This is a genomic window from Xanthomonas sp. LF02-5 (genome assembly GCF_034105325.1).
Classification (GTDB): Bacteria; Pseudomonadota; Gammaproteobacteria; order Xanthomonadales; family Xanthomonadaceae; genus Xanthomonas_A; species Xanthomonas_A sontii.
Window position 1 is genome coordinate 1 of record NZ_JAXGGF010000003.1, and the last position, 57,088, is coordinate 57,088.

The window sequence follows — 57,088 nt, forward strand, 5'->3', positions numbered from 1 at the left end:
CGGCATCAACCTCGCAGGTGCGGCTACTGATCCCTGTGACCGGATCAGCCGCGACCGGCATTCCCGGGAACGCCTCGGTCGCGGCCGAAGCCGCTCCTGCGGCGGCCATCCGCGACCGTTGCGCGATCGGCCGCAAAGAGTATCCGGCGGATCGACAAAGCCCCGCATCGCCGGCGTAGCTTCGGCATCGCATGCCATGCATAGGCCGTCCGTGCGCGTCCACACGCCTGCACCGTTTCCGGCACACTTGGCGCCCCCGTTTCCGCATCGCCGAACGAGTCCGCCACCATGCCCAAGCACGATCCAAGCGCCCTGTATCCCGACCACCTGCGCACCCTGACCCGACGCGCCGACGAAGCGCTGGCGCGCGGTGGCTTCGACCACCTGGTGGTCCCGAGCGGCACCCTGCACTACCAGGTGTTCGACGATCGCGACTATCCGTTCGCGGTGAACCCGCAGTTCAAGGCCTGGCTGCCGCTGACGCGGGTGCCGCACAGTTGGCTGGTGTACACGCCGGGGCGCCGCCCGCAGGTGATCTTCCACCAGCCGCGCGACTACTGGCACGTGGTGCCGGATGCGCCCAGCGGCTGGTGGGTGGACCACTGCGACATCCATCTGATCCGCACCCCGGACGAGGCGCTGGCGTTGCTGCCGGATGCCGCGCGCAGCGCGATCCTCGGCGAGCCGCAGAGCGCGCTGGGCGCCTACGTGCCGAACAACCCGCCGGCGGTGCTGGACTACCTGGAATACCACCGCGCCTACAAGACGCCGTACGAGCTGGCACTGATGCGCCAGGCGCAGCATTCGGCGGTGCGCGGCCATCGCGCCGCCGAGGCCGCGTTCCGCGACGGCCGCAGCGAGTTCGAGATCCACATGGCCTACTGCGCCGCGGTCGGCCAGGACGCGAACGAACTGCCGTACGGCAACATCGTGGCATTGAACGAACACGGCGCCGTGCTGCACTACACCGAACTGCAGCGGCAGGCGCCGACGCCGCTGCGCAGTTTCCTGATCGACGCCGGCGCCTCGGCGCACGGCTACGCCAGCGACATCACCCGCACCTACGCCGCCGATCGCGGCAGCGAGTTCCAGGCACTGATCGACGCGGTGGACGCCGCGCAGCAGCGCATGGGCCAGCACGTGCGCGCCGGCGTCGACTACCGGCAACTGCACCTGGACGCGCACCTGGCGCTGATGGGCGTGCTGAAGGACGCCGGCGTGCTCACCGTGTCGCCGGAAACCGCGGTGGCCACCGGCGTCAGCGCCGCGTTCTTCCCGCACGGCCTGGGCCACCCGATCGGCCTGCAGGTGCACGACGTCGCCGGTTTCGCCGCCAGCGACCGCGGCGGCCGCATCGAACGCCCCGACGGCCATCCCTACCTGCGCATGACCCGCACGCTGGAACCAGGCATGGTGGTGACGATCGAGCCGGGCCTGTACTTCATCGACATGCTGCTCGACGACCTCAAGCAGGCCGGCCATGGCGGCAGCGTCGACTGGTCGCGCGTGGAGCAGTTCAAGCCCTACGGCGGCATCCGCATCGAGGACGAAGTGGTGTGCACCGAGGACGCACCCGAGAACCTGACGCGGCCGGTGTTTGCGGCGGCCTGATGGCCGCCGCCACGGTCACTTGCCGGTCAGCGCGTACGGGCCGCGATTGAAGCTCATCGGGATCAGGTCGTAGCGGCGCTGCCCGGCGGCGGCCGGATACGGCGCGGTCTTGAAATCGCGTGCCAGCGCTTCGAGTCCACGTGCCGCGTTCGGCGAAGGCAGCGCCTCCAGCACCAGGGCGGACTCGGGACGTCCGCCCTGCGGATCGCCGCGCATCAGGAACAGGCTCAACGCCGGCGTGACCGGCAGGTCCATCGGGCTGTCCAGCACGGTCTTGCGCCGTTGATTCTCGGCACGCGCAGTCAGCCCGCCAGCCTCCTCGCCATCCTGCGCCTGCAGCGCATCGAGCTGCGCGAACAGCATCCGGTCCAGGACCCGACCCCACTGCACGCGAAATGCATTGAACCAGGCCAGGCCGATCGCGTCGCGGTCGCCGCTCGGCATCGCCGCATAGCAGCGCTCCAGGAGGTAGGCATGGTAGGCGGTATCGCGATTGCGCTGACTGGGGCGCACACGGCGGCCTTCGATCTCGCGCGCCCGCGTGGTGAACTCGCGGTCCAGCGCCACCCAGCCCTGCGCCCATTGCAGCGCCGGCTTGGCATTGCCGGCGGACAACTCCAGCTCGGCCAGCGACGCCAACGCGAGCAGCGGGCAGCGCGGCATGCCCAGGCAGCGCTCCAGCCAGTAGCGGGCCGTGTCCAGGTCGCGCGGCACCAGATGCGCCGGATGCGCCTCGCCATTGCGGTAGAGCACGCCCAACACGTACGCCGAGGCGCCATCGCCCTTACCCGCCAGCGCGACGACCTGCGCCAGCATCTGCGCGCGGGCCTCCGGCGCAGCGCGAAGCGACAGCAACGTCTCTAGATCGTCCAGCGCCAGCGTGGGCACCGCAGCAGGCACAGGCGCCTGCGTCGCCGCGGGCGCAGCATCGGCTGGCGCCGCCGGCGTGGCCGCCTGCTGCGCGCGCGCCTGCGCTGCGACGGCCACGCACAGTCCTGCCACCAGCAGGCATCGCATCCACATCTTCATGAATCCCCCTTGTTCAGCCTGTCACTGTGCGCAACCGGCCGCAGGCACGCAAGGGGGCGGCGCCAGTCTGCCGCGGCGGCCTGATGGCCGCCGCCGGGAGTGGAGAATCGGGAATCGGGAATCGCAACAGCAAAAGCACCCGGTCCGCTAGCTGACCTTTCCGCGCACGGCGACCGCTTTTCCCATTCCCGCTTCCCTATTCCCCATTCCCAGCCATCCACGCCTCGATCTCCTCGGCGCTGCGCGCCAGGGCATCGGTGAGCACGCGATGACCGTCGTCGGTGATCAGCACGTCGTCCTCGGTGCGGATGCCGATGCCCCGCCACTTCGGGTCCACGTCCTTGTCGTCCGGCGACACGTACAGGCCGGGTTCGATGGTGAACACCATGCCCGGTTCGAGCAGGCGCGATTCGCCTGCCAGCCGGTAGTCGCCGACGTCGTGCACGTCCAGGCCCAGCCAGTGACCGGTCTTGTGCCTGTAGAAGCGCCGGTAGTCGCCGCTGGCCAGGTTCTGCTCGACGCTGCCCTTGAGCAGGCCTAGCCGCAGCAGGCCTTCGGTCAGGGTCTGCACCGCGGCCAGGTGTCCGGCCTCGTAGGCCACGCCCGGGCGCGCCTGCGCCAGCGCGGCAGCATGCGCGGCACCGACCAGGTCGTGCAGCGCGCGTTGTTCGGCGCCGAAGCGGCCGTTGGCCGGGAAAGTACGGGTGATGTCAGCGGCATAGCCTCGGTATTCGGCGCCCGCATCGACCAGCACCAAGTCGCCGTCGCGCAGACGCGCAGCGTTGGCGCGGTAGTGCAGCACGCAGGCGTTGTGGCCGCTGCCGACGATGCTGCCGTAGGCCGGCCAGGCGTCGCCGGCGCGGAATTCGCGCTCGATCTCGGCCTGCAGTTGGTATTCGTGCACGCCCGGGCGCGCCAGCCGCATCGCCGCGCGGTGCCCGGCCACGCTCAGGTCCGCAGCGACCTGCATCAGCGCGATCTCGTCGCGCGATTTGAACAGGCGCTGTTCGTGCAGCAGATGGCCCAGTTCCAGGAACTCGTGCGGCGGCTGCGCGCCGTGCCGCACCTGCTCGCGCACGCGCTTGACCCAGCCGATCAGCTTCAGGTCGAAATCGACGTCGCGGCCGAAGTGGTAATACACCCGCGAGCGGCCTTCCAGCAGCCCGGGCAGGATCTCGTCGAGGTCGTCGATCGGATAGGCATCGTCCATGCCGTAGCGCTCGACCGCGCCTTCCTGCCCCGCCCGCGGGCCGTCCCAGGCTTCGCGCTCGGGGTCGCGTTCGCGACAGAACAGCAGCGCCTCGCCATGGCGGCGACCGGGCACCAGCACCAGCACCGCGTCCGGCTCGGCGAACCCGCACAGATACCAGAAGTCCGAATCCTGCCGGTACGGGTAGTGCGTGTCGTGGCTGCGCACCCGCTCCGGTGCGCTGGGCAGTACCAGGATGGCCTGCTCGCCGGCCATGTCCATCAAATGACGGCGCCGGCGCACGTACTCGCCGGAGGAAATCCCGGTGAGCCGCTTCATCAGTTCAGGCGCTGCCGGTGGCGCGGGCCGAGCACGCAGTCGCTGTGCAGCAGCAGCACCGCCACGCGCACGAACTCCTCGATCTCGGCCAGCGCGTCCTCGTCCTCGTCGCCGCTGTCGAAATCGTCGGCGCTGGCCTGGGCCAGGCGCGCCACGTCCTGCAGCGCCTCCTGCCCTTCCTCGGACAGTGGCGGCGCAGCCCCTGCGGCCAGGCCGAAGCCGCCGAGGAAGCCGCGGCACCAGTCGAACAGCGCGTCGGCGCGCTCGGGCAGCGGCGCGCCGGCATCGGCCAGCACCAGGTCGAAGCCGAAATCGCGGTCGTTCAGTTGCGCAGTCGTGGCCTCGCGCAGGCGGTCCAGCGCATCGCCGGGGCGCGGCGCGGCGAGGCTGGCGTCGGCGAGCACGGCCGCCGGCCATGCCGGCAATTCGGCGCCGCCGCCGGCCAGCCAGCCGCACAGGCCGCCGTGCAGTTCGGCCGCCGACGCAGCCAGGCCAAGCGTCCGGCTGGCATCGGCGATCTGGTCGGCAGTGGGAAGTTCGGTCATGGAGCAAGCCTGTCGGGCGCTGGCCGCGGGCCTGTCGAGGCCTGCGGCGGAATCGGGACTGCGCAGTGTAGCAACCGCGTGTGCGCCGCCGCTTGTGGTGGCTTCCGGCACGCGCCTACACTCCACCACCCGTTCTTTGACAGAAGTCACTTTCCGCCATGCCATTGGAGCACGTTGCTGCAGGAGCTGCGGAAAGAACCGGCCTCGCCTTGTTCGGCGAGACCTTGCTGGCCGCATGGCCGCTGGTCGCGCTCGCCGCGCTGGCGGCCGGCGGGGTGGCGGCGCTGTTCGCGCTGCGTTCGCGTCGGCGCCTGCGCGAGCAACTGCAACGGCACGCGCAACTGCAACAGCGCGACCAGCACCTGAAGCTGGCGCTATGGGCCTCGGGCGAACACTTCTGGGATTACGACCTGCAACAGCGCAGGTTGCGGCTGATGCGCGCCGACGAGGCCACGCCGCACGCGCAGGACATCGGCCTGGTGATCCGCGAGAACGAACCGCTACGGATCCATCCCGACGACGTGCAGCAGGCGCGGCAGGTGCTGCAGGAACACCTGCAAGGCCTGACCGCGATCTACACCGCCGAGTACCGGGTGGACCTGGCCGGCGACGGGGTCTGGCACTGGGCGCGGGTGCGCGGCCGCGTGGTCGACTACGACGCCAGCGGCGCGCCGCGCCGGCTCGCCGGCACCGCGCGCGACATCACCTCGCACCGCCAGGCCGACCTGGAACGGCGCATCGCCGCCGAAGTGCTGCGCAGCATGGGCGAGGCGGTCGCCGTGCTCGACGAGGACCGCCGCTTCATCTCGGTCAACCCGGCCTTCACCCGCATCACCGGCTACAGCGAGCGCGAGGTACTGGGCCAGCCGATGGCGCTGATCGACCACGCGCCGGAAACGCCGGCGGCCCCGGTGGCCGACCACGGCCGGCATTGGCGCGGCGAGGCCTGGAAGCGGCGCAAGGACGGCCAGGAAATCCTCTGCCACCTGCGCCGCAATACCGTGGTCGACGCCGACGGCCGCCAGAGCTTCCAGGTGGTGGTACTGGAAGACATCACCGAGCAGAAGCGCGCCGAGCAGGAACTGCGCTATCTGGCCAACTACGACACGCTGACCAGCCTGCCCAACCGTGCGCTGCTGTCCGAACGCCTGGCGCGGGCGATCGTGCGGGCGCGGCGCCAGGCCGGCTCGGTCGCGGTGCTGTTCCTGGATCTGGACCGCTTCAAGGACATCAACGATTCGCTCGGCCACGCGGTCGGCGATCGCGTGCTGCGCGCAGTGGCCGAACGCCTGCAGCAGGCGGTGGGACCGCAGCACACGGTGGCGCGCCTGGCCGGCGACGAATTCACCGTGGTGGTCGAGGACATCGTCAGCCAGGGCGAGGCCGAGGCGGTGGCCGCCCGCGTGCTGGCCGCGTTCGAGGCGCCGCTGCGGCTGGACGAACGCCGCGAGGTCGCGGTCTCCACCTCCATCGGCATCTCCCTGTTCCCGCAGCACGCGCTGCTGCCGAGCGAGCTGCTCAAGCACGCCGATACCGCGATGTACCAGGCCAAGGCCGCCGGGCGCCGCAACGCGCAGGTGTACTCGGCGCGCATGGACGAAGCCACCCGCCACCGCGCCACCCTGGCCAGCACGCTGCGCAAGATCCCGCTGGATCAGGAACTGAAGCTGGTCTACCAGCCGCGCTACTCGCTGCGCACGCAGCGGGTGGTCGGCGTGGAAGCGCTGCTGCGCTGGCACAGCGCCGATTTCGGGCCGGTCTCGCCGAGCCAGTTCATCCCGCTGGCCGAGGAGACCGGGTTGATCCTGGAGATCGGCGAGTGGGTGCTGCGCCAGGCCTGCAGCGCGTTGCGCGACTGGCGGCGGATGGGGCTGACCGATCTGTGCATGTCGGTGAACGTCTCGGCGATCCAGCTCGAGCGCGGCAACCTGCCGGAACTGATGGCCGGGATCCTCGCCGAAACCGGCGTGCCGGCGGCCAACATCGAACTGGAACTGACCGAGAGCGTGGTGATGTCGCAGGTCGGCAAGAACGCCGAACTGCTGCGCGCCTGCCGCAAGTTGGGGCTGACCCTGGCCATCGACGACTTCGGCACCGGCTATTCGTCGCTGGCCTATCTGAAGCGGCTGCCGATCAACACCCTGAAGATCGACCAGGAATTCATCGGCGACCTCACCCGCGACCCGGACGACGAGGCGATCACCAGCACCATCATCGCGATGGGCCACTCGCTGGCGCTGAAGGTGGTGGCCGAGGGCGTCGAGGACGCCGGGCAGCTGGCGTTCCTGCGCGCGCACGGCTGCGACGAGATCCAGGGCCACCTGGTGGCGCCGGCGCTGGAGCCGGACGCCTGCCTGCGCCTGCTGCAGCAACCGCTGCGGCTGCCTGCCTGAGCGCCGGCCATGGCGCCGCCGCGCGGCGTCTTGACCGCCCCTCGGGCGCATGCCTATCGTGAGCGCCATGGACAGCCCTGACGCCCTCGCCGAGCTTCGCGCCCTTGCCGCACGCGTGGAAACGCTGGTCGAGCGCTGCCAGCGCCTGTCCGACGAGAACCGCAGCCTGCGCCAGCAGCAGGAACACCTGATCGGCGAGCGCTCGCAGTTGCTGACCAAGAACGAACAGGCGCGTTCGCGCGTGGAAGCGATGATCGCCCGCCTGAAGTCCCTGGAGCAGCACACGTGAGCGAGCCGGTCAGCGTCCGCATCCTCGACCGCGAATACACCGTCGGCGTCGAGGCCGAAGAACGCGACGGCCTGCTCGCCGCCGCGCGCCTGCTCGACGCGAAGATGCGCGAGGTGCGCGGCAGCAACCGCATGGCCGCGGTGGACCGCGTCGCCGTCCTCGCGGCACTGAACTTGGCGCACGAGTTGCAGCAACTGCGCGACGAACAGGCCAAGCACGAACGCGAGATGGCGCGCACACTCGCCGATCTCAATCGGCGCCTGGACAGCGTGGTCGATACGACGCGCTGATCCGCACGTGGCGCTGCGATCATCAACGTGAATTGCAACGTACCGAACGACCGACGAACGGACTAGCCAAGCGCGATCACGGCGCTATACTCCACTTGCGTTCTCTGCTGTGAACGACAGCGTGTGCAAACATTCGCCTTGTCCCTTAATGACGACCACGGGGTGGCGACGGAATCGGGAGTGCAGGTCCGCCTCGTAGCGGGAAGCCCGATGATTCTCCAGCCATCCCACTTGAACCCCGGGTTCAAGGTCGTTTCGCACGCATCGTCACGGCGGAGAATGCAATTTTTCCAGGAAGCGGCGCCGCAAGGCGCCGTTTCCTTTTGTGCGCCCGCAGCGTGTGCCTTCACCACGCCGTCGTCGCCGGCGCATTGCAGGTGCCACGCGTTCTCGCACCGACCGAAACCCGGGATACTGGTCGCCCCATCACGGAGATCCCGGATTGCCGACGCTCGCCCAGATCCTCGACCGCTTCGACCCCGCCGCGGGATTCGACGTCCCCGCCAGCTGGCGACAAGGCCGCACCGCCTTCGGCGGCCTGTCCGCGGCGCTGGCGCTGCAGACCGCGCTGCGCACGGCACCGTCCGCGTTGCCGCCGCTGAAGTCGGCGTACATCGGCTTCGTCGGCCCCGCCGACGGCAGCCTGCGCTTCGATGCGCAGGTGCTGCGCCATGGCAAGTCCGCCACCTCCGTGGGCGTCGATTGTCTGGCCGACGGGCAGGTCGCCCTGCGCGCGGCCTTGCTGTTCGCGCAGCCGCGGCCCAGCCGCATCGCCCATGACTTCCTGCCGGCGCGGCCGGCGGTCGTCGGTCCCGACGAAGCGACGCCGATCGCCGACAGCGCGGCGACCCCGGCCTTCGTCGCCAACTTCGACATGCGCCTGGCCGGCGGCGCGCTGCCGCTGTCCGCCGCGGCCGATCCGGAGTTGCTGGTCTGGGCGCGCCATCGCGACGCCGCCGGCGTGGACCCGAGCGTTGCCCTGGTCGCGCTAGGCGACTGCCTGCCGCCGGCCGCGATGACCTGCTTCAGCGCACCGGCGCCGGTCAGTTCGATGACCTGGAGCCTGGACTTCCCGCAACCGGCCAGCGCCGGCGACTGGTTCCTGCTGCGCTCGGCCAGCCGCCATGCCGAGGACGGCTACTCGCTGCAGGACATGCAGATCTGGGATACGGCCGGGCGGCTGGTGCTGTGGGGCCGGCAGACGGTGGCGCTCTACGCGTGATCGTCGCGGCGGCGCCCTGGTCAGTGCGCGCGCCGCCGCCGACAATAGCGGCCTCCCTCGCCACGCCCGCCCGATGACCGCCGACGACCGCGACTCCCTGCGCCAGGACCTGCGCGCGCGCCGCCGCGCGCTCACCGCGCCCGTGCGCCTGGCCGCCGCCGATGCCTTGGCACAGCGACTGCTGGACCTGCCGTTCGCGCCGCAGCACGGCCATGTCGGCGGCTACTGGGCGATGGACGGGGAGATCGCCCTGCACCGCTGGCAACTGTCGCTGCCGGAGGCGGTGCAGTATTGCCTGCCGGTGCTCAGCGGCGACACCCTGCGCTTCGCGCCGTGGCGCCCCGGGCAGCCGCTGCGCGCCAACCGCTATGGCATCCCCGAACCCGACGTCGACCCGGCCACAACCCTGGCGCCGGCGCAGATGGCGCTGGTGGTGACGCCGCTGGTCGGCTTCGACACCGCCGGCGGCCGCCTGGGCATGGGGGGCGGCTGGTATGATCGCAGCTTCGCTTTCCGCCAGCGGCAGGCTCCGCCGCCCTGGCTGGTCGGGGCCGCCTTCGACGCGCAACAGGTCGCGGCTTTGCCGCTGGCGGCCTGGGACGTGGCGCTGGACGCGGTCTGCACCGAATCCCTCACCCTGTCGACCGCGCCCAATTCCCCCGCATGACCGCACGCACCCGCTATTGGCTGATGAAGTCCGAACCGGACGCCTTCTCGATCGACGACCTGCAGCGGGTCGGCACCGAGCCCTGGAACGGCGTGCGCAACTACCAGGCGCGCAACTTCATGCGCGACGGCATGAAGGTCGGCGACGGCATCCTGTTCTACCACTCCAACTGCAAGGTGCCGGGCATCGTCGGCGTGGCGCGCGTGGCCAGCCAGGCCTATCCCGACGCCACCCAGTTCGACCCGTCTTCCGACTACCACGACCCCAAGGCCACCCCGGAGCAACCGCGCTGGTACCTGGTGGACGTGGCGTTCGAGCGCAAGCTGGCGCGCACCATCGCCCTGGACGAGATCAAGCAGCACGCCGACGCGCTGGGCGAGGGCTTCCCGCTGGTCGCCCGCGGCAACCGCCTGTCCGTGTTCCCGGTCAGCGCCGCGCAGTGGAAGCTGCTGCTTTCGCTCGAATAGCCGGGATTCGGGAGTGGGGATTGGGGATTCGCCCGGCCCCATCCGCCGACCCGCTTTTCACGAATCCCCAATCCCGAATCCCCACTCCCGAGCTCTCCAAATGTCAGAAGCCAAGCGTCTTGCCGCCGAGAAAGCCATCGACTACGTCCAGGACGGGATGATCGTCGGCGTCGGCACCGGCTCCACCGTCGCCTATTTCATCGACGCGCTCGGCCGCATTGGCCACCGCATCAAGGGTGCGGTGTCCAGTTCCGAGCAGAGCACCGCGCGCCTGCGCCAGCACGGCATCGAGGTGCTGGAGCTGAACCACACCGGCAACCTGTCGCTGTACGTGGACGGCGCCGACGAGTGCGATCCGAACAAGTGCCTGATCAAGGGCGGCGGCGCCGCGCTGACCCGCGAGAAGATCATCGCCGAGGCCAGCGAGCGCTTCATCTGCATCGTCGACCCGAGCAAGCAGGTGCAGACCCTGGGCGCGTTCCCGCTGCCGATCGAAGTGATCCCGATGGCGCGCAGCCTGGTCGCCCGCGAGATCCTGGCGCGCACCGGCGGCCAGCCGGTCTGGCGCGACGGGGTGATCACCGACAACGGCAACGTGGTGCTGGACGTGCACCACCTGTCGATCACCGACCCGGTGGCGCTGGAGCGCGAACTGAACCAGATCCCGGGCGTGGTCTGCGTCGGCCTGTTCGCCCGCCGCCCGGCCGACGTGGTGATCGTCGGTGGCGAGCCGCCGCGCGTCTTTTGACGCGCGCTGGCGCGCGCGCGGGATTGGGGATTCGGGATTGGGGATTGGGGATTCGTAAAAGCGAGAATCCTGGCTCTTGCGAATCCCCAATCCCGAATCCCCAATTCCCGCTCTTGACGCCACGCGCACCTTGCAACAAGGTGCGCGCTGTCCTCCCTGCCCTGGTCCGCCCATGTCCCTCTTCCGCGCGCTCTGCGTCCTTCTCCTGCTCGCCCTCAGCGGTTGCGCCAGCGCCGGTGGCGACCATTGGGTGGAATTGGGCGGACATCGCTACGAAGTGGAACTGGCGCAGAACGATGCGACCCGCGCGCGCGGGCTGATGTTCCGCGACCAGATGGAAACCGACCACGGCATGCTGTTCATCCACGACCGCGAGGAACCGCAGGCGTACTGGATGAAGAACACCAAGATCCCGCTGGACATCCTGTACTTCGACAACCAGCGCAAGCTGGTGGCGCAGCAGCGCGACGTGCCGCCGTGCTCGGCCGGCGACGCCTGCCCGCCCTACCCGAGCAACGCGCCGGCGCGCTACGTGCTCGAACTCAACGCCGGCCAGGCCGAGCAGTTGAAGCTGCAGGACGGCACCGAACTGCGCTTCGGCCCGGGAATTCCGCAGGGCCACTGACCCATCAACGGTGCCGGCGGCGTCGGGAAAAGGCCCCGCGACCACGGCGCTGAACCCGACACCGCTGTCGGGAACGGCCGGACTTGATAGGGCCCGGCTTTGCCGCCAGTCTTGGGCCATGGCCGCCCCATTGACATTGCCGAGCTGGAATACCCTGGCCGCGCTGGATGACGATGCCCTGCCGCTGCTGGCGACCGCGCTGCTGATCGCCCGCGACGAGTATCCGGAGCTGGACGCCGCCCATTACGACACCCTGGCGCAGAGTCATGCCGACCACCTGCGGCACGAGGTGGCGATGATCGAGCAGTGGCCGCTGAAGATGGCGGCGATCAATCGCCACCTGTTCGAAGAACTGGGCTATAGCGGCAACCACGACGAGTATTACGACCCGCGCAACAGCTACATGAACCAGGTGTTCGAGCGGCGCCTGGGCAACCCGATCTCGCTGGCGCTGGTGCAGATGGACGTGGCGCGGCGCCTGGACATCCCGCTCGACGGCGTGTCCTTCCCGGGGCATTTCCTGGTGCGCCTGCCGGTGGACGACGGCCTGCTGGTGATGGACCCGTTCAACGGCGGGCGTCCGCTGGCGGTGGAGGAACTGCGCGAGCGCGCGCGGCCGCACATGGGTGGCGAAAGCCCGGACGACCGCGCGCTGCTGCAGATCCTGGACCCGGCGCCGCACCGCGCGATCCTTGCCCGGGTCCTGCGCAACCTGCATGGCCTGTACGCCGAACGCGACGAGTGGGACCGCGCCGCACGCAGCGCCGACCGCGTGCTCAAGCTGATGCCGGACCAGCCCGAAGCCCTGCGCGACCGCGGCATGGCCTACCTGCAGATGGATTACGTCCCCGGCGCACGGCGCGACCTGGGCCGTTACCTGCAATTGAACCCCGAAGCCTCCGACGCCTTGCCGATTCGCGAGCGCCTGGTGGAACTGAGCGCGCGAGCGCAGCGGATGCATTGACGCTGGGAATGGGGAGAGGGGAATCGGGAATGGGAAAAGCGCATGCCCTGAGGCTCAGAGGTTGCTGACCTGATCAAGCCGTCATGGATAACCGACCGAATCGATCATCGAACGTCGGCGGACATGCGGCTCTCCCGAGTATCGGCCTTGCGATCCGACAACCCGGCCTCGCGATGTCTGCCTGCCAGCCCTGAAACTGGCCGCCGCGTGAAGCCTACAAGGCACGGGAGTCGCTGTCCCACTCCCGATTCCCCATTCTCCAATCCCAGCCGTCAATCCATCTCCACCATCTCGAAATCGTCCTTGGTCACGCCGCAGTCCGGGCAGGTCCAGGTGTCGGGCACGTCGTCCCAGCGGGTGCCGGGGGCGATGCCTTCTTCCGGCAGGCCGTCGGCCTCGTTGTAGATGAACCCGCAGACGACGCACATCCAAGTGCGATAGGTGGTGGCGCTGGCGTCGCTCATTGGATAATCGCAGGTCACAGTCGGAACGGCATTGTCCCATCGCCGCCGACGCATCGGAAGGCTTGGCCATGAACGTATCCCCGGCGCCGCGCGGCGTGTACCTGATCACCCCCGACGAGGCCGACGGCGCGCGTCTGCTGGCACGGGTGGCGCCGCTGCTGGACCAGGGCGTGACCTGGCTGCAATACCGCAACAAGCGCGCCGACACGGCGCAACGGCGCGACCAGGCCGCGGCGCTGCAAGCGCTGTGCGCACAGGCCGGCGTGCCGCTGATCGTCAACGACGACGCCGCGCTGGCGCAGGCGGTGGGCGCGGCCGGCGTGCACCTGGGCGAGGACGACGGCGATCTGGCCGCCGCGCGCGCCGCGCTCGGGCCGCAGGCGTTGATCGGAGCGTCCTGCTACGACGATCTGAGCCTGGCCCGCAACGCCGCGGCGGCTGGCGCCAGCTACGTCGCCTTCGGCGCCTTCTTCCCCACCCGCAGCAAGGTCACCACGCGCCGCGCCACGCCCGACCTGCTGCGCGGTGCGGCAGCGCTGGGCCTGCCGCGCGTGGCGATCGGCGGCCTCACGCCGGACAACGCGCGGCCGCTGGTGGCGGCCGGCGCCGATCTGCTGGCGGTGATCAGCGGCGTGTTCGATGCGCCCGATCCGCGCGCGGCGCTGGCCGCGTACAGGGCGTGTTTCGACTGAGGCTAGCGCTTCCCTTCTCCCCTCGGGACCATGGCCCCCTTTTCGGGGGAAGGTGCCCAGAAGGGGCGGATGAGGGTGCGAGCGCAGCCTCGTGCACCCAAACATCGCGCGTCGCTTCGCGCCGGACCCTCACCCCAACCCCTCTCCCGACGGAGAGGGGCTAGCCGCTCCCTTCTCCCATCGGGAGAAGGTGCCCCGAAGGGGCGGATGAGGGTACGGGCGCAGCCTCATGCACCCAAACACCGCGCGTCGCTCCGCGCCGGACCCTCACCCCAACCCCTCTCCCGGTGGGAGAGGGGCTTTGGCCTCTTCCTTCTCCCTCCGGGACCATGGCCCCCTTTTCGGGGGAAGGTGCCCCGAAGGGGCGGATGAGGGTGCGAGCGCAGCCTCGTACACCCAAACATCGCGCGTCGCTGCGCGCCGGACCCTCACCCCAACCCCTCTCCCGGTGGGAGAGGGGCTTGAAGCAAATCCACGGCGTGGCGCCGGCTGCGGCAGGATCGACGACATGGCGCACACCGGCGGCAGCCGCGACAATAGACGGCCTCGCTCCGCGCCCGGCCGGTCGGCCTGGCCAGCATCGCCAAGGATTTCCGCTCATGTCCCATTCCCGCTCGCACGCCCTGTTCGCCCAAGCGCAGTCGCTGATTCCCGGCGGCGTCAATTCGCCGGTGCGCGCCTTCAAGTCGGTGGGCGGCGAGCCGTTCTTCGTGCAGCGCGCCGATGGCCCGTACCTGTACGACGTCGACGGCCACCGCTACATCGACTACGTGGGCTCGTGGGGGCCGATGATCGCCGGGCACAACCACCCGGCGGTGCGCGAGGCGGTGCAGCGCGCGATCGGCGATGGGCTGTCGTTCGGCGCGCCGTGCCCGGCCGAGGTGACGATGGCGCAGACCATCACCCGGCTGGTGCCGTCCTGCGAGATGGTGCGCATGGTCAACTCCGGCACCGAAGCCACGCTGTCGGCGGTGCGGCTGGCGCGCGGCGCCACCGGGCGCAACCGCATCGTCAAGTTCGAAGGCTGCTACCACGGCCACGGCGATTCGTTCCTGGTCAAGGCCGGCAGCGGCATGCTGACCCTGGGCGTGCCGACCTCGCCGGGCGTGCCGGCCGGCTTGAGCGAACTCACCGCCACCCTGGCCTACAACGATGCCGAGGGCGCTACTGCGCTGTTCGAGGAGATCGGCCACGAGATCGCCGCGGTCATCATCGAGCCCGTGGTCGGCAACGCCAACTGTATTCCGCCGCGTCCGGGCTATCTGCAGCACCTGCGCGACCTGTGCACGCAACACGGCGCGCTGCTGATCTTCGACGAGGTGATGACCGGGTTCCGCGTCGCCCTGGGCGGCGCGCAGGCGCACTACGGGGTCACGCCGGACCTGACCACCTTCGGCAAGATCATCGGTGGCGGCATGCCGGTGGGCGCCTATGGCGGGCGCGCCGACCTGATGCGGCAGGTGGCGCCGTCCGGGCCGATCTACCAGGCCGGCACGCTCAGCGGCAATCCGGTGGCGATGGCCGCCGGGCTGGCGATGCTGGAACTGATCCAGGAACCGGGCTTCCACCAGCGCCTGGACGCGGCCACCGCGCAGCTATGCGCCGGCCTGGAAGCCGCCGCGGCGGCGGCCGGCGTGGCGGTCACCACCAACCAGGTCGGGGCGATGTTCGGGCTGTTCTTCACCACCGAGAAGGTGGAGACCTATGCGCAGGCCACTGCCTGCGACACCGCCGCGTTCAACCGCTTCTTCCACGCGATGCTGGAGCGCGGTGTGTTCCTGGCGCCGTCGGCCTACGAGGCCGGCTTCGTCTCCAGTGCGCACGACCAGGACGTGCTGGAGGCCACCCTGGCCGCGGCGCGTGAGGCGTTCGCGGTGGTCGCCGCCGGCTGAGATGCCGGTGCCACGACCCTGGCATGACGACAACGCGCGGCGCCGATGGCCGGCGCCGCGCCGCTGCGCTGGATCAGCCGAATACGAACTTGCCCTTCATCACCGCCCAGTGTCCCGGGAACGAGCAGAAGAAGGTGTAGTCCCCGCCCTTGCTGAGCTTGGCGGTGGAGAACTTGACCGTGTCCGACTGCCCGGCGCCGATCACCTTGGTGTGGGCGATGATCCGCGGATCGTTCTTGGGCAGGTAGTTGTCGGCCAGGCTGGAACTGGTGCCGGCATTGGCCACCGCCTGGAAATCCGGGGTCTTGGTCAGCACCCAGTTGTGGCCCATCACCGCGGCGGCGAGCTTGCCGCTGTGCTTGAGCGTCACCGCCACCTCGGTGCAATCGGCCGCGACCTTGATCTGGGTCTGGTCGTAGGACATCTGGTCGGTGCCCGTGATGGTCACCGCGCAGGTCTTGGCCCAGGCGGCAGGCGCGAACGCGAGGCCGGCAAGGACGAGCAGCAGGGATGGAAACTTGGTGTTCAAGGCGGGTTCCTCGGCAAGAAAGACAACACTGCGCCACGGCAGGTCGCGCGCGTGGCGGCGTGCCCCGACTGTCCGCCGGCCCGCGATGGCTTGTCAACGACAAGCGATGGCGCATTGCATCATCGGCACGCGGCGGCGACCCCGCAGAGCGGCGTGAGCTTCGCTGCTGTCGCGCCACGCCAGCCGCCACTCACCCAGGCCTCCTCATGTCCGCAATGACCCGCGCGCGCCCGGCGTTGCTGCTGCTCGATTTCGACGGCGTGCTGGCGCGCTACACGCGTGCCGACCGCATCGCCGCGCTGGCCGCGCACTGCCGCTGCGAGGCCGCACAGGTCCGCGAGGTCCTGTTCGGTTCCGGACTGGAGACCGCCTACGACGGCGGCGAACTCGACACCGCCGCCTACCTGCAGCGATTGAGCGCGGGCCTGGGCGCCGCGGTGGACGCGGACGCGTGGATCGCCGCGCGGGTGGCGGCCAGCCGCGCCGACGCCGGCGTGGTCGCGCAGGTGCTGGCCGTCGCCGAGCGCGTGGCCATCGGCGTGCTGACCAACAACGGTGCGCTGATGGCGCAGGCGATGCCGCAGATCGTGCCCGCGCTGTTTCCGCTGCTGCACGGGCGCGTGCTGTGCAGCGGCCGCCTGGGCGGGCGCAAGCCGGAGGCGACGGTGTATCGGCACGCGCTGGCGCACTTCGATGTCGCCCCGCGGCAGGCGCTGTTCATCGACGACCTGTTCGTCAACGTGCGCGGCGCCCGCGCGATCGGCATGGCCGCGGAAACCGCCAGCGGCGCGCGCGCCCTGCGCCGCGCGCTGGCGCGGCACGGCCTGGGCTGAGTCGCCGGCTCAGCGCGCGGCGAGGTAGGCGCGCAGCGCGCTGCGCAACCGCGCCAGGCCTTCGCCCAGTTCGGCATCGGTGAGGTTGAGCGCAGGCACGAAGCGCAGCACGTCCGGGCCCGCCTGCAGGGTCAGCAAACCATGCGCGGCGGCGTGGTCGAGGATGGCGCCGGCCTGTCCGGCATGCGCCGGCGCCAGCACCGCACCCAGCATCAGCCCGCGGCCGCGAACCTGCGAGAACAACGCGAACTCGTCGTTGAGCGCCGCCAGGCCGGCACGCAGCGCCGCCGATTGCCGCGACACGTTGGCGGCGATCGCCGTCGAGGCCAGCTTGCGCAGCGCCACCCGCGCCACCGCCGCGGCCAGCGGGTTGCCGCCGAAGGTGGTGCCGTGCGCGCCGAACTGCATGGTCTCGGCGACCTTCGGCCCGGCCAGCAGCGCGCCGATCGGGAAGCCGCCGCCCAGCGCCTTGGCCAGGGTCACGATGTCGGGGACGATCTGGTCCTGCCAGTGCGCGAACAGGGTGCCGGTGCGGCCCATGCCGCACTGGATCTCGTCCAGCACCAGCAGCGCGCCGTGGTGGTCGCACAGGGCCCGCACCTGCGCCAGGAAGCCCGGCGCCGCCGGCATCACGCCGCCCTCGCCCTGCACCGGCTCCAGCATCACCGCGGCCACATCGCCGGCGGCCATCGCCGTTTCCAGCTGCACGATGTCGTTGAAGTCGACGTAGCGGAAACCGCCGGGCAGCGGCTCGTAGCCTTCCTGGTACTTGGGCTGCGCGGTGGCGGTCACCGCGGCCAGGGTGCGGCCGTGGAAGCTGCCGCGGAAGGTGACGATCACCCGCCGCTGCGGCGGACGGCCCTGGGCGGTGGCCCACTTGCGCACCAGCTTGATCGCCGCCTCGTTGGCCTCGGCGCCGGAATTGCACAGATACGCCTTCTCCGCGAAGCGCGAGGCCACCACCAGTTCCTCGACCAGGCGCAGCGGCGGCTCGCTGTAGAACACGTTGCTGGTGTGCCACAGCTTGCCGGCCTGTTCGAGCAGCGCCGCCTGCAGATCCGGATCGTTGTGGCCGAGCCCGCACACGGCGATGCCGGCGGACAGGTCGATGTAGTCGCGCCCCTCGCTGTCCCACACCCGCGCGCCCTGGCCGCGCTCCAGCACCAGTTGGCGCGGACGGTAGATCGGCAGCGCGTAGCGTTGGCCGAGGGCGATCAGCTCCGCGGCGGAAGAAGCGGTCATCGAGGCAGTCCTGCGGGGAAAGCGCCGATTATAAGACCGCCGGCAGCGCTCGGCCGGGGACTGCCGGCCGCCGCCTGGACCGACGGGGCGGCAGGCTGCTGTGCCACACCGCCGCCGCCCGCGCGCGTGCCACAGCAACCCCGCCAGGCCGTTGCTCGACATGTGGAAGGGACTTCAGTCCCGACGCGTCAGCGCGACGGCGTCGGGGCGGAAGCCCCTCCCACAGGGGGCTCTCCGGCAGCCGCGTCGCATCCGATCAGGAGGCCGCCTGCCGCGGCGCGCGCGCCCGCGACCGCAAGGCGGCTCGGGTAGCATGGGCGCATGCGATTTTTCCTCGATTCCCCGCTCGCCCCGGCGACCGAGCACGGCTGGCGGCGCCGCTGGTTCGACATCATCTATCGGCACGACACCACGCCTTCGCGCAACTTCGACCTGTTGCTGGTCGCGGCGATCCTGGCCAGCGTCGCGGTGATCCTGGTCGACAGCGTGCCGGCGCTGCACAGCCGTTACGCCGGCGCGCTGTACGTGCTGGAGTGGGGCTTCACCGTGCTGTTCACCGCCGAGTACGCTTTGCGCCTGGCCACGGTGCAGCGGCCGCTGCGCTACGCGCTGAGCTTCTGGGGCGTGATCGACCTGTTGTCGATCCTGCCCACCTACATCTCGTTTCTGCTGCCCGGCGCGCAGACCCTGCTGGTGGTGCGCGTGCTGCGGGTGCTGCGGCTGTTCCGCATCCTCAAGCTGACCCGCTACGTCGAGGAAAGCAGCCTGCTGGTCGATGCGTTGTGGCGCAGCCGGCGCAAGGTGTTCGTGTTCCTGTTCACGGTGATCACCCTGGTGGTGATCTTCGGCGCGCTGATGTACGTGGTCGAAGGCCCGGCCAACGGCTTCAGCAGCATCCCCACCGCGATGTACTGGGCGGTGGTGACGATGGCCACGGTCGGCTTCGGCGACATCGCCCCGCTCACCCCGCTGGGCCGCGCCATCACCTCGGTGCTGATCCTGATCGGCTACAGCATCATCGCCGTGCCCACCGGCATCTACACCGCCGAACTGGCCAACAGCCTGCGCGATGCCGACCGCAGCCGCGCGCCGGATCGACGCACCTGCGCGCACTGCGGCCTGCAAGGCCACGACAGCAACGCCGGCTATTGCCGGGGCTGCGGCCAGGCGTTGCCCGAGACGGTGCCCTGAGCCCTTACCAGACGCCCGTGTTCGGCATCGACGCCCACGGCTCGGCCGGCGCCAGCGCCTCGCCCTTCTGCAGCAGCTCGATCGAGATCAGGTCCGGGCTGCGCACGAAGGCCATGCGCCCGTCGCGCGGCGGACGGTTGATGGTCACGCCGAGCGACTGCAGGTGCGCGCAAAGGGCGTAGATGTCGTCGACCTCGAAGGCCAGGTGGCCGAAGTTGCGGGCGCTGCCGTAGTCCTCGTCCGAGCCCCAGTTGTAGGTCAGTTCGACCTCGGCTTCCGGGTTCTCCGGCGCGCCGAAGTACACCAGGGTGAACTTGCCGGCTTCGTTCTCGATGCGGCGGGTTTCGTGCAGGCCCAGGCCTTCGGTGAAGAACTTGCTGGTCTTCTCCAGGTCGTGGACGCGGATCATGGCGTGCAGGTATTTCATCGTGACAACTCCGAGGGTGGGGGATGGGACGCGTGCCGTACCGCAATGGCGCGCGGAAAGGGCGCATAGGGTAGCGCCGGCGGCGTGCAGGCATGGCGATGCCGCGGCGGGACCGGTTCAGCGGAAATAGCAGGCCTTCAACGGCAGCGCCGCCGCGCCCACCGCGCTGGCATCGGCGGTGGCCGCGGCCGGCAGCAGCACCGGCAACGGCCGCGCCTGGCCGCGGCGCGGCTGGTTGTCGATGCGCACGTGCGGAATCAGCCGCGTCGCCAGCTCGCGCGGCATGCGCCCGCCGAAAACCACCGCCTGCGGATCGAAGATCGCCACGATCGCCGACACGATCAGCGACAGGCCCGGCGCCACCCGCGCGATCCAGCGCTCGATCGCCGGCCACGCCGGATCGTAGGCGGCCAGCAGCGCGCGGATGTCGGGCAGCGCGATGCCGTCCTCGGCCAGCAGTTGCCGCAACAGTTCCAGCGTGCCGCGCTCCAGCCCCTGCTGCGGCAGCATGCCGGCGAATTCGCCGGCGTTGCCGTGCGCGCCGCGCAGGCAGGTGCCGTCGATCACCACGCCACCGCCCAGGCCGTAATTGAAGTGCAGATAGGCGAAGTCGCGGTATTGGCGGCCGATGCCGAGAAGGCTCTCGCCGGCCGCCGCCACCGTGCCGTCGTTGTCCACCCACACCGGCAGGCCCAGCGCCTCGGCCAGCCAGTCGCCGATCGACAGCTCGCCCAGCGCGCGCAGCGGCTCGGGCGGATTCATGTGCACACCGTCCTCGACGAAGAAGCCGGTCATCGCCACCCCCGCGCCCAGGCGCGGACCCAGCCCGGCGCCGGCCGCCGCGGTCAGCGCCGCATCCGCCTCGCGCAGTTGCGCCAGCAGCGCGGCCGGCTCGGTCGAGCGCAGCGCATGCTCGGCGGTGCCGCGGATCTGCCCGCTGAAATCCAGCAATGCCAGCGACAGCGCGTCGGTCGCGATCGCATAGCCGACGGTGTGGCCGTAGCCGGGATTGAGCGCGATGCCCGCGCCCGGCTTGCCGCGGCCCGCGTGCGCCAGCGAGGCGCCGATCGCGACCAGGCCGCGCTCGGCCAGCGCGTCGACCAGGCGCACCGCCGACTGCACGGTCAGCCCGGTGCTGCGGCTGAGATCGGCGCGGGTGGCGGTGCCGGCCAGGCGCAGGCGATCGAGCATGTGCCGCTCGTTGTCGCTGAGATCGGCGTGGATGGCGTGGCGGGACTCGGGAAGACGCGGCAGGGCGACGGCGACTGGAGCGGGCATGGGCGGCGGTGGCATCAAGACCCGGGCAGCATAGCCGCGCCGCGCGTGGTCATCGCGGCAGCGAACGCGATCGGATGGAACAGAGCGTTTTTGCAACGCGTCGCCGCGCGTAGCCGGCGCGTTGCGATCATGGCCTCGCAACGCCCGCAACGCGCAGCCGCGGCACACCCGGCACCACGGCCACGCCGGGTCTCAGTCCAGGAACAGATCCGGCAGCAGCGGCTGCGAGGGATCCAGCGCATAGCCGGACAGGTCGTGCACCCCGGCCTCGGCCAGCACCGCGTCGTCGATCAGGAACTGGCCATAGAAACCGGCCGCCGGCCGGGTCAGCACGGCGTGCGCAGCGTCGGCCATGATCTCCGGGCGGCGGCCGTTGCCGGCGTCGACGCCGGGAATCATTTTCAGCGCCTCGGTGGCGATCAGCGTGCGCGGCCACAGCGCATTGACGGCAACCCCCTGCGGGCCGAACTCGCCGGCCAGGCCGAGGGTGACGAAGCTCATGCCCATCTTCGCCAGCGTGTAGCCGGTATGCGGCGCCCACCACTTCGGGTCCAGCGACGGCGGCGGCGCCAGGGTCAGGATGTGCGGGTTGGCGCTGCGCAGCAGGTGCGGCAGGCAGGCCTGCGCGCACAGGAAACTGCCGCGCGCATTGACCTGCTGCATTAGGTCGAAGCGCTTCATCGGCGTGTCCAGCGCACCGCGCAGCCAAATCGCGCTGGCGTTGTTGACCAGGATGTCGATGCCGCCGAAGGCCTCCACCGTCGCCGCCACCGCCGCACGCACCTGCTCCTCCTCGCGGATGTCGCACTTCAGCGCCAGCGCGCGTCCACCGGCCGCCTCCACCGCCGCCGCGGCGGTGTGGATGGTGCCGGGCAGCTTGGGATTGGGCACCGCCGACTTCGCTGCGATCGCCACATTGGCGCCATCGCGCGCCGCCCGCAGCGCGATCGCCAGCCCGATGCCGCGCGAGGCGCCGGTGATTAGGAGGGTTTTACCTTGTAGGGTCACGGGATTGGGGAGTCGGGATTGGGGATTCGCAAAAGCTTAGCGCCTTGCCGTCCCCGCCAGTGCAACGTCAGACGCCGCCATACGCTGTTGCCAATCCCCAATCCCGAATCCCCAATCCCGGCCCCTCAGGGCTTCGGCCCCTGCCCCTCGTTGTCTTCCCACTTGAGCAGGCGCCGGGTGACGAAGCGGTACACCGGCTTGCCGCTGGCGAACCACAGTTCGCGCACCCAGGAATGGCGCTTGAGCAGGCGCCGCTCGACCGGGGTCAGCGCGTGCGCGCAGTACATGCGCTTGTGCTTGAGCAGATGGCGCAGGTCTTCACGCGCCAGCAGGCGCATCCAGCGCGAACGCGGCGCGCCGCGCACGGCCAGCTGGAAATCGATCAGCGCCGGGCTGCCGTCGGCCAGCACCAGCCAGTTGGCCTCCTTGGCCAGGTCGTTGTGCGCCACCCCGCGCCGGTGCACCTGCTGCAGCAGGCGCCGCGCGGCGCGGAAGTAGGCCAGGTCGCCGCGCGGCGGCCGCTGGTACATCGCCGCGCCGTCCAGATAACTGCGGTCCAGGAAGGTGCCATCCCAGCCGCGCAGCTGCGGCGCCGCCGCCATGCCGTTCAGCTGCCGCAAGGCGAGCGCCTCGCGCCGCGCCAGCCACCATGCGGGCAGGCGCAGCCACCACGGCGAGGCGGTGAGGTCGCGGCGGACGAAGCGCGCCTCGCCCTCGCCCAGCAGCAGGATGCGGCCGAAGCTGTCGGCCTTGAGGATCTGGACGGTGCGGGAAGCGGGGGCAGGCATCCGGCCAGTGTAGAGCGTGCGACGCGGTTTGACGGGTCTGCACGGTCGCCCGTCACTCCAGGCAGGCACCTGGTCCGGTGCTGCTCACCTGGGCGTCGTGCCAGGCGCCACCGCACGCCGCGCGTGCGTGACGCCGCCGCCCTGCGAAGCGACGGCGTCACGCACCGGCCTCGGCGCGGCGGCGCTGCCATCCCCGGCACGGGACGGCGACAACGACGCGCCCGACGCCGGACCAGGTCTGCCGGGCGGCCCGGTTGCGCAAGGCCGGTCGCCCGACACGGCACCCCGGCGCTAACGGACCGTCATCGTGCTCCCTCTATACTTGCCCGATGAATGCCTCATGGACCGATGCCACGCTGGAGTGGATCGCAGCACACCCCATCCTGGCCGGCGCGGTCATTTTCGCCATCGCGTTCTGCGATGCGGTCATCATCCTCGGCACCCTGGTGCCGGCGCTGCCGCTGCTGTTCGCAATCGGCGTGCTGATCGGCCTGGGCCAGATCTCCGGCCCGTACGCGGTGGTCAGCGCCGCGCTCGGCGCGCTGATCGGCGATGCGCTCAGCTACTGGGTCGGCTATCGCTGGGGCCATCAGCTGCGCAACTACTGGCCGTTCAAGCGCTATCCGCAGTTGCTCGACCGCGGCGAGGCGATGTTCCGCCGCAATGCCTTCAAGAGCATCCTGGTGGCGCGCTATGTCGGCGCCATCCGTCCGTTCGTGCCGGCGGTGGCGGGCATGATGAAGATGCCGCTGCGGCGCTATCTGCTGCCCAGCAGCGTGGCCGCGGTGACCTGGTCGCTGCTGTTCCTGGGACCGGGCTGGCTGCTGGGCCAGGCCTACGACGCGGTGGCCGCGGTCGCTGGGCGCCTGTTCCTGGTGCTGGGCCTGCTGGCGCTGGCGCTGGGCCTGGTGTGGGCCATCGTGCTGTACGGCTACCGCTGGTCGGCCGGGCACATGGACGCACTGCTGGCGCGCGGCCTGGACTGGTCGCGCCGGCACCCGGTGCTGGGCCGCTACTCGATCGCGGTGTTCGACCCGCAGCGCCGCGAATCGGTGCCGCTGGCGATGCTGGCGGTGATGCTGCTGGCGCTGGGCTGGGGCTGGTTCGCGCTGCTGATGGTGGTGGTGGCGCACGGCGAGCCGCTGCGCCTGGACCTGGCCGTGCACGACCTGATGCTGGCCCTGCGCAACCCGCTGGCCGACTATCCGATGACCGCACTGGCCTCGCTCGGCGACTGGCAGGTGCTGCTGCCGCCGACCGCTTTGGGCCTGCTCTACCTGGCCTGGCGCCGGCGCTGGATGGCCGCGGCGCACTGGCTGGCGGCACTGGCGTTCGGCCTGGCCCTCACCAAGCTGCTCGGCACCACCGTGCACGTGGTGCGGCCGCCGGCGGCCAGCAGCGGTTTCGGCTTCCCCTCGGTGGCGGTGACCATGGCCACCATCAGTTTCGGCTTCTTCGCAGTGCTGATCGCGCGCGAACTGCCGGGGCGGTCGCGGGTGTGGCCGTACCTGCTGTCCGGCGCGGTGGTGACCCTGATCGGCTTCGCCCGCCTGTACCTGGGCGCGCACTGGCTCAGCGACGTGGTCGGCGGCATGCTGTTCGGCATCTTCTGGCTGCTGGTGCTGGGCATCGCCTACCGCCGCCGCTTCAACCGCGGGTTCTGGATGAAGCCGCTGGCCTGGCTGTTCTACGGCGGCTTCGCGATCGCCGCGCTGTGGTACGCGCCGCGCCAGCTGGAACGCAAGCTGGCCAAGTTCGAACCGCCGCCGCCGCAGGTCACGCAACTGGCGGACGCGGCCTGGTGGCAGCACGACTGGCGCACCCTGCCGTCGCGGCGCAACGAGTTCGACGACGACCAACGCTGGCCGTTGGACATCCAGGTGGCCGGGCCACTGGCGCCGCTGCAGCGCCAGCTCGAAGCGGCCGGCTGGCGCGTGCAGCCGCAGGCCGGCTGGCAGCAGGCGCTGCAGTTGCTCGACTACAAGGCCACGCCGGCGCAGGTGCCGGTGCTGCCGGCGACGCTGGACACGCGGGTCGAATCGCTACTGATGCTGCGCCCCGGCCCGAATCCGGACGAGCTGTACGCGCTGCGCCTGTGGCCGGCGCCGGCCCGCCTGCAGCCGGGCAACGTGCCGCTGTGGCTGGGCAGCGCGCAGAGCCTGCGCTACGAACGCCACTTCAACCTGATCGGGTTGTGGCGGCCGCTGCGCGGCGCCGATCCGGCGCTCAACGCCGTGACCGAGGCGCTGCACGCGCTGCCCACGCGCAAGGACATGCACCGCCGCAGCGAGATCCCGGTGCTGCTGGTACGCAGCGAAGGCGAAGCGCCGCCGTCGCCCTGAGCGGCGGCGGCGTTACGCCTCAACCCCTCTCGAACCGATCGGTGCCACACCGGCGCTGCGCCGCTCTGCAGGCGCCGGCGGCGGGCGATGGCGGCTACTTCACCTCGACACGGATCGAACGCGAGTCGGTGGCACGGTCCTCCCAATGCCGCGAGTAGACGAGATCGATCGCGCCGCTGCCGTGATCGGTGGCCTTGAAGGTGTAGGTGACAGTGCTGGGGCAACCCATGCGACCGGTGGCGCAGGCCGTGCCGGGTGCATGCTCGATGTCGAGCAGCGCCAGCGGCGCGGGCAAGCTGCGCAAGGCCCAGGCACTGCCGGTCGACCCGTTTTCGGAGAGGGTGACCGCGAACAGTTGCCCGCGCTGCAGGGCGAACGGCTTCATCGACGGCGCCAGGCAGGTCTTGGGCGACACCTGATCGGCATTGCCGGTGACCAGGGCGATGGAACCGCGCGGGCAGTCGGCCTGGCCGGCTGCGGCTGCGGGCGCGGGGGCCGTCTCGGCAGCGATGGCGGGCAGGCTCGGACAGCCGCCGGCGGACAGCAACAACAGGAGGAAGGAACGCCTCATACGAAGTCCTCGATCGTGCGTGGATAGGACGTCAGGCCGCCAGGGCGGGATGCCGTTGCCGGCGGCCGGGCGCGGCCGCCGATCGCTGCCAAGCGTGGCCCGCGCCTGCTAGCGGCGCGCTGAATGCCGGCTGCGGCGCGCACGTGGCCCGCCTGTGGCATGACCCATCGAGAACAACGCGCGGCGATCGTGGCGATGATGGCGCAGCGCCGCACGGATGCCGGCCGCCGCGCTCCACGTCAGGCCAGGACGGCGACACCGCCCTCGCCTGCCTCGCTCAGGGAATCCAGGCCAGCAACTGATCCAGCCGCGCATGCGGGTCGTCTTCCTGCAGCAGCGACAGGCGCTGGCGTTCGTCCAGCGGCAGCAGTTCGGCCATGCGCCAGCCGACCCAGGCGGCCTGGTCGAGCTGGCGCGGACCGGCCAGCGGATACACCGCGGCGGCCTGGTCGAGAATGCTGTCGAGTACCGTCGCCAACAGCGCGTGCTGCGGACGCAGTTCGTCGTCGCCATCGGCCTCGCGCCATTCCACGTCGCCGACCACCAGGCCGTTGTCGCGGACCCGGCTGCGCAGCACGTGGAAGCGCCGCGCGCCGCGCAGGCTCAGCACCAGCACGCCATCGGCGCCGACATCGAAATCGACGATGCGCGCCTCGGTGCCGAACGCCGCCGGCACCGCCGGGGCGCCGGTCTCGCTGCCGTCCAGGATCAGGCACACGCCGAAGCCGCTGTCGCTGCGCCCACATTCGCGGACCAGGTCCAGATAGCGGCGCTCGAACACCCGCAGCTTGATCGAGGCGCCGGGCAGCAACACCGCGTGCAGCGGGAACAGCGGCAGCGTGGTCCGCTGCGCGCTCACGCGCCGGCTCCGCCGTGCCCGACGACGCTCATTGCAGCGCGGCCAGGAAGCGCCGCGGCGCGCCGTCGAAGCCGCCGTTGGACATGAACACCACGTGGTCGCCCGCGCGCGCCTGTGCCTGCAGCGCGGCCAGCAGGGCGTCCACGTCGGCCGCCGCGCAGGCCTCGCCGCGCACCGCGGCGATCACCTTGCCCGCATCCCAGGCCAGCTCCGGCCGCTGCAGGAACACCACCGCGTCGGCGGCCTCCAGCGACGGCGCCAGCGCTTCGGCATGCGCACCCAGCCGCATCGAATTGCTGCGCGGCTCCATCGCCACCACGATGCGCGCGGCGCCGACCTTGGCGCGCAGGCCTTCGAGCGTGGTGCGGATGGCGGTGGGATGATGGGCGAAGTCGTCGTACACGGTGATGCCCTGCGCCTGGCCGAGCACTTCCAGACGCCGCTTGACGCTGCGGAAGCGCGCCAGCGCCGGCATCACCTGCGCCGGCGCCACGCCCACCGCATGGGCGGCGGCCAGCGCGGCCAGCGCGTTCATCACGTTGTGGCGGCCGAGCAGCGGCCAGTCCACCTCGCCCAGTTCGCGGCCCTGGTGCAGCACCGCGAAGCGGCTACCATCGGCGGCGATCAGACGCGCGCTCCAGTCGAAGCCGGGATCGAAGCCGAAACGCTCCACCGGGGTCCAACAGCCCATCGCCAGCACCTCGCGCAGGTGCGCGTCCTCGCCGTTGACGATCAGCCGGCCGCGGCGCGGCACGGTCCGCACCAGATGGTGGAACTGGCGCTGGATCGCGGCGACGTCGGGGAAGATGTCGGCGTGGTCGTATTCGAGGTTGTTGAGGATCGCCACCAGCGGCCGGTAGTGCACGAACTTGCTGCGCTTGTCGAAGAACGCGGTGTCGTACTCGTCGGCCTCGACCACAAACAGCGGGCGGCCCGCCAGGGCCGGCCCCTGCTGTCCTTCTCCCCCCGGGAGAAGGTGGCGCGCAGCGCCGGCTGCGGGTTCGGCAGCCGCACGCCCCAGCCGCGCGGACACGCCGAAGTCCTCGGCCACACCGCCGATCAGAAAGCCCGGCTCGCGCCCGGCCGCCTGCAGCAGCCAGGTCAGGATGCTGGTGGTGGTGGTCTTGCCGTGGGTGCCGGCCACGGCCAGGGTGTCGCGTCCCGGCAGCACCTGCTCGCTCAGCCATTGCGCGCCGGAGGTGTAGGCGCGCCCGGCGTCGAGCACCGCCTCCACCGCCGCATTGCCGCGCGACAGCGCGTTGCCGACGATCACCTGGTCGCAGTCAGCGGCGATGTGCTCGGGCAGGTAGCCCTGCTTCAGCGCGATGCCCAGGTGTTCCAGCTGCGTGGACATTGGCGGGTAGATCGCCTGGTCGCTGCCCTCGACCGCATGGCCGAGTTCGCGCGCCAGCGCGGCGACACCGCCCATGAACGTACCGGCGATGCCGAGAATATGGATCTTGCTCATGGCCCGATTGTCGCCGATCCCCCGACGCACGCAAACCGGCGCAGGCGCGGCGGTTGGCCGTGGCAGGCGGGCCGCGAGGCCGATCCGGGGCAATCGTGGCGCGGCGCCGTCAAGTAGGGAATCCCCCACATCCGCTGAGGAAAGTCCCCGATAGGCAAGTCGGGAGCCGACGCCGAGAATGAACGGGCCAGCCTCGACACCCTGTGGTTCTACTCCCCAAGAGACCATCCCCAAGGGAGCTCATGTCGTGGGGCTCTGAGCAAGCCCGTTCGCTGGCACCTTCTTCCTCCGATCCCGGCCCTCCATTGGCAGGCGGGATGCGCGCCCACGGTGGCTACTCGCTGTGCGCAGCGCAGCAGGACATGTCCTTACGTCGCTTTAGCGCCGCAGGAGCGGCTTCAGCCGCGACGGGCCTTAGCAGGTATGCGTGTCGCGGCGGAAACCGCTCGTACGGGCGGGCGTTGCGCGTGGTGACGGGAGGCGCACCGCCACCGGTACGGCGCCGTCTGCACGACCGGCACCCGCGGCGGGCGCCGGCGTGCCGTGCCGCCTCAGCGGCCGATCGCCGCCAGGATGCGGGCGAGCACCTCGTCCAGCGAGCCGACGCCATCGACCCGCGCCAGCGTGCCGCGCTTGTCGTAGAAGCCGATCACCGGCGCGGTCGAATCGGTGTAGACCTGCAGGCGCTTGCGCACCGACTCGGGATTGTCGTCCTCGCGGCCTTCGGCCTTGGCGCGGCCGGCGATGCGCTCGACCAGCAGTTCGTTGGCCACGTCCAGCTGCACCACCGCGTCCAGCGGCTGGCCGAGCTTGGCCAGCAGTTCGTCCAGCGCGCCGGCCTGGGCCAGGTTGCGCGGGTAGCCGTCGAGGATGAAGCCGTTGCGCACGTCGTCGCGGCCGAGGCGCGATTCGAGCATGCCGAGCAGGATGTCGTCGGAGACCAGGTCGCCGCGCGCCATCACTTCCTTGGCCTGCACGCCCAGCGGGGTGCCGGCGGCGACTTCGGCGCGCAGCAGATCGCCGGTGGAAATGTGCGGGATCTGCAGCTTGTCCTTCAGGCGGGCCGCCTGCGTGCCCTTGCCCGATCCGGGCGGTCCCAACAGAACCAATCGCATCAACCTGACTCCTCGAGGAAAGTACCGTGCGCGGCCGGCGGCGTTAGACTCGGGGGCCACGCCTGCGCTGCACCGCTAGAGCCCCAGCTTACCGCATCCAGGCAATGTCCCGGCAATGTCCCCACCCCAGGAGCGAACCCCGACCATGGCCCAAGGCACCCTGCTGTACGCCCAGTCCGGCGGCGTCACCGCCGTCATCAACGCCAGCGCCGCCGCCGTCATCGGCGAAGCGCGGGCGCGCAAGGTCAAGGTGCTGGCCGCGCGCAACGGCATCCTCGGCGCGCTGCGCGAGGACCTGATCGACACCTCCAAGGAGTCGGCGGCGGCGATCGCCGCGCTGGCCCATACGCCCGGCGGCGCGTTCGGCTCGTGCCGCTACAAGCTCAAGTCGCTGGAAGCCGACCGCGCCAAGTACGAGCGCCTGCTGCAGGTACTGCAGGCGCACGACGTGCGCTACTTCCTCTACAACGGCGGCAACGATTCGGCCGACACCGCGTGGAAGGTGTCGCAGCTGGCGCAGGCGTTCGGCTACCCGCTGCACTGCATCGGCGTGCCCAAGACCATCGACAACGACCTGGCGGTCACCGACACCTGCCCGGGCTTCGGCTCGGCGGCCAAGTACACCGCGGTGTCGGTGCGCGAGGCGGCGCTGGACGTGGCGGCGATGGCGGAGACCTCGACCAAGGTATTTGTCTACGAGGCCATGGGCCGCCATGCCGGCTGGCTGGCCGCCGCGGCCGGACTGGCCGCGCAATCGCCGGACGACGCGCCGCAGATCATCCTGTTCCCCGAACGCGCCTACGACGAGGCCGCCTTCCTGGCGCAGGTGCGCAAGGTGGTGGACAAGGTCGGCTGGTGCGTGGTGGTGGCCAGCGAAGGCATCCAGACCGCCGACGGCCGCTTCGTCGCCGATGCCGGCGGCGGCACCGATGCGTTCGGACACAGCCAGCTCGGCGGCGTGGCGTCCTACCTGGCCGGCAAGGTCAAGGCCGAACTCGGCTACAAGGTGCACTGGACACTGCCCGACTACCTGCAGCGTTCGGCCCGCCACCTCGCCTCGCGCACCGACTGGGAGCAGGCGCAGGCGGTCGGCAAGGCCGCGGTGCAGTTCGCGCTGAAGGGCATGAACGCGGTGATGCCGGCGATCGTGCGCAGCAGCGATGCGCCGTACCGCTGGAAGATCGAGGCGGCACCACTGCACAAGGTCGCCAACCACGAGAAGAAGATGCCAGCCGGTTTCCTGCGCAAGGACGGCTTCGGCATCACCGAGAAGGCGCGCCGCTATCTGCAGCCGCTGATCCGCGGCGAGGCGCCGCTGCCCTACGGCACGGATGGGCTGCCCAAGTACGTGGCGCTGAAGAACGTGGCGGTGAAGAAGAAGCTGCCGGCCTGGGAGGGCTGACAGCGCGGGCGCACGATCGGCATGACGTCATCGGCGCATGCCGTCGCGCGCGGGATGTCGCCGTTGGCGCCAGCCTCTGCAGGCGCTGCGCCGGACGATCGGGGGACGCGACAGGACGCTGCAGGGATCCTGACGCATCCACCACGGATGTCGGATTGCCTGCAGCTTGAGAGAAGACGAGGCCACCAGGATGCGCGACACGCACGAAGACCCAAGCAGCGCGTGCGGCCACGTGCGCTTCGATTGGCACAGCGACCCAATCACCCGTGCGACGCCGGTGGACGAGCACTATCGCAACACACAGAACGTGCGCCGCTTCCTCGTGACCATGTGCGGCGACGGCTTCGCGTTCGATCGCGCGTTCATGGCCTGGATCAGGAATGGCGTCGCCAAGACCATGGGCGACGTCGCCGACGAATGGCAGCGACGGCACACCGGCACCGTGCCGACCTGAGGCACCGCGCGCGCCGCATGCGACGGATCGGCGACGGTCAAGAACTGCGACAGCAACGCAAAGCGCAAAGCCGCCAAGCCTGTCCTGGATCCTGCTTTACGCAGGCATCCAGGGATCGCATGCGCCGTGCCTGTGCGGCCTCACGACAGCCACGTTACCGTGGCGCATACGCAGCGCCGGTCTCGGCCGCCCTGCCTGCGCGATGCAGGGCGTGACGGCCGAGGCGGCTCGACAATCTTCCCGCTCAGCGGCAGGCCTTGCCTTCCACCGTCATCTGCGCGGTGAACTGCGGCACCTGCGGGACCTTGCCGGCGGCCGCCTGCTGCTTGGCCTCTTCCAGATAGATCCGCGACTGGCCCTGACCATCGCGCTCGGTGTTCAGCGCCACCGGCTTGCGCCACACCCGCACCACCGCCTGCTGCGACGGACAGGCGGCGCTGGGCACGCGGATCAGATCGTTGAACTTCCAACCGGTGGCCTCGCTGGGCTTGGCCTGGTCGAACTCGACCAGCCTGGCGCGCGGCTGGCAGGTCGGGCTGCTGCGCACCGCGGAGAAGCGGTAGGGCTGCGCCGCATCGCCGGTGTACTCGCCCTCGAAGCGCACGCAGGCCTCGGGGATCTGGCGGATGGTATGCACCACGCCCACCGCCTGCGGCGCGCTGGCCGGGCGCTGCAGTTCCGGGGTCGGGTCGGCGGCTGCAGCGGCCAGCGGCGCCAGCGCACACAGGCCGAGGGCCAGGATCGAGGCGCGTGCGCGCAGCCTTGGGGAAATCGTCGATTGCATCGGAGGGCTCCTGGGAAGCGATGCGCCACGCTGCCACGCACAGACTGAACCGCACGCCAAAAGTGAGACGCCCTGCCTGGTCGCTGGCGGCATCACGGAGGCAGGCGCATACTCGCCCACGTTCAGGCCAGATGACATTGCGATACGCACCAGCGGCGCGCGTTGTGGCCGCGGAGTCGTTGCATGCTTCAGCTCCTACGGTGTGATCCCCCGGTATGTCCAGCGCTTGGGCGCCATCCACATCCTTGGGAGGGGTCATGCTGGAACGATATGCAGTCACCGTGGCACTGGCGTGCGCGGCTCTGGCGGTGCTCTACGGCATCGTCTCCACGCGCTGGATCCTGGCGCAGCCTGCCGGCAACGAACGCATGCGGCAGATCGCCGATGCGATCCAGGAAGGCGCCCGCGCCTACCTCAACCGCCAATACCTGACCATCGCCATCGCCGGCGCGGTGCTGCTGGTGCTGGTCGGGGTGTTCCTGAACTGGTACACCGCCGGCGGCTTCGCGATCGGTGCGGTGCTGTCGGGGGTCGCCGGCTACATCGGCATGAACCTGTCGGTGCGGGCCAACGTACGTACCGCCGAGGCGGCGCGGCGCGGGCTGGCGCCGGCGATGGCGGTGGCGTTCCGTGGTGGCGCGATCACCGGCATGCTGGTGGTCGGGCTGGGCCTGATCGGCGTGGCCGGCTACTACGGCCTGCTGCAATGGCTGGGACACAGCGTGGGCGACAGCCTGCATGCGCTGGTCGGCCTGGCCTTCGGCAGTTCGCTGATCTCGATCTTCGCGCGCCTGGGCGGCGGCATCTTCACCAAGGGCGCCGATGTCGGCGCGGACCTGGTCGGCAAGGTCGAGGCCGGCATCCCCGAGGACGACCCGCGCAACCCGGCGGTGATCGCCGACAACGTCGGCGACAACGTCGGCGACTGCGCCGGCATGGCCGCCGACCTGTTCGAGACCTACGCGGTCACGGTGATCGCGACGATGCTGCTGGGCGGGCTGATGGCCGCCGAGGCGGGGCGCAACGCGGTGCTGTATCCGCTGGTGCTGGGCGGGGTGTCGATCGTCGCCTCGATCGTCGGCACCTTCTTCGTGCGCGTGCGCCCGGGCGGCTCGATCATGGGCGCGCTGTACAAGGGCGTGGTGGTCTCGGCGGTGCTGGCGGCGCTGGCGTTCTGGCCGGTGACCCAGCAACTGATGGGCGACACCGCCGCCGGTGCCGGCAAGCTCTACGGCTGCGCGCTGATCGGCCTGGCGCTGACCGGGCTGATCGTGTGGATCACCGAGTACTACACCGGCACCCAGTACAAGCCGGTGCAGCACGTGGCGCAGGCCTCGACCACCGGCCATGGCACCAACATCATCGCCGGCCTGGGCATCTCGATGAAGTCCACCGCGCTGCCGGTGATCGCGGTGTGCGCGGCGATCTGGGGCGCATTCGCCCTGTCCGGCCTGTACGGCATCGCCATCGCCGCGACCGCGATGCTGTCGATGGCCGGCATGATCGTGGCGCTGGACGCCTACGGCCCGATCACCGACAACGCCGGCGGCATCGCCGAAATGGCGGAACTGCCGCCGGAGGTGCGCGCGGTCACCGACCCGCTGGATGCGGTCGGCAACACCACCAAGGCGGTGACCAAGGGCTATGCGATCGGCTCGGCGGCGCTGGCGGCGCTGGTGCTGTTCGCCGACTACACCCACAACCTGCGCGCCGCGCATCCCACCGAGACCTTCGCCTTCGACCTGTCCGACCACACGGTGATCATCGGCCTGCTGATCGGCGGCCTGATCCCCTACCTGTTCGGCGCGATGGCGATGGAAGCGGTGGGCCGCGCCGCCGGCGCGGTGGTGGAGGAAGTCCGACGGCAGTTCCGCGAGATCCCCGGGATCATGCAGGGCACCGGCAAGCCGCAGTACGACCGCGCCGTCGACATGCTGACCCGCTCGGCGATCCGGGAAATGATCGTCCCGTCGCTGCTGCCGGTGGCGGTGCCGGTCGTGGTGGGCCTGTTGCTGGGCCCACGCGCACTCGGCGGCCTGCTGATCGGCACCATCGTCACCGGGCTGTTCGTGGCCATCTCCATGACCACCGGCGGCGGCGCCTGGGACAACGCCAAGAAGTACATCGAGGACGGCCATTTCGGCGGCAAGGGCAGCGAGGCGCACAAGGCCGCGGTCACCGGCGACACCGTCGGCGACCCGTACAAGGACACCGCCGGCCCGGCGATCAATCCGCTGATCAAGATCATCAACATCGTGGCGTTGCTGCTGGTGCCGCTGCTGTAGCCACACGCGCAGCGGGCGTCGGCGACATGCCCGGTGCCTGCTGCGCGTCCTTTGCCGCTACAGGCAGTCGATCAGACCGTCGTTGATGCTGTGCTCGCTGTGCGGCAGCGGCGCGAACAGCGGCCGCTCGCCCGACAGCGCCGCATACAGCGCGTGCAGCCGGGTCTGCGGCTGCAGCGGGGTCCGGCAGTGCCAAAGCCGCGCATCGACCACGACCCGGCCGGTGTCCGCATCGATACTGGCCTCGCTGGCGCCGAAGCTCCAGATGCACTCCCCGATCACCCCGTCGCGCTGGCGCACCGAGCAGCGATAGCGCAGCGGCCGGTAGTCGCTGTAGTCGCCTTCGCAGAAGGTGTCGCCGCAGAGCTGGTCGAAGTCGTGCGCCAGCCGTCGCTCCAGGTCGGAGAACGCCTCCCAGCCCTCGCCCGGGGCGGGATAGTCCATCGCATCCACGTAGGCCGGTTGCGCCTGTTGCGCCTGCGCAGCGCCGCAGGCCAGGACCAGCACCGCCAGCAGCGGCAGCATCGATTGCCGGATTCCGTTCATCGTCTTGCTCCTTGGGTGGGGACAGTGGCCACAGGATCGCCGCCACCCGATTCCGGCACCATCGGAATGCGCCCCATGCGGGCCGGTATGGAGTCCGAAACCGCTGTAGGAATCCTCCGAACCGCCGTGCGCTGCATTGCAACAGCCAACCGACTAGAATGCCTGCCTCTTTAGAAGCCACTCCACTGGAGCTAGCGCATGGGTCTGGAACTGGTCACCTCCGGCAAGAACCTGCCGGAAGAAATCAACGTCGTCATCGAAATCCCGAAGGATTCCGAGCCGGTCAAGTACGAAGTGGACAAGGCCAGCGGCGCCATCTTCGTCGACCGCATCCTCTCCACCCCGATGCGCTACCCGTGCAACTACGGCTACGTGCCCAATACCCTGTGCGGCGACGGCGACCCGGCCGACGTGCTGGTGGTGCTGCCGCTGCCGCTGGTGCCCGGCTGCGTGGTGCGCTGCCGCCCGGTCGGCGTGCTGAAGATGAGCGACGAGGCCGGCAGCGACGAGAAGATCCTGGCGGTGCCGGTGGCCAAGGTGTTCCAGGGCTATGCGCACATCGAGGACATCACCCAGGTGTCCGGCCACTGGATGGAGCGCATCGGCCACTTCTTCGAGCACTACAAGGACCTGGAGAAGGGCAAGTGGGTCAAGCTCGACGGCTGGGGCAACGCCGAGGAAGCCAAGCGCATCCTGCGCGAGTCCGTGACCCGCTTCGAAGCCGGCGCCTGAGCCGCCGCCACGGCGGGGCGCCGCCGCCCCGCCGTGGCTGATCCGTTTCACGTTTTGCCGTTGCCGGGGCGCCGCCCTTCGGGGTTTGCGGTACATTGCGCCATGGCATCACCGAGCCCGGTCCGTCCGCGATCCGGCTCTTCTTGGGGGACAGTCTCTTGCGCATCCTGTTCGTCGGCGACGAAGCCAGCCTTCCGTCCGAAGTCACTGAATACATTCGCGATCTTGGCGACGACTGGCAGGTCCAGAGTGTTGCCGACGGCAATGCCGCGATCGCCGCGGCGGCCACGGTGCGCCTGGATGCGGTGATCGCCGCGCCGACGCTGCCGGACCTGACCACCGCCACCCTGCTCGGCCAGATCCGCACGCTGAGCCCGGAAACCATCCGCATCGCGCTGATCGAGGCCGAACAGAGCAATCGCGCGCCGCCGGCGCGGATCATCGGCGTGGCCCACCGGTTCCTGCCGCTGCCGCTGTCCCCGGAAATGCTGCTGGAGGCGGTCACCAGCCTGGAGGAACTGCAGGAACTGCTGGGCAACCCGCGCCTGCGTTCCAGCATCGGCCGCATCGAGAAGCTGCCCTCGCCGCCGCATCTGTACCTGAGCCTGATGCATTCGCTGGAGCAGGACGAAGGCAGCAACGCCGCCGACCTGGCCAAGCTGGTCTCGGCCGACCCGGCGATCGCGGCCAAGGTGCTGCAGCTGTGCAATTCGGCGTTCTTCTCCAACGGCCGCACCATTTCCGACCTGCGTACCGCCGTCACCCGGCTGGGCACCGCCACCCTGCGCGACCTGGTCCTGGCCAGCGAGGTGTTCTCGGTGCAGGCGCTGTCCAACGTCGAGCGCAACGCGCTGCAGCAGCGCTCGCTGCTGGCGTCCAAGCTGGCCGCGAAGATGCTGCCGGCTTCCAGCGTCGAACTCGGTTCGACCGCGGCGCTGCTGGCCGACATCGGCCTGCTGCTGCCGGGCGTGCGCGACGAGCGCGAGCCGCCCACCGATGCCAACGATACCCGGCCGGGCCATGCCGAAGCCGGTGCCTACCTGCTGGGCCTGTGGGGCCTGCCGATGCCGATCATCGAGGCGGTGGCCTTCCATCGCCAGCCGCAGCGTTCCAGCACCCGCAGCTTCTGGGTCACCGGCGCGGTGCACGTGGCGATGGCGCTGGCCAGCGGCTCGGAGGTCGACGAGGAGTACCTCTCCAAGACCGGCATGCTCAACAAGCTGCCGAGCTGGCGCGAGCATGCCGAGAACCTGATGGGACTGACCTCGGCCTGAGCCCGACCGTGGCGCGCGCGGCCTGCCGCCGCGTGCGCCGGATGGTGCCTTCTGCACTTCGCCGGCGTCCTCGCTGCCGTTGGCACGCGTCTTTCGGCGCCTCTCGCGCCGCCATCGCGGCTCGCCAGCCGCCCAATCCGCGCGATGGTCCGCCGCGCGCCCCTGCAGTGGTGCGTCGATTGCCCCATCCCGCGTCAAGGCGAGAGTCGCTTCCCCCTGTCCCTCGCAGCGTGTAGTGGCCGCGAGAGGAACTACGTGAGGGCATCCATCCCCCACGACGGCGCGACGCGCGCTGACGTAGGAGCAGTTGCATTCGGCCACAGCGAGTTCATGACGCCGGCACGCGATGCCAAGTCGCCTTGCGTCGCATCGCCACCGGTCGCCGGACCACTGGCAGCGACGCGAACGCGAGGAAGCACCGGCCATGCGCCACGCCCCAGCTCGCCAACCGCCTGCCCGCCGCCCGGCACGCCACGTCACACACGCCGCGCAGGCACAAAAAAAGACGGGCCTTGCGGCCCGTCTTCGTGTCACGCAAACAGCTCGATCAGAAGCGCTGGGTGTACTTCATGTACACGTAGCGACCGATGTCGAAGCCGCCGTAGTAGGCGAAGCTGCTGTTCGGCGCCGAGTACATCAGCGGACCGCGGTGGTCGAACACGTTGTTCGCACCAATGGCGATCGTCGCGTCCCACGGCGCCCTCCAGTTGACCTGCAGGTCGTGGAAGGTGTTGGCACCGGTGTGACGCAGCGGATCGGCTTCGCCATTGGCAAAGTGGTCCGGCGCATCGCAGTAGTCAGCGGCGCGCGAGATGCACTTTTCCTTCATGCCGGAGTAGTAGCGCAGGGTGTAGTTCACACCGAAGTCGCCCATCGTCCAGTTCACGCCCAGGTTGGAACGCACGCGGAAGATGCCCGGAGTACCGACACTGCCGATGGTGATGTTGTCGCCCGCGGCGTTCTGGCCGGCTTCGTCGTACTTGCTGACGTAGCTGGTCTGCCAGTCGATCATGATCTTGCCGAACGCCATTTCCGGCAGACGGTAGCGGATGCCCAGATCGTAGCCTTCGGTCTCCATCTGGCCGAGGTTGGCCACACCGTAGGTCATCGCCGAGATGTGGCCGTCGGCGGCGCGGGTCACGCCGGCGCAGCGCTCGGCATTGCCCAGCACGTAGCAGTCGCGCAGGATGCGGTCGACGCTATCGGCGATGATCATGTCCTTGATCTCGTAGCGGTACCAATCCAGCGAGATGTCCAGGCCCTGCACCCAGCGCGGGCTCCACACCAGACCGGCGGTCTTGCTGGTGGAGGTCTCCGGACGCAGGTTCGGGTTGGAGCCGCTGATGAACTCGTCCGGGGTCTGGCAAGGAAGGGTCGAACACGGCACGTAGCCCTGGCCCAGCTGGGTGTAGCCGACCGGCACGCCGGCCGCGCTGCACGCCGCATTGCCGTTGACGCTGTTCGGCGCACCCACGCCGCACGGATCGATGTACGACTCGAAGCTGCTGTTCAGGCCGCCGTACAGATCGCTGATCGTCGGGGCGCGGAAGCCCTCGGCGTAGGTGCCGCGGACCAGCAACTCGTCGATCGGCTTCCAGGTGAAGCCGAACTTGGAGTTCACCGTGTCGCCGAAGTTGCTGTAGTCGGAGTAGCGGCTGGCCAGGTTCAGGGTCAGCTGCTTGGCGAACGCCATGTCGGCCAGGATCGGCACGTTCAACTCGAGGTAGAACTCGTCCAGATCGTAGTTGCCGGAGGTGGTCTTGGCGCCCAGGCCGGTGCTCTCACCCGACTGCGCGAAGGCGTCCGGCGAGAAGCGGCCTTCTTCCTTGCGGTGCTCGTAGCCGACCGCGATGCCGAGGTCGCCCGCCGGCAGCGTCGCCAGCGTGCCGCTCAGGTTGGCGGTGTAGCTGGTGGTCTTGGTCAGGCCGGTATCGGTGAAGTACGGGAACAGGAAGGCCTGGGTGTCCGCATCGGCCAGCGAGCCCGGGCCGGCCACGCCGTACGGCAGCAGCGGGTTCCACGGGCGGCAGGCGCTCAGCGGGACCGGCGCGGCGGCGGTACCGCACTGGGCGACGCCATTGGCGTTGATGAAGGACGAACCCAGCGCCTGGCGCGAGGCGATCAGGCTCATGTCGCCGTGACCGGTCTTGGTGCTCTCGTTGCGGTTCCACAGCGCACCGACGTCCCAGTCCCAGGTCTTGTCGGCGAACTCGAAGGAGCCGCTGATGGTCGGCGCGAAGCGCGTGGTCTTCAGCTTGCTCTCGGTGGTGCGCGGCACTTCCCACAGGCGGCGGCGGAAATCGATGTCCTGGCCGATCGGGTTGAACGCGCTGTCGGCGGCCAGCGGGGTGCCGAACGCGGCGGACTGGTACGGATAGCCGGCGATCTGCTGATCGGTGGTGCGCTCGTTGTAGAGAATGTCGGCATTGAAGACAATCGCATCGGTCAGATCGTAGTTCGCGTTGGCGAACACCGACTTACGCTCGATGCCGGTCTGCACCATCATCTGCTGGTTGGAGTTGGCGTACTCGGCCGGGGTCAGCGGATGGTAGTCGGCCGGATTGTTCGGGTTGCCGCCCTGGTTCAGCGTCTGCCACACAGCGACTTCAGGATCCGAGCAGTCCACGGTCAGCGGGTTGCACCAGCTGCCGTTCTGGCTGATCGGACTCCAGCCGCTCGGCGTCGAGTTCGGGCCACGGCTGCCGTCGCGGCTGAACCAACGGTTCTTGGCGAACACCGGATCCTGCTTGGAATACTCGGCGGTCAGCGCCACGCCACCGCGCTCGCCCTGGGTGCCGATGGTGAAGGAGTACTGCGAGGTCTTGCCGTCGCCTTCGCCGAACTGGCCGAACTCGGCCGAGACTTCGGCGCCGTCGAAGCGCTTGCGGGTGATGACGTTGACCACGCCGGCAATGGCGTCGGAGCCGTAGATCGACGAGGCGCCGTCCTTCAGCACTTCGATGCGCTCGATCGCCGCCATGGGCACCTGGCTCAGGTCCTGCAGGCCGGAGGTGGTCGCGCCCAGGCGCTTGCCGTTCAACAGCACCAGGGTACGCTCGGCACCGAGGTTGCGCAGGTCAACGTAGTAGCCGCCGACGTTTTCGCCGGACGCTAGCGCATCGGCGCGCGAGATCGCCGGGGAACCGGCCGAGGTCAGGTTCTGCAGCACGTCGGCGACCGAGGTGTAACCCTGGCGCTCCAGCGCCTGGCGGTCCAGGGTCAGGATCGGCTGCTGGGTTTCGACGTCGGCGCTACGGATGCGCGAACCGGTGATTTCGATCCGGTCCAGCGTGGTGGTGGACGAGGCGGCGGCTTCTTGCGCGCCGGCAATCGCCGGCGTCAACGCGATCGCGATGCTGGCGGGCAGCAAGCCCAGCCGCACTGCGGGAGTGCGAAGGTTCATCAATCTCTCCAGGGTAACGTTAGGGGCGTGTTAAGACGCCCTCGGCACGTTACGTTCCGGTGAGCGCGGCTGCTTTGCCGCTGTCGCCTGCAGACTTTGCCGATTCTGGCGGCACGGTGCTGCCATGGCGATATTGCGAGGCGGAGACACCGAAGCGTGCGCGGAACGCCCGCGCGAAGCTGCAGCAGTTGTCGAATCCGCTGGCGGCGGCTACCTCGCCGATCATCATCGTGGTGTCGCGCAACAGGTCCGCCGCGCGCTCCAGGCGCAGTCGCGCCGACAACGCCTGCGGGCTTTCCTCGTACAGGCTCTGGAACGTCTTGGACAGGTACCAGCCGGAGAAGTTGGTCAGCTCGGCCAGTTCGCTGATCCGCACCACGCGGTCGCGATGGCCGTCCAGATACAGCCGCGCACGCTGCATGCGCCCGAACACCTGGCGCTTGCGCATCCGCGAGCGCCCGGGACAACGCTGCACGCGGCGCGACAACTCGCCCTGCATGGAGGCCAGATGCAGCAGCACCGGCCGCATCGCCAACGCATCGCCGGGCCGCGCCGCCGCCTGTCGCCACAGGCGCAAGGCGGTCCGCGTCTCGCGCAGCGACAACTCGCCGCGCCCCGCATACAAGGTCTCGTCGGCCATCCGGCCCAAGGCCTTCAGCGCCTCGCCATCCAGGCTCAGCCCGATGCACAGGCCGTCGCGGTCGGTCTGCAGCATCGGCCGCGAGTCGCGTTCGAAGGCCAGCCACTGGCCGCGGCGCAGGGCGAAACGCCCCTCCTTGGCCTCGATCCAGGCGCTGCCACGCAACTGCAGCCAGACCGTGAAGGCATTCGCCGAGGCCTGCACGCTGGCCAGGCGCGCCGCGCCCAGGCAGGCCGGACCCGCCGGCGCGTCGTCGGCGTCCAGCACCAGTTGTTGTCCATGATCGACCAGGAAAGATTGCCGCATCCGAGCACCTGCTTGACGTAAACCGGTGCGCAGTCTTTGCCGAATGTGGCGGCAGGTCAGGACGTCTTGGCGATAGTTGTCCGAAATCGCCACGACGCCCTTACGAACAACTTACGAAGCCTATTTTTCCTTCCGGATCAGCCAGTTGTGCGAGATGGTCGAGAACCATTCCGGCTGCTCGTGCACGCGCATGAAGCCGATCTCGCTGCCATCCTCGACCGCCAGTGCCACATAGGCGTCGCCACTGCGCGGATCGATGCTGAAGCCGTTGACCGCACTGAAGTGGTCGCGGTCCAGGCACACGCTCGCAGCGAGGCCACCGTCGATCCGCGCCATGCGGCTGGCGCATTCGCCGGTCTGGAACAGGTAATGCACCGCACCCTCGGGACCCAGCGCCCAGTTGCGGTAGCGCCACAGCGACGGCAGACTGTCGTCCACGACACGCACGCTGGCCAGATCCAGGCTGGCATCGACACGCCACAGGCCGCTGCGCGCGAGCCGGGTGAACAGGATCTCCCCAGTGGCGGGATCGGCACGGACCTGGGAAACATCCGGCAAGCTCGCCAAGGGCCGCCAGGGCACCGCGCGCCGGTCGTACAACTGCAGGCGGGTGCGGCCGTTCTCGCCCAGCAGGACCAGCAGTTGACCGGGTTCGGTGGTGTACAACGCCTGCAGCGGCTCGCCGGCCGGCACCGGCAAGGCCGCCACACTGCCGGATTGCGGCCGGATCTCATAGATCGCCGAATGCCCCTGCGCATCGCGGCCGCTGACCAGCAACGCCTGGCTGTCGGCCGACCACGCCAGCGGCTGCCGGGTCTCCGGCCGCACGCCCTCGATCAGCCGCAACGAGGTCGGCTGGCGCACATCGCCCCACCACAGCGCGTAGCTGCCGTCGCGATCGGAGGTGAAGGCGAGTTGGCGCCCGTCGGGCGCGATGCTCGGCTGGCCGTCGCGGCCGGTGGACGCGAACAGCCGCTGGCGCTCGCGCGACACATCCGCCGCTCCCGCCCGGATGCGATACACGGCGAACTGCGGACGCCGGTGCACGAACGCCAGGCTGCCGCCGTCGCGCGCCAGCCGCGGCGCCTGCGCATCGCTCAACCCCAGGTCGCGCAGGCGCCGGGTCTGGGTGTCCAGCCGGTACAGCCGGGTCTCGCCATCGACGCGGCGCCCGAACACGATGCCCTGCCCGTCGCGCGCCCAGTCCCAGCCGCGGATCTCGGCGAATTCGTGGGTCAACGGCTCGGCGGTGCCGCCAGCCGCCGGCATCCGCCACAGCCCACCCATCTGCGGATTGCGCACGAAGGCGATCCATTTGCCGTCCGGCGAGTAGCGCGGCGCGTAATCGAAATCGCCGGCGGCAACCGGATAATCCAGCGCCGTCCAGCGCCCGCTGCCCAGATCCAGCACGCGGATGCCGCGCGCCGGCTGACGCCCGTTCATGCTGCCGAACACCAGGCCGCGGCCATCCGGCGTCCAGTCGAAGCTGAGCAATTCGCTGTCGTCGCAGCGCGCGACCTCGCGCGCGGGCGTGCGTCCGTCGGCCTGCACCAGCATCACCCGGCACTGGCGGTCGGCACCGAGTCGGGCGAAGGCGATGTGCGTGCCGTCGGGCGACCAGGCGGGCAGGCGGTCGGAGGCGCCGCGGGCCGGGACGCCCAGCGAGCGCGGGGGCGTACTGCCGGCAGCGCCGCTGGTCGGCTGGATGAGCAGCTGGGTGCCATCGCTGCCGGTGGCGCGTGCGGCATAGGCCACCTGCGCGCCATCCGGAGACAGCGCCGGCTCCAGCTTGAACCCGGACATGGCGGTGATCAGCCGGTACGGCCGCTTGGGGCTGCCCAGCACGCGTTCCTGCTCGGCGCTGTCGGCGGGCACGGCCTCGGGGCGCGCGAACCACCACCAGCAGGCCAGCGCCAGCACCAGCATCGACGCCGCACCGGCGGCAGCGGCGAGCCATGACGGCGCGCGCCGCCGCGCCGCAGGGGCGATGGCCGGAACACGCGCCGCAGCCGTCTCCGCGGCGGCGTCCGTGTCCGGCGATGGAGCCGCCGCCGCGCCCGCCTCGGCCTCGACATCCGGCAAGGCCTGTACCGGTGCCACCAGGCGGTAGCCGGTCTTGGCCAGGGTCTCGATGTACACCGGAGCCTCGCCGCGCACGCCGGCCGCGAACGCCTTGCGCAACTGGGTGATGGCCTGCGTCACCACATCGTTGGTCGGCTGCGTGTCCGGCCAGACCTGCGCCAACAGCGCCTCGCGCTCCACCACCTGACCCGGCTGCCCCAGCAACACCCGCAGCACGCCCATCGCCTTGGGCGTGAGCCGTTGCGGCCGGCGCGCGCGCGGGGCGTGCACCTCGCGCAAGGACAGCAGCACCAGGCAATCGCCCACCTGCATCCGTTGCGGAAGCGTCGGTGTGGCGAACGATGAGGAAACCATGTTGGACAACGAAGAACGCCGTGAGGGAGGTGCCGCGAATGCGGCGGCTGCGCGGCCACGCGCGGCCCCGCGACAGAGGCCAACGAGCAAACTCGGCAAAACGAGGCAGCGGATGCCGCCAAGCGCGGCTTGTCACCGAATTCTACTCTAGTCATCGCCGCCGCCAACCGCGACGACGCATTCAGGCTCTCTCTCCGCCGACGAAATTCACATAATCGCTCCATGACTGCGCGCCCCTGGGCGCGCTTTTTTTACGCGACGTTCACGTCTTCATGTGGCGTGTGACGCTGAGCCCAATCAGTCGCGATACCACCAGGGCGATGTACATCACGCCGGCGAACTGTTCGATCATCACCAGCGCGCGGGCGAACGGCTGCACCGGCACGACATCGCTCAGGCCCACGCCCGAGAGCACGCTGAAGCTCAGATACAGCAATTCCATCCAGGTCCGCGGCGAGGCCGCGTCCACGGCCGCGGTGAAGCTGCCCGGCAGCCATTGCTGGCACACCGCGAAGACGAACGCGAAGGCCCAGGCCAGCAGCGTGAAGGTGGCGCCGGCCGCATAGAGCTCGTCGCGGGTGACCACGTGGTCCTGCAGCATGTAGGCGATCAGGCTGCCGGCGGTATAGAAGTACAGCAGGCTTTCCAGCAACTGCGCCCAGGCGGTCATCGCCGGGTTGCCGAGCAGCGCCGCGGCGATCGACAGCGCCACCGACGGCAGCGCCAGGCAACAGGCGATCCATAGCGCCGAAGGTCCGCGGTTGACCACCCACAACGCCAGCGCCAGCACCACGATGCCGAAGGCGCCGAACAGCGCGCGCCCGGCCGCGGTGTCCTCCATCCAGGGATACAGCAGCACGCCCAGCAGTTGCACCGCGAGCAACAGCGCGGACGGATGGCGACGCAGCGCGAACGCATAGCGCAGCATGAGACATTCCCTGTGGCGACCAGCGCGCATCATAGACGCGCGCGTGGATGACGCCGTCGTCATGATCGCGGCGCACGCCGCACACCCACGCACGGCCAGGTCCATGTCGGCAGTAGCGGCGGCGCCCTGCGGCGCCGACCACCGTGCGCTCACTCGGCGCGGTACACCTGCGCGCCAGCCGCCAGGAACTGCGCCGACTTCTCGGCCATGCCGGCCTGCAGCGCCGCTTCCGCGTCGACCCCGTGCTCGGCGGCGTAGTCGCGCACGTCCTGGGTGATCTTCATCGAACAGAAGTGCGGTCCGCACATCGAACAGAAATGCGCCAGCTTGTGCGCGTCCTTGGGCAGGGTCTCGTCGTGGAACTCGCGCGCCTTCTCCGGATCCAGGCCGAGATGGAACTGGTCGTCCCAGCGGAACTCGAAGCGCGCCTTGGACAAGGCGTTGTCGCGCACCTGCGCGCCGGGATGGCCCTTGGCCAGGTCCGCGGCGTGCGCGGCGATCTTGTAGGCCATGATGCCGTCGCGCACGTCGGCGCGGTTGGGCAGGCCCAGATGCTCCTTGGGCGTGACGTAGCACAGCATCGCGGTGCCGAACCAGCCGATCATCGCCGCGCCGATCGCCGAGGTGATGTGGTCGTAGCCGGGCGCGATGTCGGTGGTCAGCGGCCCCAGCGTGTAGAACGGCGCCTCGCCGCACTCGCGCAGTTGCTTGTCCATGTTCTCCTTGATCAATTGCATCGGCACATGGCCGGGGCCCTCGATCATGGTCTGCACGTCGTGCTTCCAGGCGAGCCTGGTCAATTCGCCCAGCGTTTCCAGTTCGCCGAACTGGGCGGCGTCGTTGGCGTCGGCGATGCAACCCGGGCGCAAGCCGTCGCCCAGCGAAAAGGCCACGTCGTAGGCCTTCATGATCTCGCAGATGTCCTCGAAGTGGGTGTAGAGAAAGTTCTCGCGATGATGCGCCAGGCACCACTTGGCCAGGATCGAGCCGCCGCGCGAGACGATGCCGGTGAGGCGCTTGGCGGTCAGCGGGACGTAGCGCAGCAGCACGCCGGCATGGATGGTGAAGTAGTCCACGCCCTGTTCGGCCTGCTCGATCAGGGTGTCGCGGAAGATCTCCCAGGTCAGTTCCTCGGCGCGGCCATCCACCTTCTCCAGCGCCTGGTAGATCGGCACGGTGCCGATCGGCACCGGCGAGTTGCGCACGATCCATTCGCGGGTCTCATGGATGTGCTTGCCGGTGGACAGGTCCATCACCGTGTCCCCGCCCCAGCGGATCGCCCACACCAGTTTCTCCACTTCCTCGGCGATGCCGGAGCTGACCGCGCTGTTGCCGATGTTGGCGTTGATCTTGGTCAGGAAGTTGCGGCCGATGATCATCGGCTCGCTTTCCGGATGGTTGATGTTGCACGGCAGGATGGCGCGGCCGCGGGCGATCTCGTCGCGCACGAACTCGGGCGTGATCTGCCGCGGGATGGCGGCGCCGAACGCTTCGCCGGGATGCTGCACGCGCAATTGCGCATCGCGCAGGTCCTGCAGGCGCTGGTTCTCGCGGATCGCCACGAACTCCATTTCCGGGGTGACGATCCCGCGCCGTGCGTAATGCATCTGGGTGACGTTGGCGCCGTCGCGGGCGCGTCGCGGCAGACGCCTCGCCGGGAAGCGCACCGCCTGCAGGCGCGCATCGTCCTCGCGCGCGCGCCCGAACTGCGAACTGAGCCCGGCCAGCGCCACGCTGTCGCCGCGCTCGGCGATCCAGGCGGCGCGCAGCGGCGCCAGGCCGGCGCCGAGATCGATCCGTGCCTGCGGGTCGGTGTACGGCCCGGACGTGTCGTAGACGGTGACCGGGGCATTTTCCTCGCCGCCGAACACGGTGGGCGTGCGGGTCAGCGCGATCTCGCGCATCGGCACCTGCAGATCGGCGCGCGAGCCCTGCACGAAGATCTTGCGCGAACCGGGGATCGGGCGGGTCACCGCCGCGGACAAGGTGTCGGTCTGCTGCTGCAGCGGATTGGGTACGGCGTTCATCGGCGTTCGTCCTGGTTCAAGTGACCCGCAGGGGAAGCGGGACGGGTGCGAGCGGACTCGCATCTCGGACGAAGCGGCGGCGCGGGCCCGCCCCGGACGCGCACGCGCCCGCAGCGGACTTGCGAAGCTTCCCTACGCCGGTATCAACCGGATCAGGTTCGAAGGGACTGTCTCAACCGCGGCCTGCGCCGACGGTACCCCCGCTTCTGCGGCTATTAGACCCGTTTCCGCCGCTCGCCGCCAACCGATGCGGCTGAACGCCGGCACAGCCGCCGCGCGCATGTGTCAGCACCGCCACACGCGGCGGCGCCGGCGACAAACCGCGGCCACGTGGCCGGCCTAGCCTGCGCGCACAAGAATCAGAGCTCTCTCTCATCGCCGCCGGCACTGCCGGCGGCATTTTTGTGCCAACGCGCGCGCCGGCTCATTCCAGCATGTAGGCCACGCGCAAGCCGCCCCAGTGGCGCCCGCGGACATGCACCGGCACCGACAGGTCGAACAGGATCTGCCCGGTATCGCGCCGATACACCTGCAGCAGATAGGGCTCGGTGTGGCGGCCGACATTGCGGCCGACCCGGTCGGCGAAGATGCGCTTGCTGCGGTTGCCGATCAGGTCGCGCGCGCGGTCGCCACTGAGCGGCTGGCTGAAGCGCAGATTGTGGGTCGGCACGTAACCGTCGACGTTCGCGCAGATCGCGAACACGATCCACGGATGCGCGGCCAGCAGCGGCTCCTGCAGCGGCGGCAACAGCTCGTCGCACAACGCATCGAATGCGGTGCGGTACTTGGGCGGGTCGATGCCGGGGATCGGCACGTACTCGGTGGAGAACAGCGCCTCCTCGCCGATGCGCCCGCGCATCAGCGCTGCCTCGAAGGCCAGGCCGACGCTGACCGCAGCGGCCTGGGCCAGATCGCGCACGCGCGCATGCCGTGGCTGGCGCATCGGATCGGCGGGCAGCCGGAACAGATTCACGCAGTCGTGCAGGGTGTCGCTGCCCGCGGCCAGGTCGGCGCTGCGCTGCACCACCTGCGCGGCGTGCTGCAGATTGCTGCGGCTGAGTCCGACCACGTGCTCGATGGCACGGTCGATGCCGCCGATCTCTCCGCTCTGCGTGGCGATGCGGCCGGCCACCGCCTCCATCGCCGCACTGGCGCGGCCGAGCAAAGCGCCGATGCCGCCCAGCACCTGCTCGGTGCGCTGCGCCGAGGCCGCACTGTCCTGCAGGGCGGTGCCGGTCTCGCCGATGATGCTGCGCACGTCGCGTGCCGCGGTGGCAGCGCGTTCGGCGAGTTGCCGGATTTCGGTGGCGACCACCGCGAAACCGCGCCCGGCCGGGCCGGCATGCACTGCTTCGATGCTGGCGTTGATCGAGAGGATGTTGGTCTGGAACGCGACCGCATCGATCACCTCGATGACCTGGTTGGCGCGCGCCGAACGCCGCGCCACCTCCTGCATCGCCTGGCCGAGGATGCGCGCCGCCTCCACACCCTGGCGGGCGCTGTCGTCTGCGCTGGCCGCCACCGCGATCACCGCGCGCAGGTCGCGATCCATCTCGTGCAGGCTCTGCAGCAATTGCCGGGTGGTGGCGAGCACCGTCTGCAGCGCATCGAGCTGGGTCTGCGATTGCCGCGCCAGTTCGTCGTTCTCGGCGACCACGTGCGGCACGTCGGCGGCGATCTGCAGCGATAGCGCCACCGCCTGGCGGATCGCCTCGGCCAGGTTGCCGAAACCGGCCGACAGGCGCCGCCCCGGCATCGCCTCGGCCTCCTGCGCCGACAGCGGCGTGTGCAGCCCCAGATCCAGATCGCAGCCGGTCAGCCGCTCGCCGACCCGATCGAGCAGCGCCTGCGCCGTCACGCCCTCCTGGATCCGCTGCGCCACCGCCTGCAGCGCCGGGCTGGTCGCACCCTGCGGCTGGCCCTCGGCGAGCAGCGCGACGTCGCGCAACAGTGCCGCGGTTTCCGGATGCGGCAGCGACAGCAGCCAGCCTTGACCGCCACGATCGCGGTCGCGCTGGTAGCGCACGCGGCGCGCGGGATCGCCCCCCGGCGCCTGCCAACTGCCTTCGCTGTCGACCAGGGCGGACAGCGGCAAGCCCCAGACCGCCTCGCTGGCGGCGCCGAGCAGCGTTTCGGCCGAGACGCCCAGCAGGTCCAGGGCGGCACGGTTGGCGGCACTCACGCGACCGTCGGGCTCCAGCCGCAACAGCGCGATCGGGGCATCCGGCAAACCGGCAATGGGCGCGGCGTCGGCATCGGGACTGCGTGAGAACAAGGCCATCGGCGTCTTCCTCAGTGCTGCGGCCATGGTATCGGCTCCTGCCGCGCCCTCGCAGCGACACACGCTCCAACCGGGATCACCATCATGCAAGGGATGCGCATCGGCAGACCTGCCGACGACACGACCATGACGTCGTCTTCGCGAACATGGGGCCATCGCAACGCCCGACCGCTCCTGGATTTGGCGCCAAACGTTCGATGTGGCGCGACCGTGCAGTGCACCGGCACTGCGATGCGGCAGGCCACACGCCATGGGCGCGACGCGACGCCGGTGCAGACCCGCTGCGTCGTCTCCCCGCCCGTTTGCCGTGGGTCGGTCTGACGGCCGTAGCGCCTCTCATCCGTTCCACGACTGGAGACACGCCCCCATGGTGTTTCGCATTTCCATCGCCTTGGTGGCGCTGCTGGTCCTGATCGCCGGCGTTGCCCCCGGCCCCTTCAATGACGTGGTGCAGACCGCGCTGACGGACGTGATCCGCAGTGCCGGCTGGCTGTACCTGCTGATCGTGTTCCTGACCCTGAGCTTCCTGCTGTACCTGGCGTTCGGTCGCTTCGGCAACCTGCGCATCGGCGGCGAAGACGCCGAGCCGGATTTCTCGCGCGGGAGCTGGCTGTCGATGTTGTTCGCCGCCGGCATGGGCATCGGCCTGGTGTTCTGGGGTGCGGCCGAGCCGATCTCGCATTTCCTCAAACCGCCGGAGGGGCTGGCGCCGGAGAGCATGCAGGCGGCACGCGCGTCGATGCGCTACGCCTTCTTCCACTGGGGCCTGCATCCCTGGGCGGTGTATGCGCTGATCGGCCTGGCGATGGCCTGGTTCCAGTACAACCGCAACGGCCGCGGGCTGATCAGCGACATCCTGCAGCCGGTCATCGGCCGCCATCACCGCGGCTGGATCGGGCAGTGCGTGAACATCGCCGCGGTGGTGGCCACCGCGGTCGGCGTGGCGACCACCCTGGGCTTCGGCACCATCCAGATCGCCGCCGGCGTGCAGCGCGTGTTCGGGGTGCACGCCGGAGTGCCGTTGCAGTTGACGGTGATCGGCGTGGCCTTCGTGCTGTACATGCTGTCCACCAGCACCGGTGTGGAACGCGGCATCAAGTGGCTGTCCAACATCAACCTGGCGCTGGCGGCACTGCTGCTGGCCGCGGTGCTGGTGCTCGGCCCCACCGGCTTCATCTTCGACACCTTCACCACCACGCTGGGCGCCTACCTCAATCAACTGGTGACGATGAGCCTGCGCATGTCGCCGTTCTCCGGCGACCGCTGGGTGGCCGACTGGACCATCTTCTACTGGGCCTGGTGGATCGCCTGGGCGCCGTTCGTCGGCGCGTTCATCGCCCGCGTCTCGCGCGGCCGCAGCGTGCGCGAATTCGTCGTCGGCGTGGTGCTGGCGCCGACCCTGCTCGGCTTCCTGTGGTTCTCGGTGTTCGGCGGCACCGCGCTGTGGTCGCAGCTGTTCGGCCACGTGGACATGCTGCAGGCGCTGCACAACGGCTACGAGACGGTGCTGTTCACCCTGTTCGACAGCCTGCCGGGGTCGCTGCTGCTGTCGAGCGTGGCGTTGTTGCTGCTGATGATCTTCTTCGTCAGTTCCGCCGATTCGGCGGTGCTGGTGCTGGCCAGCATGTCCACCGACGAGGCCGGCGACCCGCCGCTGGCGCGCAAGCTGGTGTGGGGCGTGGCGGTGGCGCTGATCGCCGCGGTGCTGTTGCTGGCCGGCGGCCTGGATGCGCTGCAGGGCGTGATCACCATCGCGGCGCTGCCGTTCGCCTTGCTGATGGTGCTGGTGATCGTATCGCTGTACCGCGTGCTCGATGCCGAGTCCAACCGCCAACGCCGCCAGGCGCAACGCGCCAGGCACATGATCGAGGCCTGGATCGCGCGCGAACAGGCGGCGCGGGACGACGCAGACGCGGCGGCGCCCCGCGCACAGGAATGAACGCCGCCGCGCGCGGCGTCCCTCAATAACCGGCAGCCTGCCCGTCCTTGCGGCTCTCCGAGGCGCCGTAGTACACGCCGCTGTCCGGGTCGCGCGCGATGGCCTGGTAACCGCCGTACGGCCCGTCGGCGAAGATCACCCGATGGCCCTTGCGCATCAGTTCGCGGATGGTGTCGTAGGCGAAGCCGGTTTCCAGGTTCAGCTCGCCGCCGTCGCGCATCGGCGTGGCCTGCCCGGTCGGCTCGGCGGAGCCATCGTGCTGGATCCGCGGCGCGTCGCCGGCCTCCTGCAGGTTCATGTGGAAATCGATCAGGTTCATCAGGATCTGCACGTGGCCCTGCGGCTGCATCGCCCCGCCCATCACCCCGAAGCTCAGCCACGGCTTGCCGTCCTTGGTCACGAACGCGGGGATGATGGTCTGGAACGGACGCTTGCCCGGCGCGTAGCCGTTGGGATGGTCCTTCTGCAGCACGAACATCTCGCCGCGGTCCTGCAGGATGAAGCCCAGCCCCGGCGGCGCCATGCCGCTGCCCATGCCGCGGTAGTTGGACTGGATCAGCGACACCATCATGCCGTCGGCATCGGCGACGGTCAGGTAGATGGTGTCGCCCTCTTCCAACTGCTTCGGCGTGCCCGGCTGCACTTCCTTCAGCGCGCGGTCCATCGAGATCAGCGCGCGCCGCTGCGCGGCGTAGTCCTTGGAGATCAGCCGCGCCAGCGGCGCCGGCTGGAACGCCGGGTCGGCGTAGAAGCGCGCACGATCGGCGAAGGCCAGCTTCTTCGCTTCGGTGAACAGATGCACGTGCTCGGCCGAGCCGAACGGGATCCTGGAGAAGTCGTAGCCCTCCAGGATGTTGAGCATCTGCAGCGCGGCGATGCCCTGGCTGTTGGGCGGCAGTTCCCACACGTCGTAGCCGCGGTAGTTGGTGGACACCGGCTCGACCCATTCGCCGTGGTGGCTGGCCAGATCCTCGTAGCGCAGGAAGCCGCCGTTGGCCTTGAAGTAGGCATCGATGGTGCGCGCGATCGGGCCCTTGTAGAACGCGTCGCGGCCGCCGTCGGCGATCTGCTGCAGGGTGTCGGCCAGGTTCGGGTTCTTCCACAGCTCGCCCTTGCGCGGGGCGTGGCCGTCGATGGTGAACTGCTCCTTGAAGCCAGGGTACTGCGACAGCCGCGGCACCGAGCGATCCCAGTAGTAGGCGATGGTCTCGGCCACCGGATGGCCGTCGCGGGCGTAGCGGATCGCCGGCGCCAGGTTCTGCGCCATCGTCCTGCGCCCGAAACGTTCGTGCAGCGCGAACCAGCCGTCGACCGCACCGGGCACCGAGACCGGCAGCGGACCGGTGGCCGGGATCTCCTTCAACCCGCGGCGCTGGAACTCGGCCAGGGTCAGCGCCTTCGGCGAACGGCCGGAGCCATTGTAGCCGTACAGCTTCTGCGTCTTCGGATCCCAGACGATGGCGAACAGGTCGCCACCGACGCCGTTGCCGGTCGGCTCCATCAGCCCCAGCGCGGCATTGGCGGCGATCGCCGCATCCACCGCCGAGCCGCCCTCACGCATGGTCTCCAGTGCGATCTGCGTGGCCAGCGGCTGCGAGGTGGCGGCCATGGCGTGCGGGGCGATCACTTCCGAGCGCGTGGCGAACGGCTGTCCGGTGATGCGGTCGGCGGCCTGCGCCGGCACCGACGTCGCCAGTGCCAGCGCGAGCGCCAGGCGCGCCAGGGAAGGAAGCGAAACGGACATGCGCGGCTCTCCGGAGAACAGGGGACGCCCACCGTACCCGAGTGCGGCGGGTGCCGCCGCGCAGGCGCTCACATCGCGCCATCGCAAAGGCCGGATTTCCGCGCAATTGGCGCCATTCGTCGACTGCGCCACCTCCGTTTCATGCGTAACCATGCAGTGCTGGCGCGGCTTTCGGCACATTCGCCTGCGGAGGCCCGCAACACAGTTGACAGTCGCGCAAAGCCCATGGTTATCTCGCTGCATGTTGCAGCGCCACACCCGCCCGAAGCCGACCCACCAGCCCGCCGCATTGCGCGCGGACGCTGCTGCGTCGCTCCTCGTACTCGTGCTTATTACCTCGCCCACAAGTGCGGGACGAACCGGCGTGTAAGCGACAAGCAGCCAGGATTCGATCAGACCCCGCACCGGCAACGGCGCGGGGTTTTTCGTTTCAGTGACCACGAATGCAAGACCCCTCTCCACTCCAACACCGTTCAAGGACATCCGCACAATGACCAGTTCCGCCCAGCCCACCACCAAGATCGCCATCGTCGGTTACGGCAGCCAGGGCCGCGCGCACGCGCTGAACCTGCGCGAGTCCGGCTTCGACGTCACCATCGGCCTGCGTGCCGGCGGCCCGACCGAAGCCAAGGCGCAGGCCGACGGCTTCGTGGTGAAGAGCCCCGCCGAGGCGGTCAAGGACGCCGACCTGGTCGCGGTGCTGACCCCGGACATGGTGCAGAAGAAGCTGTACGAAGAAGTGCTGGCGCCGAACATGAAGCAGGGCGCGTGCCTGCTGTTCGCGCACGGCCTGAACGTGCACTTCGACATGATCAAGCCGCGCGCCGACCTGGATGTGGTGCTGGTCGCGCCGAAGGGCCCGGGCGCGCTGGTGCGCCGCGAGTACGAGATCGGCCGCGGCGTGCCGTGCATCTGGGCGGTGTACCAGGACAAGAGCGGCAAGGCCGAGCAGTTCGCGCTGGAGTACGCCGCCGGCCTGGGCGGCGCGCGCGCCAACCTGATCAAGACCACCTTCAAGGAAGAGACCGAGACCGATCTGTTCGGCGAGCAGGCGGTGCTGTGCGGCGGCGCCTCGTCGCTGGTGCAGGCCGGCTTCGAAGTGCTGGTGGAAGCCGGCTACCAGCCGGAAATCGCCTACTACGAAGTGCTGCACGAACTGAAGCTGATCGTCGACCTGTTCTACGAAGGCGGCATCACCCGCATGCTCGAGTTCGTCTCCGAAACCGCGCAGTACGGCGACTACGTCAGCGGCCCACGGGTGATCGACGCGGCGACCAAGGAGCGCATGCGCGACGTGCTGACCGACATCCAGAACGGCACCTTCACCAAGAACTGGGTGGCCGAATACGACGCCGGCCTGCCGAACTACAAGAAGTTCAAGCAGGCCGATCTGGACCACCCCATCGAAACGGTCGGCAAGCAGCTGCGCGCCAAGATGGTGTGGCTCAACGGCGACGCCGCTGCCGCACCGGCCGCCGGCGGCACCAAGGCCGCGTAATCCGCGGCTCCCCCACCCGCTTCCACCGAAAGGTCGCCACCGTATGAACTCCTCCGCTCACGGCACGCCCCGCAACGGCGCGCGCTGGCTGACGCAGGCCCTGGAAGCCGAAGGCGTGGACACGCTGTTCGGCTATCCGGGCGGCACCATCATGCCGTTCTACGACGCGCTGGTAGACAGCCAGCTCAAGCACATCCTGGTCCGCCACGAACAGGGCGCGGCGCTGGCCGCCAACGGCTACGCCCGCGCCAGCGGACGGGTCGGCGTGTGCGTCGCCACGTCCGGCCCGGGCGCATCCAACCTGGTCACCGGCATCGCCGATGCGATGCTCGACTCGGTGCCGATGATCTGCCTGACCGGGCAGGTCGCCACACCGCTGCTGGGCACCGACGCGTTCCAGGAGCTGGACGTGTTCGGCCTGACCCTGCCGATCGTCAAGCACAGCTTCCTGGTGCGGCACGTGGACGACCTGCCGCAGGTGCTGCGCGACGCGTTCCGCATCGCCCGCGAAGGGCGGCCGGGGCCGGTGCTGATCGACCTGCCCAAGGACGTGCAGCTGGCCGATGCCACGCATCTGCCCGCGCACGTGCCGGCGGCGGTGCCGACCCCGCCGGCGCCGCAGGACGCGGTGCTGGCCGAGGCGCTGGCGGCGATCGCCGGCGCCGAGAAGCCGGTGATCTACGGCGGCGGCGGCATCGCCCTGGGCGATGCGGTGGATGCGTTCCGCGCGTTCGTCGAGGCCACCCGCATCCCCACCGTGCTGACCCTGCGCGGCCTGGGCGCATTGCCGCACGCGCATCCGCATTACCTGGGCATGCTCGGCATGCACGGCACCCGCGCCGCCAACATGGCGGTGCAGGAGTCGGATCTGCTGATCGTGGTCGGCGCGCGCTTCGACGACCGTGCCACCGGCAAGCTGGCCGAGTTCGCGCCGTTCGCACGGGTCATCCACCTGGACGCCGACGCCTGCGAGATCTCCAAGCTGCGCCAGGCCGACATCGCCGTGCCCGGCGACGTGGCGCAGGCGCTGCGTGCGCTGGCCGCGGCGACCAGCACCTGCGAGGCCTGGCACGCCCGCTGCGTCGGCCATCGCGAGAAGTTCGGCGCGCGCTACGACGCGCCCGGGCAGGACATCTATGCGCCCGGCCTGCTGAAGCGGCTGAGCGAACTGGCCCCGGCCGACACCGTGATCGCCTGCGACGTCGGCCAGCACCAGATGTGGGTCGCCCAGCACTGCCGCTTCAACCACCCGCGCAATCACCTGACCAGCGGCGCGCTTGGCACCATGGGCTTCGGCCTGCCGGCGGCGATGGGCGCGCAGTTCGCCTGCCCCGACCGCACCGTGGTGCTGGTCAGCGGCGACGGCAGCTTCATGATGAACGTGCAGGAGCTGGTCACCATCGCCCGCTGCAAGCTGCCGGTGAAGATCGTGCTGCTGGACAACAGCTCGCTGGGCATGGTGCGGCAATGGCAGGAACTGTTCTTCGCCGAGCGCTACAGCGAGATCGACCTCTCGGACAACCCGGATTTCGCCGCGCTGGCGCAGGTGTTCGGCATCCCGGCCAAGCGCATCACCGCGCGCGGCCAGGTCGACGACGCGCTGGCCGAGCTGCTGGCGCAGCCGGGCCCGGCGCTGCTGCACGTGGCCATCGACGCCCGCGCCAACGTGTGGCCGCTGGTGCCGCCGAACACCGCCAACAGCACCATGCTGGAAAGCAATCCCGCTGCCCAGCGCCAGGAGACGACACATGCGTTACCAGCTTGACCTGGTGCTGAAACCGATCGACGGCGCCCTGCTGCGCGCGATCGGCATGGCCGAACGCCGCGGCTTCGCGCCGATCTCGATCAGCGGCGCGCCGGTGGCCGAGGACGCCGGCCGCTGGCACCTGCAACTGGTGGTGGACGGCAACCGTCCCGGCGAGACCTTGCGCCTGCAGATGGAGAAGGTCTACGACTGCGAATCGGTGCGCGTGACCGCGCTGGATGGGGTGGTATGAGGCGGTCGGGACCCGGGGCCCGGGACTCGGGACCCGTGGCGGTCGCCGCGGACGTCAGGCGCAGCGCGAGACGCGCGAAAGCCAGGACTGCGCGGAGGTGTCTTCTTCCACGGAGGTCTCTTCTCCGGGAACCCGCTTTTCCCGGGTCCCGGGTCCCGGGCCGCGGGTCCCGAGCGCATGTCTAACATCCCCGCCCCGCAGGAGCCGGACGTAGGCCACGTCGCCGTCAGCGTGGCCGACGTGCTGGCCGCGCAGGCGCGGCTGCGCCGCTATCTGCCGCCGACGCCGGTGCATTACGCCGAGCGCTTCGGCGTCTGGCTGAAACTGGAAAACCTGCAGCGCACCGGTTCCTACAAGGTCCGCGGCGCGCTCAATGCGTTGCTGGCCGGGCTGGAACGCGGCGACGAGCGCGCGGTGATCTGCGCCTCCGCCGGCAACCATGCGCAGGGCGTGGCCTGGGCCGCGCACCGGCTGGGCGTGCAGGCGATCACGGTGATGCCGCATGGCGCACCGCAGACCAAGATCGCCGGCGTCGCGCACTGGGGCGCCACGGTGCGCCAGCACGGCAACAGCTACGACGAGGCCTTCGCCTTCGCCCGCGAGCTGGCCGAACAGAACGGCTACCGCTTCCTGTCAGCCTTCGACGACCCGGACGTGATCGCCGGCCAGGGCACCGTCGGCATCGAGCTGGCCGCGCACGCCCCGGACGTGGTGATCGTGCCGATCGGCGGCGGCGGCCTGGCCTCCGGCGTAGCCCTGGCGCTGCGCTCGCAGGGCGTGCGCGTGGTCGGCGCCCAGGTCGAAGGCGTGGACTCGATGGCGCGGGCGATCCGCGGCGACGTCCGCGCCGTGGATCCGGTGCCCACCCTGGCCGACGGCGTCAAGGTTAAAATCCCCGGGTTCATCACCCGCCGGCTGTGCGCCAGCCTGCTCGACGATGTGGTGATCGTGCGCGAGGCGGAACTGCGCGAAACGCTGGTCCGCCTGGCGCTGGAGGAGCACGTCATCGCCGAGGGCGCCGGCGCGCTGGCCCTGGCGGCCGGGCGCCGCGTCGCCGGCAAGCGCAAGTGCGCGGTGGTGTCCGGTGGCAACATCGACGCCGGCGTGCTGGCGACGCTGCTGTCGGAGGTGCGCCCGCGCCCGCCGCGCAAGCCGCGCCGCCGCAGCGCCGAGCGACTTCGTAGCCAACGTCCCGCCCCGCCCGCTCCTGCCCGCATCGCCGCGTCCCCGCATCCCCATCCGCAAGCCAACGCCGCCGTAGAGGAACCCATCTGGTGAACACTTCCGTTTCTTCCCAGACCCCCCGCATCCGCATTTTCGACACCACCCTGCGCG

49 protein-coding genes, 1 other RNA gene and 1 riboswitch (1 of these 51 cut by a window edge) are annotated in these 57,088 nt (G+C 70.0%); of the genes, 27 read left to right on the plus strand and 23 right to left on the minus strand.

The window, feature by feature from the left end; genetic code table 11:
* Positions 1–288: 288 nt before the first annotated feature.
* Positions 289–1,611, plus strand: a complete 1,323-nt coding sequence (gene pepQ / locus SLW52_RS09160) for a Xaa-Pro dipeptidase (RefSeq protein ID WP_320740291.1) — start codon at positions 289–291, stop codon at positions 1,609–1,611.
* Positions 1,612–1,626: 15 nt separating this feature from the next.
* Here pepQ and SLW52_RS09165 read toward each other — a convergent pair whose 3' ends face one another.
* From SLW52_RS09165 to SLW52_RS09175, 3 genes are all read right to left on the minus strand, one after another.
* Complete coding sequence (locus SLW52_RS09165) at positions 1,627–2,640, minus strand: hypothetical protein (protein ID WP_043094874.1); 1,014 nt, start codon at positions 2,638–2,640, stop codon at positions 1,627–1,629.
* 196 nt (positions 2,641–2,836) lie between these two features.
* Complete coding sequence (locus tag SLW52_RS09170; RefSeq protein WP_267087758.1) at positions 2,837–4,168, minus strand: aminopeptidase P N-terminal domain-containing protein; 1,332 nt, start codon at positions 4,166–4,168, stop codon at positions 2,837–2,839.
* Positions 4,168–4,713, minus strand: coding sequence for a YecA family protein (locus tag SLW52_RS09175; RefSeq protein WP_043094872.1), 546 nt, complete (start codon positions 4,711–4,713; stop codon positions 4,168–4,170). Before SLW52_RS09175 ends, SLW52_RS09170 begins: the two co-directional genes overlap by 1 nt.
* A gap of 209 nt (positions 4,714–4,922) precedes the next feature.
* On the opposite strand from SLW52_RS09175, the gene SLW52_RS09180 reads away from it, so the two are divergent.
* The 10 genes from SLW52_RS09180 (at position 4,923) to SLW52_RS09225 (ending at position 12,378) form a co-directional block, all read left to right on the plus strand.
* Entirely contained in the window at positions 4,923–7,106 is a 2,184-nt protein-coding gene (locus SLW52_RS09180; protein WP_320740290.1) for an EAL domain-containing protein, read from the plus strand.
* 67 nt (positions 7,107–7,173) lie between these two features.
* Positions 7,174–7,395: a TIGR02449 family protein gene (locus SLW52_RS09185; RefSeq protein WP_017910437.1), complete on the plus strand. Its 222-nt coding sequence runs from the start codon at positions 7,174–7,176 to the stop codon at positions 7,393–7,395.
* Positions 7,392–7,685: a cell division protein ZapA gene (locus SLW52_RS09190; protein WP_152240002.1), complete on the plus strand. Its 294-nt coding sequence runs from the start codon at positions 7,392–7,394 to the stop codon at positions 7,683–7,685. The genes SLW52_RS09185 and SLW52_RS09190 overlap by 4 nt, the downstream gene beginning before the upstream one ends.
* A gap of 98 nt (positions 7,686–7,783) precedes the next feature.
* A non-coding RNA gene (gene ssrS / locus SLW52_RS09195) (6S RNA) lies at positions 7,784–7,968 on the plus strand.
* A 159-nt stretch (positions 7,969–8,127) separates the two neighbouring features.
* Positions 8,128–8,907 carry a thioesterase family protein gene (locus SLW52_RS09200; protein ID WP_320740289.1) on the plus strand — a complete coding sequence of 260 codons (780 nt, stop codon included), beginning with the start codon at positions 8,128–8,130 and terminating at the stop codon, positions 8,905–8,907.
* A 73-nt stretch (positions 8,908–8,980) separates the two neighbouring features.
* Entirely contained in the window at positions 8,981–9,574 is a 594-nt protein-coding gene (locus tag SLW52_RS09205; RefSeq protein WP_320740288.1) for a 5-formyltetrahydrofolate cyclo-ligase, read from the plus strand.
* Positions 9,571–10,041, plus strand: a complete 471-nt coding sequence (locus SLW52_RS09210; RefSeq protein ID WP_017915860.1) for an EVE domain-containing protein — start codon at positions 9,571–9,573, stop codon at positions 10,039–10,041. Before SLW52_RS09205 ends, SLW52_RS09210 begins: the two co-directional genes overlap by 4 nt.
* Positions 10,042–10,141: 100 nt before the next feature.
* Positions 10,142–10,789 carry a ribose-5-phosphate isomerase RpiA gene (rpiA, locus tag SLW52_RS09215; RefSeq protein WP_017915859.1) on the plus strand — a complete coding sequence of 216 codons (648 nt, stop codon included), beginning with the start codon at positions 10,142–10,144 and terminating at the stop codon, positions 10,787–10,789.
* A 172-nt stretch (positions 10,790–10,961) separates the two neighbouring features.
* Positions 10,962–11,414 carry a DUF192 domain-containing protein gene (locus SLW52_RS09220; protein ID WP_017910443.1) on the plus strand — a complete coding sequence of 151 codons (453 nt, stop codon included), beginning with the start codon at positions 10,962–10,964 and terminating at the stop codon, positions 11,412–11,414.
* A 118-nt stretch (positions 11,415–11,532) separates the two neighbouring features.
* A complete protein-coding gene (locus tag SLW52_RS09225) occupies positions 11,533–12,378 on the plus strand; it encodes a SirB1 family protein (protein ID WP_026143558.1) in 846 nt (281 codons plus the stop codon).
* Positions 12,379–12,650: 272 nt separating this feature from the next.
* Here SLW52_RS09225 and SLW52_RS09230 read toward each other — a convergent pair whose 3' ends face one another.
* The gene (locus SLW52_RS09230; RefSeq protein ID WP_223875626.1) at positions 12,651–12,896 is read right to left on the minus strand and encodes a rubredoxin; all 246 of its coding nucleotides are present in this window, start codon (positions 12,894–12,896) and stop codon (positions 12,651–12,653) included.
* A gap of 14 nt (positions 12,897–12,910) precedes the next feature.
* Here SLW52_RS09230 and thiE point away from each other — a divergent pair, with 14 nt between their 5' ends.
* The gene (gene thiE / locus SLW52_RS09235; RefSeq protein WP_320740287.1) at positions 12,911–13,534 is read left to right on the plus strand and encodes a thiamine phosphate synthase; all 624 of its coding nucleotides are present in this window, start codon (positions 12,911–12,913) and stop codon (positions 13,532–13,534) included.
* A 599-nt stretch (positions 13,535–14,133) separates the two neighbouring features.
* Complete coding sequence (gene hemL, locus SLW52_RS09240) at positions 14,134–15,426, plus strand: glutamate-1-semialdehyde 2,1-aminomutase (RefSeq protein ID WP_152235831.1); 1,293 nt, start codon at positions 14,134–14,136, stop codon at positions 15,424–15,426.
* Positions 15,427–15,499: 73 nt separating this feature from the next.
* On the opposite strand, the gene azu is transcribed toward hemL, so the two are convergent.
* Complete coding sequence (azu, locus tag SLW52_RS09245; RefSeq protein ID WP_017910448.1) at positions 15,500–15,955, minus strand: azurin; 456 nt, start codon at positions 15,953–15,955, stop codon at positions 15,500–15,502.
* Between the two features lie 215 nt (positions 15,956–16,170).
* Here azu and SLW52_RS09250 point away from each other — a divergent pair, with 215 nt between their 5' ends.
* The gene (locus SLW52_RS09250) at positions 16,171–16,788 is read left to right on the plus strand and encodes an HAD-IA family hydrolase (RefSeq protein ID WP_320740286.1); all 618 of its coding nucleotides are present in this window, start codon (positions 16,171–16,173) and stop codon (positions 16,786–16,788) included.
* Positions 16,789–16,797: 9 nt separating this feature from the next.
* On the opposite strand, the gene SLW52_RS09255 is transcribed toward SLW52_RS09250, so the two are convergent.
* Positions 16,798–18,030: an acetylornithine transaminase gene (locus tag SLW52_RS09255; protein ID WP_267122069.1), complete on the minus strand. Its 1,233-nt coding sequence runs from the start codon at positions 18,028–18,030 to the stop codon at positions 16,798–16,800.
* Positions 18,031–18,351: 321 nt separating this feature from the next.
* On the opposite strand from SLW52_RS09255, the gene SLW52_RS09260 reads away from it, so the two are divergent.
* Positions 18,352–19,221 carry an ion transporter gene (locus tag SLW52_RS09260; protein ID WP_320740285.1) on the plus strand — a complete coding sequence of 290 codons (870 nt, stop codon included), beginning with the start codon at positions 18,352–18,354 and terminating at the stop codon, positions 19,219–19,221.
* Between the two features lie 4 nt (positions 19,222–19,225).
* Here SLW52_RS09260 and SLW52_RS09265 read toward each other — a convergent pair whose 3' ends face one another.
* From SLW52_RS09265 to SLW52_RS09280, 4 genes are all read right to left on the minus strand, one after another.
* Positions 19,226–19,648, minus strand: coding sequence for a VOC family protein (locus tag SLW52_RS09265; RefSeq protein WP_242160544.1), 423 nt, complete (start codon positions 19,646–19,648; stop codon positions 19,226–19,228).
* A 117-nt stretch (positions 19,649–19,765) separates the two neighbouring features.
* Positions 19,766–20,926, minus strand: a complete 1,161-nt coding sequence (locus SLW52_RS09270) for an ROK family transcriptional regulator (RefSeq protein WP_026144674.1) — start codon at positions 20,924–20,926, stop codon at positions 19,766–19,768.
* A gap of 192 nt (positions 20,927–21,118) precedes the next feature.
* Positions 21,119–21,934 carry an NAD(P)-dependent oxidoreductase gene (locus SLW52_RS09275; protein WP_267124486.1) on the minus strand — a complete coding sequence of 272 codons (816 nt, stop codon included), beginning with the start codon at positions 21,932–21,934 and terminating at the stop codon, positions 21,119–21,121.
* Between the two features lie 125 nt (positions 21,935–22,059).
* Entirely contained in the window at positions 22,060–22,722 is a 663-nt protein-coding gene (locus SLW52_RS09280; RefSeq protein WP_320740284.1) for a serine/threonine-protein kinase, read from the minus strand.
* A gap of 329 nt (positions 22,723–23,051) precedes the next feature.
* Here SLW52_RS09280 and SLW52_RS09285 point away from each other — a divergent pair, with 329 nt between their 5' ends.
* A complete protein-coding gene (locus SLW52_RS09285; RefSeq protein WP_017910496.1) occupies positions 23,052–25,064 on the plus strand; it encodes a bifunctional DedA family/phosphatase PAP2 family protein in 2,013 nt (670 codons plus the stop codon).
* 94 nt (positions 25,065–25,158) lie between these two features.
* Here the strand turns inward: SLW52_RS09285 and SLW52_RS09290 are convergent, their stop codons facing one another.
* The 4 genes from SLW52_RS09290 to SLW52_RS09305 form a co-directional block, all read right to left on the minus strand.
* Complete coding sequence (locus tag SLW52_RS09290) at positions 25,159–25,635, minus strand: protease inhibitor I42 family protein (protein WP_320740283.1); 477 nt, start codon at positions 25,633–25,635, stop codon at positions 25,159–25,161.
* A 277-nt stretch (positions 25,636–25,912) separates the two neighbouring features.
* Positions 25,913–26,494, minus strand: coding sequence for an LON peptidase substrate-binding domain-containing protein (locus SLW52_RS09295; RefSeq protein ID WP_017917492.1), 582 nt, complete (start codon positions 26,492–26,494; stop codon positions 25,913–25,915).
* Between the two features lie 28 nt (positions 26,495–26,522).
* A complete protein-coding gene (mpl, locus tag SLW52_RS09300; protein WP_320740282.1) occupies positions 26,523–27,962 on the minus strand; it encodes a UDP-N-acetylmuramate:L-alanyl-gamma-D-glutamyl-meso-diaminopimelate ligase in 1,440 nt (479 codons plus the stop codon).
* A 551-nt stretch (positions 27,963–28,513) separates the two neighbouring features.
* Entirely contained in the window at positions 28,514–29,077 is a 564-nt protein-coding gene (locus SLW52_RS09305; RefSeq protein WP_010343370.1) for an adenylate kinase, read from the minus strand.
* A 145-nt stretch (positions 29,078–29,222) separates the two neighbouring features.
* Between SLW52_RS09305 and SLW52_RS09310 the strand changes: the two genes are divergently transcribed.
* Positions 29,223–30,479, plus strand: coding sequence for a 6-phosphofructokinase (locus SLW52_RS09310; protein ID WP_152235838.1), 1,257 nt, complete (start codon positions 29,223–29,225; stop codon positions 30,477–30,479).
* 190 nt (positions 30,480–30,669) lie between these two features.
* The gene (locus SLW52_RS09315; RefSeq protein WP_320740281.1) at positions 30,670–30,933 is read left to right on the plus strand and encodes a DUF6434 domain-containing protein; all 264 of its coding nucleotides are present in this window, start codon (positions 30,670–30,672) and stop codon (positions 30,931–30,933) included.
* A 244-nt stretch (positions 30,934–31,177) separates the two neighbouring features.
* Here the strand turns inward: SLW52_RS09315 and SLW52_RS09320 are convergent, their stop codons facing one another.
* Entirely contained in the window at positions 31,178–31,717 is a 540-nt protein-coding gene (locus SLW52_RS09320) for a hypothetical protein (protein WP_148829579.1), read from the minus strand.
* Positions 31,718–31,974: 257 nt separating this feature from the next.
* Here SLW52_RS09320 and SLW52_RS09325 point away from each other — a divergent pair, with 257 nt between their 5' ends.
* Positions 31,975–34,002, plus strand: a complete 2,028-nt coding sequence (locus SLW52_RS09325; RefSeq protein ID WP_320740280.1) for a sodium-translocating pyrophosphatase — start codon at positions 31,975–31,977, stop codon at positions 34,000–34,002.
* Between the two features lie 57 nt (positions 34,003–34,059).
* Here the strand turns inward: SLW52_RS09325 and SLW52_RS09330 are convergent, their stop codons facing one another.
* On the minus strand, positions 34,060–34,548 hold the full coding sequence (locus SLW52_RS09330; RefSeq protein ID WP_295941574.1) for a hypothetical protein: 489 nt from the start codon (positions 34,546–34,548) through the stop codon (positions 34,060–34,062).
* Between the two features lie 198 nt (positions 34,549–34,746).
* Between SLW52_RS09330 and ppa the strand changes: the two genes are divergently transcribed.
* Together ppa and SLW52_RS09340 are read left to right on the plus strand one after the other, a co-directional pair.
* Complete coding sequence (gene ppa, locus SLW52_RS09335; RefSeq protein WP_017917485.1) at positions 34,747–35,280, plus strand: inorganic diphosphatase; 534 nt, start codon at positions 34,747–34,749, stop codon at positions 35,278–35,280.
* A 158-nt stretch (positions 35,281–35,438) separates the two neighbouring features.
* Positions 35,439–36,554 (plus strand): HDOD domain-containing protein, encoded by a 1,116-nt coding sequence (locus SLW52_RS09340; RefSeq protein ID WP_320740279.1) that lies wholly within the window; start codon positions 35,439–35,441, stop codon positions 36,552–36,554.
* Between the two features lie 547 nt (positions 36,555–37,101).
* On the opposite strand, the gene SLW52_RS09345 is transcribed toward SLW52_RS09340, so the two are convergent.
* From SLW52_RS09345 to SLW52_RS09370, 6 genes are all read right to left on the minus strand, one after another.
* On the minus strand, positions 37,102–39,957 hold the full coding sequence (locus SLW52_RS09345; RefSeq protein WP_320740278.1) for a TonB-dependent receptor: 2,856 nt from the start codon (positions 39,955–39,957) through the stop codon (positions 37,102–37,104).
* Positions 39,958–40,006: 49 nt separating this feature from the next.
* The gene (locus SLW52_RS09350) at positions 40,007–40,903 is read right to left on the minus strand and encodes a helix-turn-helix transcriptional regulator (RefSeq protein ID WP_026144680.1); all 897 of its coding nucleotides are present in this window, start codon (positions 40,901–40,903) and stop codon (positions 40,007–40,009) included.
* Positions 40,904–41,023: 120 nt separating this feature from the next.
* Entirely contained in the window at positions 41,024–43,339 is a 2,316-nt protein-coding gene (locus SLW52_RS09355) for a winged helix-turn-helix domain-containing protein (protein WP_320744243.1), read from the minus strand.
* 262 nt (positions 43,340–43,601) lie between these two features.
* Positions 43,602–44,267: an ion channel gene (locus tag SLW52_RS09360; RefSeq protein ID WP_017910513.1), complete on the minus strand. Its 666-nt coding sequence runs from the start codon at positions 44,265–44,267 to the stop codon at positions 43,602–43,604.
* Between the two features lie 149 nt (positions 44,268–44,416).
* Complete coding sequence (gene thiC, locus SLW52_RS09365; protein WP_267106710.1) at positions 44,417–46,294, minus strand: phosphomethylpyrimidine synthase ThiC; 1,878 nt, start codon at positions 46,292–46,294, stop codon at positions 44,417–44,419.
* A gap of 111 nt (positions 46,295–46,405) precedes the next feature.
* Positions 46,406–46,506, minus strand: a riboswitch (TPP riboswitch).
* Between the two features lie 212 nt (positions 46,507–46,718).
* Complete coding sequence (locus SLW52_RS09370) at positions 46,719–48,575, minus strand: methyl-accepting chemotaxis protein (protein WP_267084221.1); 1,857 nt, start codon at positions 48,573–48,575, stop codon at positions 46,719–46,721.
* A gap of 367 nt (positions 48,576–48,942) precedes the next feature.
* On the opposite strand from SLW52_RS09370, the gene SLW52_RS09375 reads away from it, so the two are divergent.
* Positions 48,943–50,514, plus strand: a complete 1,572-nt coding sequence (locus tag SLW52_RS09375; RefSeq protein ID WP_017914891.1) for a BCCT family transporter — start codon at positions 48,943–48,945, stop codon at positions 50,512–50,514.
* 22 nt (positions 50,515–50,536) lie between these two features.
* Here SLW52_RS09375 and ggt read toward each other — a convergent pair whose 3' ends face one another.
* Positions 50,537–52,258 (minus strand): gamma-glutamyltransferase, encoded by a 1,722-nt coding sequence (ggt, locus tag SLW52_RS09380; RefSeq protein ID WP_043094834.1) that lies wholly within the window; start codon positions 52,256–52,258, stop codon positions 50,537–50,539.
* Positions 52,259–52,748: 490 nt separating this feature from the next.
* Here ggt and ilvC point away from each other — a divergent pair, with 490 nt between their 5' ends.
* The 5 genes from ilvC to SLW52_RS09405 all read left to right on the plus strand — a co-directional run.
* On the plus strand, positions 52,749–53,756 hold the full coding sequence (gene ilvC / locus SLW52_RS09385) for a ketol-acid reductoisomerase (RefSeq protein ID WP_010343386.1): 1,008 nt from the start codon (positions 52,749–52,751) through the stop codon (positions 53,754–53,756).
* A 43-nt stretch (positions 53,757–53,799) separates the two neighbouring features.
* Positions 53,800–55,521, plus strand: coding sequence for an acetolactate synthase 2 catalytic subunit (ilvG, locus tag SLW52_RS09390; protein WP_267102087.1), 1,722 nt, complete (start codon positions 53,800–53,802; stop codon positions 55,519–55,521).
* A complete protein-coding gene (locus tag SLW52_RS09395; protein ID WP_017910519.1) occupies positions 55,505–55,753 on the plus strand; it encodes an ACT domain-containing protein in 249 nt (82 codons plus the stop codon). Before ilvG ends, SLW52_RS09395 begins: the two co-directional genes overlap by 17 nt.
* Before the next feature lie 177 nt (positions 55,754–55,930).
* Positions 55,931–57,031 (plus strand): threonine dehydratase, encoded by a 1,101-nt coding sequence (locus SLW52_RS09400; RefSeq protein WP_043094831.1) that lies wholly within the window; start codon positions 55,931–55,933, stop codon positions 57,029–57,031.
* Positions 57,028–57,088, plus strand: partial view of a 2-isopropylmalate synthase gene (locus tag SLW52_RS09405; RefSeq protein ID WP_267092770.1) — the beginning only. It continues 1,496 nt past the right edge of the window; only the first 61 of its 1,557 coding nucleotides appear in the window; its start codon is at positions 57,028–57,030; the stop codon falls past the right edge of the window. The genes SLW52_RS09400 and SLW52_RS09405 overlap by 4 nt, the downstream gene beginning before the upstream one ends.

Bases quoted from the DNA above. Each gene is read 5' to 3' on its own strand.
- pepQ (WP_320740291.1), top strand. From the start codon at position 289: ATGCCCAAGCACGATCCAAGCGCCCTGTATCCCGACCACCTGCGCACC.
- SLW52_RS09165 (WP_043094874.1), bottom strand. From the start codon at position 2,640: ATGAAGATGTGGATGCGATGCCTGCTGGTGGCAGGACTGTGCGTGGCC.
- SLW52_RS09170 (WP_267087758.1), bottom strand. From the start codon at position 4,168: ATGAAGCGGCTCACCGGGATTTCCTCCGGCGAGTACGTGCGCCGGCGC.
- SLW52_RS09175 (WP_043094872.1), bottom strand. From the start codon at position 4,713: ATGACCGAACTTCCCACTGCCGACCAGATCGCCGATGCCAGCCGGACG.
- SLW52_RS09185 (WP_017910437.1), top strand. From the start codon at position 7,174: ATGGACAGCCCTGACGCCCTCGCCGAGCTTCGCGCCCTTGCCGCACGC.
- SLW52_RS09205 (WP_320740288.1), top strand. From the start codon at position 8,981: ATGACCGCCGACGACCGCGACTCCCTGCGCCAGGACCTGCGCGCGCGC.
- SLW52_RS09210 (WP_017915860.1), top strand. From the start codon at position 9,571: ATGACCGCACGCACCCGCTATTGGCTGATGAAGTCCGAACCGGACGCC.
- rpiA (WP_017915859.1), top strand. From the start codon at position 10,142: ATGTCAGAAGCCAAGCGTCTTGCCGCCGAGAAAGCCATCGACTACGTC.
- SLW52_RS09220 (WP_017910443.1), top strand. From the start codon at position 10,962: ATGTCCCTCTTCCGCGCGCTCTGCGTCCTTCTCCTGCTCGCCCTCAGC.
- SLW52_RS09225 (WP_026143558.1), top strand. From the start codon at position 11,533: ATGGCCGCCCCATTGACATTGCCGAGCTGGAATACCCTGGCCGCGCTG.
- SLW52_RS09230 (WP_223875626.1), bottom strand. From the start codon at position 12,896: ATGCGTCGGCGGCGATGGGACAATGCCGTTCCGACTGTGACCTGCGAT.
- thiE (WP_320740287.1), top strand. From the start codon at position 12,911: ATGAACGTATCCCCGGCGCCGCGCGGCGTGTACCTGATCACCCCCGAC.
- hemL (WP_152235831.1), top strand. From the start codon at position 14,134: ATGTCCCATTCCCGCTCGCACGCCCTGTTCGCCCAAGCGCAGTCGCTG.
- SLW52_RS09250 (WP_320740286.1), top strand. From the start codon at position 16,171: ATGACCCGCGCGCGCCCGGCGTTGCTGCTGCTCGATTTCGACGGCGTG.
- SLW52_RS09255 (WP_267122069.1), bottom strand. From the start codon at position 18,030: ATGACCGCTTCTTCCGCCGCGGAGCTGATCGCCCTCGGCCAACGCTAC.
- SLW52_RS09260 (WP_320740285.1), top strand. From the start codon at position 18,352: ATGCGATTTTTCCTCGATTCCCCGCTCGCCCCGGCGACCGAGCACGGC.
- SLW52_RS09265 (WP_242160544.1), bottom strand. From the start codon at position 19,648: ATGAAATACCTGCACGCCATGATCCGCGTCCACGACCTGGAGAAGACC.
- SLW52_RS09270 (WP_026144674.1), bottom strand. From the start codon at position 20,926: ATGCCCGCTCCAGTCGCCGTCGCCCTGCCGCGTCTTCCCGAGTCCCGC.
- SLW52_RS09280 (WP_320740284.1), bottom strand. From the start codon at position 22,722: ATGCCTGCCCCCGCTTCCCGCACCGTCCAGATCCTCAAGGCCGACAGC.
- SLW52_RS09285 (WP_017910496.1), top strand. From the start codon at position 23,052: ATGAATGCCTCATGGACCGATGCCACGCTGGAGTGGATCGCAGCACAC.
- SLW52_RS09290 (WP_320740283.1), bottom strand. From the start codon at position 25,635: ATGAGGCGTTCCTTCCTCCTGTTGTTGCTGTCCGCCGGCGGCTGTCCG.
- mpl (WP_320740282.1), bottom strand. From the start codon at position 27,962: ATGAGCAAGATCCATATTCTCGGCATCGCCGGTACGTTCATGGGCGGT.
- SLW52_RS09305 (WP_010343370.1), bottom strand. From the start codon at position 29,077: ATGCGATTGGTTCTGTTGGGACCGCCCGGATCGGGCAAGGGCACGCAG.
- SLW52_RS09310 (WP_152235838.1), top strand. From the start codon at position 29,223: ATGGCCCAAGGCACCCTGCTGTACGCCCAGTCCGGCGGCGTCACCGCC.
- SLW52_RS09315 (WP_320740281.1), top strand. From the start codon at position 30,670: ATGCGCGACACGCACGAAGACCCAAGCAGCGCGTGCGGCCACGTGCGC.
- SLW52_RS09320 (WP_148829579.1), bottom strand. From the start codon at position 31,717: ATGCAATCGACGATTTCCCCAAGGCTGCGCGCACGCGCCTCGATCCTG.
- SLW52_RS09325 (WP_320740280.1), top strand. From the start codon at position 31,975: ATGCTGGAACGATATGCAGTCACCGTGGCACTGGCGTGCGCGGCTCTG.
- SLW52_RS09330 (WP_295941574.1), bottom strand. From the start codon at position 34,548: ATGAACGGAATCCGGCAATCGATGCTGCCGCTGCTGGCGGTGCTGGTC.
- ppa (WP_017917485.1), top strand. From the start codon at position 34,747: ATGGGTCTGGAACTGGTCACCTCCGGCAAGAACCTGCCGGAAGAAATC.
- SLW52_RS09345 (WP_320740278.1), bottom strand. From the start codon at position 39,957: ATGAACCTTCGCACTCCCGCAGTGCGGCTGGGCTTGCTGCCCGCCAGC.
- SLW52_RS09350 (WP_026144680.1), bottom strand. From the start codon at position 40,903: ATGCGGCAATCTTTCCTGGTCGATCATGGACAACAACTGGTGCTGGAC.
- SLW52_RS09355 (WP_320744243.1), bottom strand. From the start codon at position 43,339: ATGGTTTCCTCATCGTTCGCCACACCGACGCTTCCGCAACGGATGCAG.
- SLW52_RS09360 (WP_017910513.1), bottom strand. From the start codon at position 44,267: ATGCTGCGCTATGCGTTCGCGCTGCGTCGCCATCCGTCCGCGCTGTTG.
- thiC (WP_267106710.1), bottom strand. From the start codon at position 46,294: ATGAACGCCGTACCCAATCCGCTGCAGCAGCAGACCGACACCTTGTCC.
- SLW52_RS09370 (WP_267084221.1), bottom strand. From the start codon at position 48,575: ATGGCCTTGTTCTCACGCAGTCCCGATGCCGACGCCGCGCCCATTGCC.
- SLW52_RS09375 (WP_017914891.1), top strand. From the start codon at position 48,943: ATGGTGTTTCGCATTTCCATCGCCTTGGTGGCGCTGCTGGTCCTGATC.
- ggt (WP_043094834.1), bottom strand. From the start codon at position 52,258: ATGTCCGTTTCGCTTCCTTCCCTGGCGCGCCTGGCGCTCGCGCTGGCA.
- ilvC (WP_010343386.1), top strand. From the start codon at position 52,749: ATGACCAGTTCCGCCCAGCCCACCACCAAGATCGCCATCGTCGGTTAC.
- ilvG (WP_267102087.1), top strand. From the start codon at position 53,800: ATGAACTCCTCCGCTCACGGCACGCCCCGCAACGGCGCGCGCTGGCTG.
- SLW52_RS09395 (WP_017910519.1), top strand. From the start codon at position 55,505: ATGCGTTACCAGCTTGACCTGGTGCTGAAACCGATCGACGGCGCCCTG.
- SLW52_RS09400 (WP_043094831.1), top strand. From the start codon at position 55,931: ATGTCTAACATCCCCGCCCCGCAGGAGCCGGACGTAGGCCACGTCGCC.